The organism is Kyrpidia sp. (assembly GCF_023512215.1).
In the GTDB taxonomy this organism is placed as follows: domain Bacteria; phylum Bacillota; class Bacilli; order Kyrpidiales; family Kyrpidiaceae; genus Kyrpidia; species Kyrpidia spormannii.
Map to the genome: position 1 here is coordinate 57,672 of NZ_JAILZZ010000004.1, position 57,671 is coordinate 115,342.

The 57,671-nt window shown below is 59.4% G+C and carries 48 protein-coding genes, 1 pseudogene and 1 riboswitch (1 of these 50 only partly in view); of the genes and pseudogenes, 15 read left to right on the forward strand and 34 right to left on the reverse strand.

The window, feature by feature from the left end; translation table 11 throughout:
* Positions 1 to 6: 6 nt before the first annotated feature.
* Positions 7 to 207, reverse strand: coding sequence for a CDGSH iron-sulfur domain-containing protein (locus tag K6T64_RS03060; RefSeq protein ID WP_198592108.1), 201 nt, complete (start codon positions 205 to 207; stop codon positions 7 to 9).
* 616 nt (positions 208 to 823) lie between these two features.
* Positions 824 to 1,624, reverse strand: a complete 801-nt coding sequence (locus K6T64_RS03065; RefSeq protein WP_288008511.1) for a Cof-type HAD-IIB family hydrolase — start codon at positions 1,622 to 1,624, stop codon at positions 824 to 826.
* 137 nt (positions 1,625 to 1,761) lie between these two features.
* Between K6T64_RS03065 and K6T64_RS03070 the strand changes: the two genes are divergently transcribed.
* On the forward strand, positions 1,762 to 2,313 hold the full coding sequence (locus K6T64_RS03070) for a DJ-1/PfpI family protein (protein ID WP_100666884.1): 552 nt from the start codon (positions 1,762 to 1,764) through the stop codon (positions 2,311 to 2,313).
* Positions 2,314 to 2,407: 94 nt separating this feature from the next.
* Here K6T64_RS03070 and K6T64_RS03075 read toward each other — a convergent pair whose 3' ends face one another.
* The 13 genes from K6T64_RS03075 to K6T64_RS03135 all read right to left on the reverse strand — a co-directional run bounded on the left by K6T64_RS03075 (position 2,408) and on the right by K6T64_RS03135 (position 18,121).
* Positions 2,408 to 3,697: a S8 family peptidase gene (locus K6T64_RS03075; RefSeq protein WP_288008512.1), complete on the reverse strand. Its 1,290-nt coding sequence runs from the start codon at positions 3,695 to 3,697 to the stop codon at positions 2,408 to 2,410.
* Between the two features lie 209 nt (positions 3,698 to 3,906).
* A complete protein-coding gene (locus tag K6T64_RS03080; RefSeq protein WP_288008513.1) occupies positions 3,907 to 5,652 on the reverse strand; it encodes a putative bifunctional diguanylate cyclase/phosphodiesterase in 1,746 nt (581 codons plus the stop codon).
* Positions 5,653 to 5,739: 87 nt separating this feature from the next.
* Positions 5,740 to 6,030: a glutaredoxin family protein gene (locus K6T64_RS03085; RefSeq protein WP_100666881.1), complete on the reverse strand. Its 291-nt coding sequence runs from the start codon at positions 6,028 to 6,030 to the stop codon at positions 5,740 to 5,742.
* Positions 6,031 to 6,033: 3 nt separating this feature from the next.
* Positions 6,034 to 6,402, reverse strand: a complete 369-nt coding sequence (locus tag K6T64_RS03090) for a Lin0512 family protein (RefSeq protein ID WP_288008514.1) — start codon at positions 6,400 to 6,402, stop codon at positions 6,034 to 6,036.
* A gap of 241 nt (positions 6,403 to 6,643) precedes the next feature.
* Positions 6,644 to 7,966, reverse strand: a complete 1,323-nt coding sequence (locus K6T64_RS03095; RefSeq protein WP_288008516.1) for a hemolysin family protein — start codon at positions 7,964 to 7,966, stop codon at positions 6,644 to 6,646.
* Positions 7,967 to 8,203: 237 nt separating this feature from the next.
* The gene (locus tag K6T64_RS03100; protein ID WP_288008517.1) at positions 8,204 to 9,895 is read right to left on the reverse strand and encodes a methyl-accepting chemotaxis protein; all 1,692 of its coding nucleotides are present in this window, start codon (positions 9,893 to 9,895) and stop codon (positions 8,204 to 8,206) included.
* A 268-nt stretch (positions 9,896 to 10,163) separates the two neighbouring features.
* A complete protein-coding gene (locus tag K6T64_RS03105; RefSeq protein WP_415270897.1) occupies positions 10,164 to 10,988 on the reverse strand; it encodes an enoyl-CoA hydratase-related protein in 825 nt (274 codons plus the stop codon).
* A 37-nt stretch (positions 10,989 to 11,025) separates the two neighbouring features.
* A complete protein-coding gene (locus K6T64_RS03110) occupies positions 11,026 to 11,241 on the reverse strand; it encodes an acetyl-CoA carboxylase biotin carboxyl carrier protein subunit (RefSeq protein WP_100669132.1) in 216 nt (71 codons plus the stop codon).
* A gap of 65 nt (positions 11,242 to 11,306) precedes the next feature.
* Positions 11,307 to 12,677 carry an acetyl-CoA carboxylase biotin carboxylase subunit gene (locus K6T64_RS03115; RefSeq protein ID WP_483306126.1) on the reverse strand — a complete coding sequence of 457 codons (1,371 nt, stop codon included), beginning with the start codon at positions 12,675 to 12,677 and terminating at the stop codon, positions 11,307 to 11,309.
* A gap of 164 nt (positions 12,678 to 12,841) precedes the next feature.
* Positions 12,842 to 13,837, reverse strand: a complete 996-nt coding sequence (locus tag K6T64_RS03120) for a BtrH N-terminal domain-containing protein (RefSeq protein ID WP_288008519.1) — start codon at positions 13,835 to 13,837, stop codon at positions 12,842 to 12,844.
* 14 nt (positions 13,838 to 13,851) lie between these two features.
* A complete protein-coding gene (locus K6T64_RS03125; protein ID WP_288008520.1) occupies positions 13,852 to 15,987 on the reverse strand; it encodes a sigma-54-dependent Fis family transcriptional regulator in 2,136 nt (711 codons plus the stop codon).
* A gap of 183 nt (positions 15,988 to 16,170) precedes the next feature.
* Positions 16,171 to 17,604, reverse strand: coding sequence for a hypothetical protein (locus tag K6T64_RS03130; RefSeq protein ID WP_288008522.1), 1,434 nt, complete (start codon positions 17,602 to 17,604; stop codon positions 16,171 to 16,173).
* Positions 17,564 to 18,121, reverse strand: a complete 558-nt coding sequence (locus tag K6T64_RS03135) for a sigma-70 family RNA polymerase sigma factor (RefSeq protein ID WP_288008523.1) — start codon at positions 18,119 to 18,121, stop codon at positions 17,564 to 17,566. The genes K6T64_RS03130 and K6T64_RS03135 overlap by 41 nt, the downstream gene beginning before the upstream one ends.
* Before the next feature lie 181 nt (positions 18,122 to 18,302).
* On the opposite strand from K6T64_RS03135, the gene trpB reads away from it, so the two are divergent.
* From trpB to purU, 4 genes are all read left to right on the forward strand, one after another.
* Positions 18,303 to 19,511, forward strand: a complete 1,209-nt coding sequence (gene trpB / locus K6T64_RS03140) for a tryptophan synthase subunit beta (RefSeq protein ID WP_483306127.1) — start codon at positions 18,303 to 18,305, stop codon at positions 19,509 to 19,511.
* Between the two features lie 203 nt (positions 19,512 to 19,714).
* Positions 19,715 to 20,422: a VIT1/CCC1 transporter family protein gene (locus tag K6T64_RS03145; RefSeq protein ID WP_288008525.1), complete on the forward strand. Its 708-nt coding sequence runs from the start codon at positions 19,715 to 19,717 to the stop codon at positions 20,420 to 20,422.
* Between the two features lie 129 nt (positions 20,423 to 20,551).
* Complete coding sequence (gene asnB / locus K6T64_RS03150) at positions 20,552 to 22,393, forward strand: asparagine synthase (glutamine-hydrolyzing) (protein ID WP_288008526.1); 1,842 nt, start codon at positions 20,552 to 20,554, stop codon at positions 22,391 to 22,393.
* Positions 22,394 to 22,574: 181 nt separating this feature from the next.
* Entirely contained in the window at positions 22,575 to 23,447 is an 873-nt protein-coding gene (gene purU, locus K6T64_RS03155) for a formyltetrahydrofolate deformylase (protein ID WP_100669130.1), read from the forward strand.
* 118 nt (positions 23,448 to 23,565) lie between these two features.
* On the opposite strand, the gene K6T64_RS03160 is transcribed toward purU, so the two are convergent.
* Positions 23,566 to 24,660, reverse strand: coding sequence for a sensor histidine kinase (locus tag K6T64_RS03160; protein WP_288008527.1), 1,095 nt, complete (start codon positions 24,658 to 24,660; stop codon positions 23,566 to 23,568).
* An 85-nt stretch (positions 24,661 to 24,745) separates the two neighbouring features.
* Here K6T64_RS03160 and K6T64_RS03165 point away from each other — a divergent pair, with 85 nt between their 5' ends.
* On the forward strand, positions 24,746 to 25,453 hold the full coding sequence (locus K6T64_RS03165) for a response regulator transcription factor (protein WP_100666870.1): 708 nt from the start codon (positions 24,746 to 24,748) through the stop codon (positions 25,451 to 25,453).
* A 72-nt stretch (positions 25,454 to 25,525) separates the two neighbouring features.
* A complete protein-coding gene (locus tag K6T64_RS03170; protein WP_288008528.1) occupies positions 25,526 to 26,473 on the forward strand; it encodes a cation diffusion facilitator family transporter in 948 nt (315 codons plus the stop codon).
* A 56-nt stretch (positions 26,474 to 26,529) separates the two neighbouring features.
* Here K6T64_RS03170 and K6T64_RS03175 read toward each other — a convergent pair whose 3' ends face one another.
* The gene (locus K6T64_RS03175) at positions 26,530 to 27,891 is read right to left on the reverse strand and encodes an FAD-binding oxidoreductase (protein ID WP_483306123.1); all 1,362 of its coding nucleotides are present in this window, start codon (positions 27,889 to 27,891) and stop codon (positions 26,530 to 26,532) included.
* 426 nt (positions 27,892 to 28,317) lie between these two features.
* On the opposite strand from K6T64_RS03175, the gene K6T64_RS03180 reads away from it, so the two are divergent.
* Complete coding sequence (locus tag K6T64_RS03180) at positions 28,318 to 30,576, forward strand: ATP-binding protein (protein ID WP_288008529.1); 2,259 nt, start codon at positions 28,318 to 28,320, stop codon at positions 30,574 to 30,576.
* Here the strand turns inward: K6T64_RS03180 and K6T64_RS03185 are convergent.
* A complete protein-coding gene (locus K6T64_RS03185; RefSeq protein WP_288008530.1) occupies positions 30,559 to 32,190 on the reverse strand; it encodes a thiamine pyrophosphate-binding protein in 1,632 nt (543 codons plus the stop codon). The genes K6T64_RS03180 and K6T64_RS03185 overlap by 18 nt on opposite strands.
* 290 nt (positions 32,191 to 32,480) lie before the next feature.
* Here K6T64_RS03185 and K6T64_RS03190 point away from each other — a divergent pair, with 290 nt between their 5' ends.
* A complete protein-coding gene (locus K6T64_RS03190; RefSeq protein WP_288008531.1) occupies positions 32,481 to 33,806 on the forward strand; it encodes a cation:proton antiporter in 1,326 nt (441 codons plus the stop codon).
* A 401-nt stretch (positions 33,807 to 34,207) separates the two neighbouring features.
* A complete protein-coding gene (locus tag K6T64_RS03195) occupies positions 34,208 to 34,519 on the forward strand; it encodes a hypothetical protein (protein ID WP_100666865.1) in 312 nt (103 codons plus the stop codon).
* A 92-nt stretch (positions 34,520 to 34,611) separates the two neighbouring features.
* Here the strand turns inward: K6T64_RS03195 and K6T64_RS03200 are convergent.
* The 9 genes and pseudogenes from K6T64_RS03200 to K6T64_RS03240 all read right to left on the reverse strand — a co-directional run.
* Positions 34,612 to 35,406: pseudogene (locus K6T64_RS03200) on the reverse strand (ATP-binding cassette domain-containing protein); the annotation flags it as partial.
* An 88-nt stretch (positions 35,407 to 35,494) separates the two neighbouring features.
* The gene (locus K6T64_RS03205) at positions 35,495 to 36,352 is read right to left on the reverse strand and encodes a hypothetical protein (RefSeq protein ID WP_288008533.1); all 858 of its coding nucleotides are present in this window, start codon (positions 36,350 to 36,352) and stop codon (positions 35,495 to 35,497) included.
* Positions 36,324 to 36,917 carry an RNA polymerase sigma factor gene (locus tag K6T64_RS03210; protein WP_288008534.1) on the reverse strand — a complete coding sequence of 198 codons (594 nt, stop codon included), beginning with the start codon at positions 36,915 to 36,917 and terminating at the stop codon, positions 36,324 to 36,326. Before K6T64_RS03210 ends, K6T64_RS03205 begins: the two co-directional genes overlap by 29 nt.
* 231 nt (positions 36,918 to 37,148) lie before the next feature.
* Positions 37,149 to 38,096: a DMT family transporter gene (locus K6T64_RS03215; RefSeq protein ID WP_288008535.1), complete on the reverse strand. Its 948-nt coding sequence runs from the start codon at positions 38,094 to 38,096 to the stop codon at positions 37,149 to 37,151.
* 105 nt (positions 38,097 to 38,201) lie between these two features.
* Entirely contained in the window at positions 38,202 to 39,173 is a 972-nt protein-coding gene (locus K6T64_RS03220) for a helix-turn-helix transcriptional regulator (RefSeq protein WP_288008536.1), read from the reverse strand.
* Positions 39,174 to 39,270: 97 nt separating this feature from the next.
* Positions 39,271 to 40,737 (reverse strand): APC family permease, encoded by a 1,467-nt coding sequence (locus K6T64_RS03225; protein WP_288008537.1) that lies wholly within the window; start codon positions 40,735 to 40,737, stop codon positions 39,271 to 39,273.
* Between the two features lie 518 nt (positions 40,738 to 41,255).
* Positions 41,256 to 42,971 (reverse strand): acetate--CoA ligase, encoded by a 1,716-nt coding sequence (gene acsA / locus K6T64_RS03230; protein WP_288008538.1) that lies wholly within the window; start codon positions 42,969 to 42,971, stop codon positions 41,256 to 41,258.
* 209 nt (positions 42,972 to 43,180) lie between these two features.
* On the reverse strand, positions 43,181 to 43,435 hold the full coding sequence (locus K6T64_RS03235; RefSeq protein ID WP_288008539.1) for a hypothetical protein: 255 nt from the start codon (positions 43,433 to 43,435) through the stop codon (positions 43,181 to 43,183).
* Positions 43,436 to 43,478: 43 nt separating this feature from the next.
* Positions 43,479 to 44,288 carry a MurR/RpiR family transcriptional regulator gene (locus K6T64_RS03240; protein ID WP_288008540.1) on the reverse strand — a complete coding sequence of 270 codons (810 nt, stop codon included), beginning with the start codon at positions 44,286 to 44,288 and terminating at the stop codon, positions 43,479 to 43,481.
* Positions 44,289 to 44,596: 308 nt separating this feature from the next.
* Between K6T64_RS03240 and K6T64_RS03245 the strand changes: the two genes are divergently transcribed.
* Together K6T64_RS03245 and K6T64_RS03250 are read left to right on the forward strand one after the other, a co-directional pair.
* Positions 44,597 to 45,772 carry a lipase family alpha/beta hydrolase gene (locus tag K6T64_RS03245; RefSeq protein ID WP_288008541.1) on the forward strand — a complete coding sequence of 392 codons (1,176 nt, stop codon included), beginning with the start codon at positions 44,597 to 44,599 and terminating at the stop codon, positions 45,770 to 45,772.
* Positions 45,773 to 45,831: 59 nt separating this feature from the next.
* A riboswitch (SAM riboswitch) is annotated at positions 45,832 to 45,941 on the forward strand.
* A gap of 100 nt (positions 45,942 to 46,041) precedes the next feature.
* Complete coding sequence (locus K6T64_RS03250; RefSeq protein WP_288008542.1) at positions 46,042 to 47,223, forward strand: trans-sulfuration enzyme family protein; 1,182 nt, start codon at positions 46,042 to 46,044, stop codon at positions 47,221 to 47,223.
* Between the two features lie 91 nt (positions 47,224 to 47,314).
* Here K6T64_RS03250 and K6T64_RS03255 read toward each other — a convergent pair whose 3' ends face one another.
* From K6T64_RS03255 to K6T64_RS03285, 7 genes are all read right to left on the reverse strand, one after another.
* Positions 47,315 to 48,007, reverse strand: a complete 693-nt coding sequence (locus K6T64_RS03255; protein WP_288008543.1) for a hypothetical protein — start codon at positions 48,005 to 48,007, stop codon at positions 47,315 to 47,317.
* Positions 48,004 to 50,136, reverse strand: coding sequence for a hypothetical protein (locus K6T64_RS03260; RefSeq protein ID WP_288008544.1), 2,133 nt, complete (start codon positions 50,134 to 50,136; stop codon positions 48,004 to 48,006). The genes K6T64_RS03255 and K6T64_RS03260 overlap by 4 nt, the downstream gene beginning before the upstream one ends.
* Complete coding sequence (locus tag K6T64_RS03265) at positions 50,133 to 51,008, reverse strand: ABC transporter ATP-binding protein (protein ID WP_288008545.1); 876 nt, start codon at positions 51,006 to 51,008, stop codon at positions 50,133 to 50,135. Before K6T64_RS03265 ends, K6T64_RS03260 begins: the two co-directional genes overlap by 4 nt.
* 313 nt (positions 51,009 to 51,321) lie before the next feature.
* Positions 51,322 to 51,882 carry an FxLYD domain-containing protein gene (locus tag K6T64_RS03270; protein ID WP_288008546.1) on the reverse strand — a complete coding sequence of 187 codons (561 nt, stop codon included), beginning with the start codon at positions 51,880 to 51,882 and terminating at the stop codon, positions 51,322 to 51,324.
* Positions 51,883 to 52,125: 243 nt separating this feature from the next.
* On the reverse strand, positions 52,126 to 52,500 hold the full coding sequence (locus tag K6T64_RS03275; RefSeq protein WP_288008547.1) for a YlbF/YmcA family competence regulator: 375 nt from the start codon (positions 52,498 to 52,500) through the stop codon (positions 52,126 to 52,128).
* Positions 52,501 to 52,704: 204 nt separating this feature from the next.
* Positions 52,705 to 54,933, reverse strand: coding sequence for a heavy metal translocating P-type ATPase (locus K6T64_RS03280; protein WP_483306124.1), 2,229 nt, complete (start codon positions 54,931 to 54,933; stop codon positions 52,705 to 52,707).
* Positions 54,917 to 55,300, reverse strand: a complete 384-nt coding sequence (locus tag K6T64_RS03285; protein WP_232059802.1) for an ArsR/SmtB family transcription factor — start codon at positions 55,298 to 55,300, stop codon at positions 54,917 to 54,919. Before K6T64_RS03285 ends, K6T64_RS03280 begins: the two co-directional genes overlap by 17 nt.
* A 423-nt stretch (positions 55,301 to 55,723) precedes the next feature.
* Here K6T64_RS03285 and K6T64_RS03290 point away from each other — a divergent pair, with 423 nt between their 5' ends.
* The 3 genes in view from K6T64_RS03290 to K6T64_RS03300 are tightly spaced (at most 14 nt apart) and all read left to right on the forward strand, a layout consistent with a single transcriptional unit that may run on beyond the window.
* Positions 55,724 to 56,362: a glycerol-3-phosphate responsive antiterminator gene (locus tag K6T64_RS03290; RefSeq protein ID WP_170099103.1), complete on the forward strand. Its 639-nt coding sequence runs from the start codon at positions 55,724 to 55,726 to the stop codon at positions 56,360 to 56,362.
* Complete coding sequence (locus K6T64_RS03295) at positions 56,359 to 57,639, forward strand: ABC transporter substrate-binding protein (RefSeq protein WP_288008548.1); 1,281 nt, start codon at positions 56,359 to 56,361, stop codon at positions 57,637 to 57,639. The genes K6T64_RS03290 and K6T64_RS03295 overlap by 4 nt, the downstream gene beginning before the upstream one ends.
* Positions 57,640 to 57,653: 14 nt before the next feature.
* Positions 57,654 to 57,671, forward strand: the beginning of a protein-coding gene (locus tag K6T64_RS03300; protein WP_288008549.1) for a sugar phosphate isomerase/epimerase family protein. 840 nt of this gene lie beyond the right edge of the window; only the first 18 of its 858 coding nucleotides appear in the window; it begins with the start codon at positions 57,654 to 57,656; its stop codon lies off the right edge, out of view.

Here is a 57,671-nt window from a genome sequence, read left to right on the forward strand (position 1 = left end):
CTCTGTTCACTTCGCCCGGCTTTGATCCTGGAACTCCACCGTGCGATGGGTGCCGTCACAAAAGGGTTTCTTCCCGGATTGTCCACAACGGCACAGAGCAAAGGAATCCTCCACCACGAAAGCTTGCCCTTGTGCGTCCACCAACTCCACGGGACCTGTCACCACCAAAGGCCCGTTATCCCGCAGACGGATCCTCACCTCCGCCATCGTCATCCTCCTTTCCGAGCCGACTTCGTGACAACTTCCGCATTTCCCAAATCAATTTCGCCTCGTACCGCCGGACCCACCCCGGCGCATCGACAAAGGTGCCGTCGGACAACCCGGCAAAGTGCGCGATCCCCCGGTCGATGCCAATCGCCGACCCAAAGGGATGAATACGATCGGACACGTCGATCTCGGTCTGGAAGCGGGGTGTGGACTGGGGCGTGAGCTAAAAACCCGCGTTCCACACGATGTCTCCACAGCTTCAAGAGTCGCGCCAGGTCACATAAAACAACAGAGGATACCCGGCCTCCGGCCGCCCTTTTGCAAGGCCAGCGCCCTGTTCCAGACAAACCGTCCGACACCCGGTTTGTTCAGTTGTGGGCTCCAGCCGAAATCGAAAGGACTTGAGAATTTTCATGTTTCTATGATACTCTCGGCCTATGGCCAAGTCAAACGAGAGATTCGAAGAGGATGACCGCGTGCACCTTTTGGTGACCTTTCCGCCTAAGGTGGCCATTTCCACGTATCCGTTATCCGACAATATGTTCAGAGCCAGAGATCTGAATGACGCGCTTTATCCTCTTCCTGAGGGAAGAAGATGAGGCACGCTTTTTTCTGATCATTCCGCCCGGGACCAGGCTTTGGCAGGCTCCTGCGCCAGATTCGACCGGACGAAGTTCCAGATGGCGTCCTCCTCCGGTCGTCCGATCACCACGTCCGCCACTTCCTGGGCCGCGGGCAGGCCGCCGCCCATAGCGACGCCTAACCCCGCCGCCCGCAACATTTGGATATCATTATCCGCATCCCCGAAAGTGACCACCTCGTCCCAGGACATGCCCAACTCTCCGATCAGAGCCGCGATCCCTGCCGCTTTATGCACGCCAGCGGCATTCACATCGTAAGACCCCGGAAACCAGCGGCGAAAAGTCAGATCCGGGTACGCCTCGGTATACCGGCGAACCTCGTCTTCGGGGCAGAACAGATTGATTTGATACACGGGTTCCCCCTGGTAGTTCCGAAACAAGCTGGGAAAGGGGACGCGCAGGTGGTGATACGCGCGGAGAAAATACGCATCTTCCGGTTTATTGACCACAGTGAACTCTTTCCCGTGCAGCACCAAGGCATGATCTGCATCCTCGACATCGCCGAGGATGCGCAGGATCCTTTCGGGGTGGATCGGGCGGTGCGCTAGGATCCGGCCCTGCCGCAGCGCCAAGCCCCCGTTGTTCAGGACCGCCATGTCGATGCCCAGTTGTTTCATCACCGCCTCGGTGTGGGCATAGGACCGCCCCGTCGCAATCCCAACCGCGACCCCTTGCTCCCGGAGGCGATTGACCGCCCACTTGACCGATTCCGGCAGCCGCATATCCCTGGTCAGCAGAGTTCCGTCTACATCGAAGAACACGGCCCGAAACCGCACTGCTCATCTCCTCCTCTGACACCATTGTACCGGCCGCCGGCGCATCCAATCCAAAAAGTGTGTAAAGAACTCCTCAGATTTCTGTTCACACCCAAACTCATGATACAATGAAACCAAATGGGAGAGGGGGGTCATCCGTGGCAAAAAAGGTATTGATCACTGCCGGCGATGCGGTAGAGGCTCTGGAGATTTATTACCCGTATTATCGGCTGCTCGAGGAGAACATCGAGGCCGTGATCGCCGCACCGTCGGCCAAAACCCTGCATACTGTGGTGCACGATTTTGAGACCTGGGAAACCTACACGGAAAAGCCTGGGTACCAAATCCAAGCCCAACTGTCCTTTGACGAAGTAAAACCCGAAGAGTACGATGGCCTGATCATCCCCGGGGGGAGGGCTCCCGAGTACATCCGCCTCAATCCCGCACTGCCGGGCATCGTTCGCCATTTCTTCGAAACGGGCAAACCAATCGGCGCGATCTGCCACGCTGCTCAAGTCCTGGAAACCGTTGCGGACCTCCTTAAAAACCGTTCGATGACGGCGTACATCGCCTGCCGGCCTTCGGTGGAGGCCATGGGGGCTCGCTACGTTACGGAAACCCTCCATGTGGATGGAAACTTGGTTTCCGGGCATGCCTGGCCGGACCTGCCGGGCTTTATGCGAGAGTTTCTGAAACTGCTCGGTCGATAACGCAGACGGGCTTTTCGGGGAGTGCTGACGCTGGCCACCCTGCTTTTGCTCACGAAAAATCGGGCGCGGACGCCCGATTTTTCGTTTCATCGCCTTATAGCAACCCGCCCACCCGGACTTCACCCCTGCCCTGGGCATTGGGATCTTCGCCGAGGTCAAAGGAGTTATCCATCAGGGCCGCTTTAACCTCGTCCGGCGTCATGGCCGGGTTTTTCTGCAAGAGCTGGGCGATGGTACCCGCCACGATCGGCGTGGCCATACTCGTCCCCGACAGGCGAAAATACCAATCCCCCACCCGGGCGTTTTTCATCATTTTATCGAGGAAAGACCCCGGAGCCCGCAGGGAGATGATCCCAACCCCCGGAGCGGTGATGTCAGGCTTCGTCACGCCCTCGCTCGTTGGCCCGCGACTGGAAAAGGAAGCCACCACATCATCGTTTTGTGGTACGGTTCGCCGATCATCCACCGCGCCCACGGTAATCACCCGGGGACTGTCCCCAGGCGAACTGATGGTTCCGGACTCCGGCCCTTCGTTTCCCGCCGCCACCGCCACGGCGATCCCGCTATTCCAGGCTGCCTCCACCGCCTGGACCACCGGGTCCTGGGAGGGCGGTCCGGCCGGGGGGCTGCCGAGAGACATCGAGAGTACGCGAATGTCGAAGGCGTCCCGGTTTTGCACCACCCAGTCGATCCCCTGGATCACGGTGGAGAGACTGCCGGCACCCTGGGCGTTGAGCACCTTCACCCCCACCAAAGAGGCTTCCGGTGCCGGGCCCCGATAGCGGCCCCCGGACTGCCCGCCGTTAGCCGCCACATCCCCCGCACAGTGAGTTCCATGGCCATTGTCGTCGTACGGTTCGGTCCGACCGTTTACAAAATCTCGGAACCCGACAATGCGATTCACAGGTTGGGTGAGGTCCGGGTGCGGGTAAATCCCAGTGTCGAGCACCGCCACGGTGACCCCCCGACCGGTGAATCCGACCTGCTGTCCTGTGGCCGCCCCCACGGCGGGCGTGGCCACGTCGAGCAGCGCCCGGACTGGGCGGTCGTAGGTGATGCGCGCCACCGATTCCTGCTCTAAAAGCCGCCGGATGTCTGCAATCGAAAGGCGGGCGGCCACCCCGTTGCAGATGGGCAATTCGCGATGAATCCGCCGCCGGGCGATGCCGCCCACCCGACTGACGGAATTGGTCAGGCCTTCCTCGGGGATCTCCTTGAGTTGGACGATGACCGGTACCTTGATCAAACGGTGCAGTAACCCTTGGGCCAGGTTTTGTAGAAAACAGGGCACCCTCCGCAAGGGCCGATGGGCCTGGATCAGCTGCCGGCGGGCGAGGACGTCCAGTTTCCCGGCGTGCTGATGGACCCAGTTCAGCAATTGCATCCTGTTGTCCCCCCTTTACCCGACAACCTATGGGGAAAAAGGAGAACAGTGTGGACGAGGGTCCTACCTGTTTCAAATTTGGCGCACATCCCTGGGCAACGCGGTACAGGCGGGGAAATCGATTCGCGGGTCCTGGCGCGCGGGATTCTCGTGTTGATCATCACATCATGAAAAAAGGCCCCGTCGCAGAATGACGGGACCAGGTCTGATCATGCCGGCTGATCGAGAATCTCCGGGATCGGCATCGGCCTGCCGATGTGAAAACCTTGGGCATAAGTCACACCGTACTTTTGGAGGATCTCCACCGTCTCTTCATCTTCTACGAACTCCGCCACCGTTTGAATCCCCAATTCCCGCATGGAGATGGTCAACCCCTTCACCAGGGATTGATCGACCCGGCTATGAACGAGATCCTGGATGAACACGCCGTCGATCTTCAGCACATCGAGTGGAAGATATTTCAGCGAGTACAGTGACGAAAATCCGATTCCAAAATCATCCAACGCGAAACGAAATCCCATTGCCCGGACTTTGTGAATAAACTCCCGCGCCCGGACGTAATCCTCAATCGCCGCTGTTTCCGTGATTTCAAAAAGCAGCCGGGATGCCTCCACCCGACTGCGGCTGAGTTGTCCGGATAACCAAGTCGGAAACGAGGGGTCCGTGAAAATTTTTGCAGATAGATTGACGTGAAAACAAATGTCAGAATGGTACGGGCACATCTGTTCCAACAACCGGATCGCTTCTTTCACGACCCATAGATCGATGCGGTGAATAAGATCCGTTTTTTCCGCCACGCCCAGAAACGCTTTGGGGCTGATGAGTTCCCCGTTGTCGCCCCGCATCCGGAGCAACAACTCGTATCGGGAAACGGATCCGGACCGGAGTTCCCGGATCGGCTGGGCGTAAAGCAACAGCCCGTCCCCTTCCAGCGCCTCCCGAATCCGCGTCGTCCACAGGAGCTCTTGGGTGGTGGACACTTCTTCTAGCTGGAAGGGGTCATACACATGCACATGGGCGCCGGTCCGTTTTGCGGTGTACATGGCTGTGTCCGCCCGGGCCAACAACTGTTCCACCGTCGATCCGGAGGTGGGAAACTCGGCGATCCCGATACTGGCCGTCATGATCACCCGCCGTCCATCCAACAGCACCCGATGGCGTCGAAAGACCCGTTCAATGGCCGCTCCCAGCACCTTGGCCTCTTCGATTGTCGCTTCCGGCAGGAACAAAGCGAACTCATCGCCGCCGATTCGGCCTAAAAACCCGCGACCCTCCACAACCCCGCGCAGGGATCCGATCAATTCGCCCAGCAGTTTGTCTCCGGCTCGATGTCCCAAGTTGTCATTGATCGCCTTAAAATTATCAAAATCGATAAAGAGTAAGGTCCCCCGGTCCGTCCGATTCAGGATATCCGCCAGCTTTTCCTGAAATCGCCGGCGGTTGTATACGCCGGTCAATGAGTCATAGTCCGCGGAGCGACGCAACCGCTCCTCGAGGCGCTTTCGTTCCAGGACACTCTCAATGAGCCGGCGAACCATGGTCAAAAGTTCACTGTCCGGACCGAAGGAAGGTTCTCCGTCGGCGAGAAGGAGATTCATCGTCCCGGCGTAATGCCCATCCACCCAGAGAGGAATGCAAGCGTGGACCCAAGGCCTCCCTTTTTCATCTTGATGCTGCGTGCAGGTTATAAAGGTGGCGGTTGCGGGGGGCAGAGCTTCGCTTTCGGAACAACACGGACATCCGCCGTGCTCCATCTCGGCACCCCCGTCTTCCGGCCCCTGGCTTTCAGGCATGTCCACCGCAGCCACTCGTTTACAGATACCGCCCGGCGTCCGAAGGGTAATCCACCCTCTCTTAGCCTGGGTTAATCGACAAATCACCGCCAATAATGTGGGCAACTCCTCGCCGAATTCCAGGCGCGAATCGAATTCGAAAGTCTCTTTCTCTCTGTTCACCCGCACCCCTCCCCCTCCGGCCCACCCCTGCCCCTACAGCGATCGGCCTACATTCGGGTAACGCCCCCATCAACCGCCAGGATGCTGTCAGTCGTCCTCCTTGTCCTCAATCCAACCATTCTTGATGAGCGCCAAGGTAAAACGGCCCGGATCATAGCCCGTTACGTAATCCTGTCCTACGCGCAACGTCGGGGCGGCCATCATGCCGGTTCGGCTCAACAGCTCCTCCACGACCCCCGGCGTGTACACGGGAACCTCTTCGAAAGGGATCCCGAGGCGATTCAGGAATTCCCGGGCAAATCGACATTTGCCGCAAAAACTGCTGGTATACAAGGTGACCCGAGGCCGTTCATCCTTCACGGCAACACTGTAAGACATTCTTCAAACTCCCTCCTCGAAGCCGACCTCGACTGCAGCCACTACAATATAGGCCAAATCATTGCGGTCACCCTGCTCGGTCAACATCACACCACTCGTCGTCGCCAGCCCGCCGGGCACCGCCTGGATTTCAACGCGTCCATATGGGAATTCCGCTCGAACCCGCTCCGTATCTACTTGAGCTGGATCAATCGGAACGCCCAATTTCACCCGAACGATCATGTCCTTGAGGTCGCCGGAGGGAATCACCCCCCGGATTCCAGGCATGGAATTCCGATGGATCGCATCCCGCACCGCCCGAATGGAGGCCGTGGTGACATCCTGTCCGTGAAGATCCACACCCATCCCGTACTGAATGAAAATCACCTTCACAGTCTACACCTCCCCGGGATCGGTCCGCGCCCCCAGGGACGCATCTGTTATATTTTATCACAGAAACAATGCGAAGGATGTTCTCTGGACCAGCCCTTCGCTCCCCGGCTTTCGACAGAATTGTGTCCAGACACAAGATCACGGCAAAACCCCCGATGCTGCCTCAAGTTCGGCGGAATCGGGGGTGCACGCGTCGAAGACAGAAGAGACCGCCAACCGCTCTTGCTGAACTGCTCTCTGCCTACCCTTCGACTTGGGATTGAACCGGAATTTGCTGAATCCGCAAGCGGTTCACCCGGAGGTTGTCGACTTCCGTTATCTCAAAGACATACTCGTCCACGGTCACCGATTTCCCTATCTGGGGATTCCCTTCCAACTGGGCGGCCACCCAGCCTCCAATTGAATCCACTTCGGAATCGTCGATTTCCAGGCCGAACATGTCGTTAATATCCTCCACCAACACGCGGCCGTCCACGTAGGTCACATCGCCCACCGTTTCCACTGGAGGCCGCTCCTCATCGAACTCGTCCTGGATCTCTCCGACGATCTCCTCCAGAATGTCTTCCAAAGAAATCAACCCCGCCGTACCTCCGTACTCATCCACCACCACGGCGATCTGGCCGCGATGTTTTTGCATCAGCCGCAGAACTCGGCTGATCTCCATCGACTCCGGCACCCGGAGCACCTCGCGGATGAAACCATGCAGGTCCTTTTGTCCCGCTTGCAGCCCCTGGACGTACAGGTCTGAGACGTGGATAAAGCCCACAATGTGGTCTTTGTCTTCCACCGCCACAGGATAACGAGTGTGCCGGTTTTCCCGGGCGATTTCAAAATTCTCTTCCACTGAACGGTCGAGGTACAAGCAGACCATATCCGTCCTCGGCACCATGATCTCCCGGGCCACGCGATCGGAGAAATGGAAAATGTTGTCCATGAGAGCTTTCTCCGTACTGTCGATCAGTCCGCTTCGATGGCTTTCCGACACCAAGAGCAACAACTCTTCCTCCGAGTACGCCGCCTGGTGCCCGGAGACGACGGGTTCGATCCCGATCCAGCGCAGGAGTAGGTTAGCAAAAGAATTGAGCACCCAGATGGCGGGATACATGATCTTGTAAAAATAAGCAAGGGGAAGAGCCGTCCACAACGCCGTTGACTCTGCAAGTCGTATGGCGAGGGACTTGGGGGCCAACTCTCCTAACACGATGTGCAATAAGGTGATGAGGGAAAACGCGACGGCGAAAGCGACCGTGTGCACGATCGACTCCGGCAATCCGGTCAAAGCAAACAAAGGACGCAACAAACTCGCGACCGCCGGTTCACCCAACCAGCCGAGCCCCAGGGACGCCAGCGTAATCCCCAGCTGGGTCGCCGACAAATACGCATCCAGTTTGGAGACCACCCGTTGGGCGAAACGAGCCCGCAAGTGTCCCTCCGCCGCCAACTGCTGCAACCGCGTTGAGCGGACTTTTACCAGTGCAAATTCCGCCGCCACAAAGAAGGCGTTCACCAATACCAGGCCGAAAACTGCCAGAATCTTGATGAACAAACTACCAGGTGTGTCCAATGATCATCCCCATCCTGGGGAGGCCACCTCGCTCTATCAAAAAGTTTGGCGCCCTGAGCTCTGACAACCCATGAGCTCGCACACCCGTTTTCTTACTAATTAATTATAAATGTCCGTAAAGAATTCCGTCAAACGCCGTGCAGCCTCAACCGGGGAAGCATGGCGGGATCAGGGCCGCTGCGGACCCTCTCACGGCCCCGCCATCCTCCCAGCGTCCCCGTGATCACCCGTAACCGGTCAAAACTTGAATCGATGAATCATCTCCTGCAATTCCTGGGCCGTCCGACTGAGAGACTGGGCAGCGCTCGAAACCTGTTCCATCGCGGCCAATTGCTCCTCCGAGGCTTCCGCCGCCCGGGAAGTTGTCTCCATCGCCCCCTCGGCAATCTTGGCCATGTGGCTCACCGTTGCGGAAATCTCTTGGGCACCGGCGGAGAGTTCCTCGGTGGCGGCCGAGATCTCTTGAATTTGGTCGGCCACCCGCCGCACCGCTGTTAAGATGTGTTCGAATTCCCGCCCCGCCTCTTGAACGGCTTCAATGCCCGAGCGAACTTCCCGGGTCACCGTGTCCATAGCTTCCACCGAATGACCGGTGTCCGCCTGAATCGACTCAATGAGCCTGGCGATCTCGTCCGCCGAGCCCTTTGACTGCTCCGCCAATTTTCGGACCTCGTCCGCCACCACCACAAACCCCCGCCCGTGTTCCCCGGCCCGGGCCGCTTCAATGGCGGCGTTGAGCGCCAACAGATTGGTTTGGGCCGCGATCCCTGAGATCACTTCGACAATTTGGCCAATCTGTTTCGACCGTTCATTCAACAATGCAATGGCCTTGGCCGACTCCTGAACCGACCGTCCGATGGCATCCATCTGCCGAACGGCGCCCTGTACCCGCTCGTTCCCCGCCTCGGACCGGGATGCCGTCTCCAAAGAGGACTCCGACACGAGGGTTGCCGACTCCGCGATGCGCTGGGTGCCCGCCGCCATTTCGCTCACCGCCGTGGCGCTCTCCTCCGATTGTCTCAACTGGGTCTGCGAGCCGCCCGCCACCTGCTGAATTTTTTCCGCAATGTGATGGGTGAGATCCACCATCTGCTCGGAACTGGCGAAAAGCTGCTGGGAGGCGGCCGCCACCTGTTCCGCGGTGTGGCTCACTTTTTTGATCAGGGCCCGAAGACTGCTCACCATGCCATTCAGGCTTGCCACCAACACCCCGAGCTCATCCTTCGACCTGTGGCTGATCTCCTCGACCTCCAAATCGCCTTCCGCCACCCGCCGGGCCACCGCCGTCGCTTGAACCAGGGGCTTGGCCATGCGGTCCGCCACCCACCATGAAACCGCAATCGCCACCGCCAGTCCCGCAATTCCAAAAAGCAACACCTTCAGCTGAAAATCCCGCTCCAACTGGCGGTAAAGATCCATGGGAAGGCCCACGCCAAGCATCCCAATCGTTTGCCCCCGGGCGTCTTTGAGCGGCTCATAAGCAGTGGCCTGACGCTGTCCCAATACGTCCGCATAACCCGTGAAGGATTGGTTGCCCTGAAGAACAGCCTGCACCACCTCTGGAGCCGCCTTCGTTCCGGTTGCTGGAGCTCCCCCGGCGGATTTGGCACTGGTGACAACCCGGGTATCGCCCTGAAACAGTGTGACGACGTCACCCGTCGCCCCGGCCACCTGATCCACCACGGTGCTGGCACCCGCCACCGGACGTTCACCCTTATACAATTGCCCATCTCGTATTGACCATTCGCCGGGGAGCCGAGCATCGATCAAAACACGGACCATCTTCAAATCGGACGTCAGTTTCTGGGTTGACGATTGCTCCACCTCGGCGGACATCATCCACGACGCGAATGTACCCATCGCCGCCGTACCCAGAATAATCACCAACGAGAACAGCCCTAACACCTTGCCTTTAATCCCGATCGCCATCACCCATCCCCCATTCCCGGTCGTCCCGGGCAACCTCACGCCCCGCAGGGCCGTAATGCCCGCAGCATGGACCACCGGGCCGCGTCGCTTTTTCTCTCCACCATCTAGGATTCGTCAAGGGTTTTCTCTTGCCCTGTTTGGATTCCCCACTCTGCAACGCAAACCCGGGCCCCGCCAGGACTGTAACCGGCGCGAAAAAACCTCGGCTAGGCCGAGGTCTCCATGATTCCCTCTCATGGACATGCCCGCTGAAACCAACGCCATCTGCTCACTCCCCCCGGAAGCGGGGTGGGCGTTTCTCCTTAAAGGCCTCCAGCGCTTCCACCCGGTCCCGGGTCGGGATCAGCACCTCGTAGGCCGACGACTCGATCTCCAGCCCAGTCGCGAGACTGGCATCCAGACCGCGGTCGATGGCGAATTTTGCCTGGGCAACGGCTAAGGGCCCGTTCTCGGCGATCTCTTTGGCCAGTCGCCGGGCCTCGGCCACCGGATCGGACCCGAACCCGGTGAGAATCCCCAGATCGTAGGCCTCCGGGGCCCGAATCCTCCTGGCCGTAAAGATCAATTCCTTGGCCCGCATGGGACCGATCAACCGCGGCAGCCGCTGAGTGCCCCCGGCCCCGGGAATGATCGCCAGACTCGTCTCCGTGAGTCCCATGACCGTCTCCTCTGCCGCAAAGCGGAAATCGCACGCAAGTGCCAATTCAAATCCTCCGCCAAAGGCATACCCGTGAATCGCCGCGATGGTCGGCTGGGGCAAACGCTCCACTGCCGTGAACACGTCGCGGATTTTGCGAACGTTTCGCCGAACCTGCCACTCATCCAGGGTACGCCTCTCCTTAAGATCGGCCCCGACGCAAAAGGCACGCCCTCTGCCGGTAAAGATCACCGCCCGGATATCTCTCCGCCCCCGCAGATCTTCAACGATATCGCCAAGATAAACCAGGGTTTCAAAATTCAGGGCGTTCATGGCCTCTGGTCGATTCAAGATCACCATCGCCACCGGGCCGTCGGTCTCCACCAAAACCGGATCCCGGATTTCATTGTCGCGATTCTCTTCTGCCACCGCCGTCTCCCCCCGACTCCCGATCATCTTCCCGCCGGACCCCTGGCCCGTGGCGGGCTAAGTGTTACGGCTCCAGACGAACCAGGGTTTCCTCTTCTTGCACGAATTCGCCCTCGCCCTTGCACACTTCCACCACTTTGCCCCCGGATTCAGCCGTGACCGGAATTTCCATTTTCATCGATTCCAGAATTACAACGTCCTGACCCGCTTCCACCACATCCCCGGGTTTGACCAAAACCTTCCACACCGTGCCGCCCATACTCGCCTTCACTTCAGCCATACTGGATTCGCCCCCCCTTTTTTAGACTGCGCGCAATGATCAGAAACAACCGAGATGAAAGCCCCTCACGCCTTGCCGTTTTGCATGTTTTGGACAAGTCCCGTATCATAGCTTCCCCGCCGAAACTCAGGGTTCCGCATCACCTCCAACAGGAATGGAAGATTCGTTTTAATGCCCTCAATCCTGGTTTCGGACAAGGCTCGTTCCATGCGTGCCAGGGCCTCCTCCCGGGTGGACCCGTGCGCGATAATCTTGGCGATCATCGGGTCGTAAAACGGCGTCACAGCAGACCCTTGCTCCACCCCGGTATCCACCCTGACCCCCTCGGGCCACGCCAAGGCGGTAATGGTCCCTGGTGAAGGCAGAAAACGGACGGGGTCTTCCGCGTACACCCGGCACTCCACCGCCGCCCCCCGCCGGGCGGGCGTCTCCAGAACAGGCAACCTTTCTCCGGCGGCGATCCGGATCTGCCACTCCACCAAATCCAGCCCTGTGATCAGCTCCGTCACCGGATGTTCGACTTGAAGCCGGGTATTCATCTCCAAAAAATAGAAGTTGCCTTTCGCATCAAAGAGGAATTCCATGGTACCCAAGTTGCGATAGCCGATGGCCGTGGCCCCCCGCAGGGCCGCCGCCGTCAGGCGCTCCCGCATCGCGTCGTTCAAGAAGGGGGAGGGACTTTCTTCCACCACTTTTTGGTGTCGGCGTTGAACCGAACATTCCCGTTCGAATAGGTGAACCGCGTTCCCGTGGGCATCGGCCGCCACCTGAACCTCAATATGCCGGGGCCCCTCCACCCACTTTTCCAGAAATAACGCTCCGTCCCCAAAAAAATTTACCGCACGGGCTCGGGTGGACTCAAAGGTTTTTTTCAGTTCTTCCGGTGTCTCCACCCGGCTCATCCCGATCCCGCCCCCGCCGGCGCTGGCTTTGACCATCAGCGGATATCCGATCCCTTTTGCAGCCTCCATCGCTTCTTCCAAAGTGTCTACCGGACGTTCGGTACCTGGCACCACGGGAACACCCGCCGCCTGCATCCGCCGCCTGGCTTCGATTTTGCTGCCCATGGCCCGGATGACTTCGGGTGACGGGCCAATAAACACCAGTCCCTCCCTCTGGCACCGTTCTGCAAAATCCCCGTTTTCCGATAAAAATCCATAACCCGGGTGAACGGCTTCCGCCCCGGTTTCTTTGGCCGCCCGGATGACGGCGTCCATATTGAGATAGCTCTGGGCGGCGGGAGGGGGGCCAATATACACGGCCTCATCGGCCTCTCGAACGTGAACCGCACCCTTGTCCGCCTCGGAGTACACGGCCACCGTCTGGATCCCCATGGTCCTGCAGGTTCTAAAGATCCGCCGAGCAATCTCCCCGCGGTTCGCGACGAGAATTTTACGAAAGGTCACAGTGCCAAACCTCCTCCTTCGATCGTGCATCACCTGTTCGAAATCCTGTACACTTGTTTATTTATCATACGAGCCGTCCTTTGAACAACCGCAGCCGGGCGCCGGTGGCCCGGCCTTCACCCCCGGGGTTCGCTGGAGACTTCTGGACATGCCCGAGAGAATTCCTAAGCAAGAATCGTGCCGATTCAGCCCGATCACGGCCCCGGGACAAAACGGCAATACAGATCCTGAAAAAACTGGCGCTCCTGCTCCAACAGCTCCCGGGCCAAGACCGCCGCAGCGGCGAACTTCGGCTGTTGACCTTCGCTGATCCGGCGAAATTCCTTGCCCAACTCCCGCCATCCGCCGGCGATGCGCTCCATTCGCCATGACGCCTGGAGCTCCCGAAGTTCCTCCACGCCGAACCGCGACTGGGCCTCGGAGAGAAACCGCGCATACATCGCCCGGAAGGCACCGCCCCCGGTGCCCCGGCGCTCGATCACCTGGTATCCGAACCGCGCGGCCCATTTCCAATCGGCAAGTTCCCCCCAGTCAGGGAGGCCCTCCACAAACCGCTCCATGGCGGGAATCCCCGTACTTGCATCCGGCGGACTGACCATCCGGGAAGCAGTCCGGGCGATGGCCCGGCGGGCCGCCCGGGAGAGGTCGACCTCCGGAAGCGCCTCCACCGCGAACCACGGGTAAGAAAGGGGGACCGCCCCTTCGGTGGAAGACATGGCCAGACGGAGCGACTCGATGGAAGTTTCTTGAATCCCTTCACGGTCCGTATCCGCCGTGAGGCAGACCCCCCGTTCGTCGTCAAATCCGACCACCAACACGCCGTGGAGGGAAAAGTGGGTCTTGGTCTTGTAGTAATCCAGGTAATACAAATCGGTGAGCACAAATACCGGAATATCCCGGGCCACGTACTGCCGGATGGCTGACCAGGGAAAGGTTTCCGAACGATTCCAATCCACATCAAGTCCCAGATGTTGAAACAACGTAGGCTCCAAAGATGGCGTCCGTCCATTAAAAAAGCGGGTCGGAGATAGTTGGTCCGATTCTACATAGATAAAATCCAATCCCGACCCGAGGCCAAAACATGCGGCTTCGTCCAACGGGAGGCCATAAAACCTCAGCACATCGGCCAAAGCCGTCGACCCACAATGAACGCCCGGCACGTGTTCAAAGCCTTTCACCACATGTTTCACCGCGAATCCCTCCATCATGTTGCGCCGAGGCGAAAACGAACTTCCTCTTCAATCCTGTATTTTCGCAGTTTATGATACAAGGTCGACCGGCTGATTCCGAGGATTTGAGCGGCCCGGGTGCGATTTCCACCTGCTTCTTCCAGGGCGCCAAGCACCCATTCCTTCTCCCACGCTTCGCGACTGCGGCCCCGGGGCCTGGGCGGCCCTTCCGCCCCGGCCGGTTCCGGAGTACGGGAAATTCGCGAATTTACCTCCCGCATCTCCTTGGGGAGATCTGCCACGTCGATCATATCCGACACCCCGAGGTTCATCGCCCGCTCCAGGACATTTTCCAACTGCCGGACATTCCCCGGCCAGGAGTAGGCCCGGAGCCGCTCAAAAGCCTCCGGGGATACGCCCTTCACTTGCCGGTTGAGTTTGCCATTCAATTTTTGAATCAGGGCTTGACATAAAAGCGGCAGATCCCCCAGCCGGTCTCGGAGCGGCGGAATCTTCAAATGAACGACATGAATGCGGTAGTACAAATCCTCCCGAAACATCCCGTTTCGTACCATCTCTTCCAGATCCTGATGTGTTGCGGCGATGATCCGGACGTCCACCTGTCGAGGGCGGACATCCCCAACCCGCTCAAACACCTGCTCCTGCAAGAAACGCAGCAACTTGCTCTGCAGGGCGAAGGGCATGTCCCCGATCTCGTCCAAGAACAGGGTCCCTCGGTCGGCCAATTCAAACTTTCCCGGTTTTCCACCCCGGCGCGCCCCGGTGAATGCGCCTTCCACATAACCGAAGAATTCCGACTCCAACAACTCCGCCGGCACCGCGGCGCAATTGACAGCCACAAAAGCCCCGGGACGTCCCGACTCCTGGTGGATCGCCCGGGCAAAAAGTTCTTTCCCGGTTCCGCTCTCCCCGGTGATCAGCACGGTGGAAGTGGTGCTGGCCGCGAGACGGGCCTCGCGTTTGAGCGCTTCCATAGCCGTGTCCCGGCCGACAATGGCATCAAAAGCCGAGGCGGATCGATGGGACCGCTGCCACTCGCCCCGGTAGTAATTGACCTCCCGCTCCAACTGTTCGAGCCTGCGGAAAAGATCCCGCCATTCGTCCAGGCGGCGCCAGATCACCTTGATGATCGCCCCGACGCATTTACCCGAGCGTTCGATGGGTTCTTGGGTGATCAGACATGGCCTGCCCCGGAGCGTATACACCTGCCCTTCCACTTCCCGCCCCTCCAGGACTCGTCGAAGGGAGACATCGGGAACCGCCTCCCCCCACGGCCGACCCACCAAACTCTCCCGGTCGGCGTCGAGGATCTCGGCCAGGGCGTCGTTGGCCACGGTAATCCGGCCCTCCGGGTCCACCACAGCAATTCCATCATAGGACAAGGCCACGGCGTGCTGAAGAGTGTGCTGAAGATTTTTTGTCGTTTCCAATTCCTCAGCAATGGCCTCCAACGTGGTGATATCCCGAATTACCGCCATTGCCCCCGCAGCATTCCGGCTCCCCCCGATGGGCGACACGGACGTGAGAGTGACCGTATCGCCAATTTCCAACCGTCCGGCCGGAAGGGCGATCGAACGCTCCACGGCGTCCGCCACCACCCCCGCCAACTCGGGCAACCATTTGGCCACCGGGGTGCCCAAGACCACATCTTTGTCCACGTGAAAAAGGGCTTCCGCCGCCTGGTTCATCGCCTGAACCCGCTGTTCCCGGTCGATGAACACCACCGCTTCCTGCAAGTGATCCAGCAGAACCGTCACTTGCTGGGCGCGCATCTCCGTGTCAAGCAAAAAGCCGCGGATAATGTCCGATTTGCCCATCACACCACAGACCTGCCCCTTCCCGTCCACCACCACGCCGTGACCCACCCCGCTGTGAAGAAGGGTGTCCTTGGCCGACTCCAGCGAATCTTCCATGCGCAGGACCACCACGTCCCGACGCACCAAGGACCCGACCGGTGAATCCAGGCCCGCGCCGGCTAGCAAAGCGCGATAAAGGGCGTACTTGCTGACAATGCCGTCCAGATGGCCGCGATCGTTCAGGACACAGGCGATATCCAGGCGGTGACGCAAAAACGCTCTCATCACGTCCGCCAAGGTGTCACCCGGGGCCAGAATTGCCGCACCCGGTGTATAACAATCACCGACCTTCACAGGCTCACCTCCCGGCGGAACGTCCGAATCTTATACATGTGTTCATATTGTACAACTGTTTCTAGCATACAAGAACCCGTCCCTCGCGTAAAGGGGGCCACCAGGCCCCCTTTTTTCCTACCGAGAGGTTGTACCGTCTATCCACAACCGGAACGTCCGGCGCGTAAACGCCCCGTCCCGCATTCATGGGGATACAGGAATCTCCACCAACACTCGTCCCGCGTCATCCACCACCCGGATCGATTGTGTAACCGGCACCCAGTAGTTGCTCCAGATGACACTTTCAGCTCCTTCACCGTGAGGGGTTTTCGTCACAGCCACCACCAACGTTCCCCGTTCAAAGGTGACATCCGCCACCATCGCACCCGTCACGTAAAGTCGACTGCCTGTATGGTCCTCCCGCGCCCAAGCTCCGAGGTGAACTCCGTGGGAAGCCAACCACTGCCGGTCGGCGGCCACCCCTTGGGACAGGCGAACGGCGGGAGCCGGGGGAGAGAAGAGCGCCGGCGGCCCGGGCTGCCGGGACAGATCCTTCCACTCCTCGACAAACGGCACCTTCATCCGGGGTGCCGACGCAGGGGGCACCGGGCGCATCGACCGGGCCACGCTCAGGACCTCCGCCACCGAAATGCCGGATACGGAGTACCACACCTTGCCGCCGTAGGTCCAATTCACTTCTACGGTGGGCCGATTGCCCAAATCGAGCACCTGAATCATGCCCTGGGCCGCGCCAGGTGCCACCGGCGCCCCCGAGGCCAGATCTTTAGCCAAACGGCTGGCTTCCGTAACCGCCACATCCCCGGGGCGGCCCCGAAATAAACCAGCCGTTACGTAGGTCCATCCTCCGGCGCTCCATGTGACAACATCTCCTCCGGTATCTTTCAAAACCAAGCGCCGGGCCGGAAAACCGCCATCCAAAACCACTGGATCCACGGCGGCCAGCCGATCTCTCACCGTGTCGAGAAAGGTCGTCGGGGCCGCATCCCGCCGCGTGCCTCCAAAGGACACCAGCCGGTTGGCTTCAGAAATGGGGGTTGAATCCGGCTCCCCCCCGTTTAACCACCCCGCCTCCACCAAGTAGCCGCTCTCAAGAATTTGGTCCGTCACCTTCACCCGCCCCTCGCTCCCGGTCAATCCCGGGACGGCGGGTCTCGGCACTACTCCCGGAAGAACCACCGGGACGAGGCTTCGGCTCACCACATCCCGGGCCACCGGAAGAACCGCCGGGTCGATCGCCGCGTGGGGCTGGGGAGGGGCGATATCCACGGCTGCCGTGGTCGCCGCCGGCTCACTGTTCACCCGCTCCTCAGTTTGGTTGGCTCCCCCCGCCCCGGCCGGAGGAGTTGCTACGGACTCAATGGCCGGCCGGCCCACATCTCGGCCGAACGGCTGTCTGAGCACAGAGAGCGTCGTCGCCCCCACTCCGGCCAGTGCGAGCAAGACGCTCGCCACCCCCAGCAGCCACCGTGCCGCCCATCGCGAACGCCGTCTGTTGCGCGCTTCTACCCGGGCTAACGTCCGCTCGATGAGATCCTCAGACACTCCCCACCCGCGAAACACCGTTTTACGGGCATCCTCAGCCATCTGTTCCAGCTTCCGCGTGAGATCGTCGTTCATCCGCCGATCCCTCCTCGCGCAACATGTCTTTCAACCGCCGCCGGGCCCGGTGCAACCTCACCCGCACTGCACCGGAATCAATGCGGAGAACCTGGGCAATCTCGTTCGTTTTGAGTTCGCAATAGTAATGGTAGATCAACACCTCGCGATCCATGAGGGGAAGACGGAACATAAGGTCCAACAGCCTGCGCCGCTCCAAAGACGCCACGGCCTCCTGCTCGGCGGAGGCGGCCACCCCCTGGGGCAGATTTTCGTCGCCGGGTAAAAGCACCCTTTTATACACCCATGACCGAAAACGGTCTCGGCACAGATTTGCGGTGATCCGCAGGATCCAGGTTTTGGCCGCCCCTTCATCCCGCAGTTTATCCATCTCTGAATACACGCGCAGAAACGTGTCTTGAAACACATCTTCCGCCATATGGCGGTCTCGGACGTAAAAATACGCCAGGTGCAACACCGCTTCACCGTGTTCCCGCATCCATCGGACCAATTGTTCCCGGCGCTTTTCCTCGTCCACAGGTTCCGCCCTCCCCGCTGAGGCCGCCCTTGGAGCGTTGTTACCAGAAGGACGCGCCCGACCAATAAAAGGTTACCGCAAAACCACAGACAAACCCAGGGCCAATCTGATACCATAGAACCATGAGGCGCTTTTTGCCCCGGCGAAAAGGCGAGCAGAGTGGAGGAGAGAGACGTTGAGCATTCTTAAAGTGGACGAGAAAACTGGCATTTTTGGTGAAGGGGATCAGACTTTCGGGGGGAGCTTTGTGCCGCCGGAGCTTCAAAAGGCGCTGGACGAGGTGGCCGAGGCCTTTGCCCGTTACAAAGACGACCCGGACTTCAACGCCGAGCTCCAGGCCTATTACAAGGACTACGCGGGCCGGCCCAACCCCCTGTATTTGGCCAAGCGGCTGTCGGACCAAGTGGGCGGAGCCAAGATCTACCTCAAGCGGGAAGACCTGAACCACACCGGAGCCCACAAGATCAACAACACATTGGGCCAAATCCTGCTGGCGAAACGCCTCGGGAAAAAGCGGATCATCGCCGAAACCGGGGCCGGGCAACACGGGGTGGCCACCGCCACCGCCGCGGCGCTCATGGGATTGGAATGTTTGATTTTTATGGGCGAACTGGACATGAAGCGCCAGGCGCTCAACGTCTTCCGCATGGAGTTGCTCGGGGCCAAGGTCATCCCCGCCACATCCGGGAACCGCACCCTGAAAGAAGCGGTGGACGAAGCACTCATGTATTTCGCCGGGCACCCCGACAGCTTTTACCTGCTCGGGTCGGCGGTGGGGCCCCACCCCTACCCTTTGATGGTCCGCCATTTTCAGTCTGTCATCGGACAGGAAGCCAGGGCCCAGATCCTGGAGAAAGAAGGCCGGCTCCCGGATTATGTGGTGGCGGCGGTTGGGGGCGGGTCTAACGCCATCGGTCTCTTTTATCCCTTTGTGGAGGACCTTTCCGTCAAAATCATCGGAGTCGAACCGGCCGGTAAGGGCCTGGATACGGGGTATCACGCCGCCCCCCTCAATGTCGGGGAAGTCGACGTGCTGCATGGATTCCGCTCCTATGTTATGCCCGACCCGGAAAAATGCTGGTCGATCAGCGCCGGATTGGATTATCCCGGGGTTGGACCGGAGCACAGCTACTACAAGGCCATTGGCCGGGCTCAGTACGTCGCTGTGAACGATCAGGAGGCCCTGGATGCTTTCCTGAATTTATCCAAAACCGAAGGGATTATTCCTGCCCTGGAGTCGAGCCACGCCGTGGCCTATGCCACCAAACTGGCAGCCCAGCGTCCAAAGGACGAGATCATTATTGTCAACCTCAGCGGCCGGGGGGACAAAGACGTCGCCCAGGTCGCCGAAATGTTGGGCCGCACCCCCGAACAAGCGGCAAAAGCCTAAAAGAACAAAAACAACCTGTTCCGGCCCTCGACAAAACCTTCCCGGGCATCACCGGCCCCCGGAAGGTTTTTTGTCACATCTTCTTCACAAGATGTTTGATGGCTGTCACACCCTAGGCGACCGTGTCTTGAGAGCGGGCCCGTGGTACAATGACACCATGTGAATCATGTGGATACATGCATCGCGACGGAGGAGAACGGCCCATGGAGCAATCGGCCCAACAAACTGCGCATGTAGAAAAACATTTTACCGCTCCGGACGTCATTCGGGATATCGTCATCGGCATGGCGGACGGGCTCACAGTGCCCTTTGCCCTGGCGGCCGGCTTGTCGGGAGCAGTCTCTGTCACCACGTTGATCGTGACCGCAGGGGTGGCAGAAATCGCCGCCGGAGCCATCGCCATGGGATTGGGGGGCTACCTGGCGGCCCGAACGGACCGGGAACATTATTTTGCCGAATTGGAGCGAGAACGCACCGAAGTGGTGGAGCTGCCCGACCGGGAAAAACAAGAAGTCCGGGACATCCTCACTCAGTGGGGGCTGAATGAGCAAGAAGCGGAGCCGGTGATCCGCGCCCTGAGCCGGGACCCCCGCCGGTGGGTCGACTTCATGATGAAGTTCGAATTGGGTCTCGAAGAACCCGAGCCCAAACGGGCCCGAAACAGTTCCATCACCATCGGCCTCTCGTACATCGCCGGCGGCATCATCCCCTTGGCACCCTACATGCTGATGGCCAATCCTGTGACTGCCCTGATAATCTCGGTAGTCGTCACGCTAATCGCTCTCTTTATCTTCGGCTTTGTCAAGGGTAAATTCACCGGCGTGAAGCCCTGGAAAAGCGCCTGGCAAACCACGGTGGTAGGCGGTCTCGCCGCCGGCGTAGCCTTTCTCGTTGCAAAGTTCATCGCCTGACCCCGCCAGCTGGGCAACAGGTTTCCCGCGTCACCCCCGGCGTCACCCATCGATATGACCCCGCATACCCTACCACAGACTGGGCGATCGACCTGGTGATGCCAGGCGCCCGAAGGGGGTAGGGACGACATGTGCGGGATTGCCGGTTGGATCGATTGGAATGTGGAAATCACCGGACAGCGGCCGGTGCTGAAAGCCATGGCCGACGTTCAATATTGGCGGGGGCCCGACGCCGAAGGCATCTGGATGTCCCACCGGGCCGGATTGGCGCACCGGAGGCTGTCGATCATCGACCCGGAGGGCGGGGCGCAGCCCATGATCCGGCGTCAGGGAGAACGCACCTTGGTCATCGTGTACAACGGGGAGTTGTACAACATGGCCGAACTACAGCGCGAACTCGAAAGACTGGGCTACACCTTCGCCACGCGGTGCGATACCGAGGTGGTACTCGTCGCCTACGCTCACTGGGGCCCGGCCTGCGTCGAGCGGTTCAACGGGATCTATGCCATCGGAATTTGGGATGAACAGGCACAAGAATTGTTCCTGGCCCGGGACAGGCTCGGCGTCAAACCGCTCTTTTACGCCCCTCTTGAGAACGGCCTCGTGTTTGCATCAGAACTGAAAGGCCTTCTCGCCCACCCGGCCGTGCGCCCCGAGGTGGATAATGAGGGGCTGGCGGAAATTTTTGCCCTGGGACCCGGACGCACTCCGGGCCACGGCGTATTCCGCAACGTCTATGAGGTCAAGCCCGGATGGGCCTTGCTCTTTGACCGAAGGGGCCTCCACCACCGCCAGTATTGGAAACTGGAAAGCCGTCCTCACGAAGACGACCTGGAAACTACGATTGCTACTGTGCGGGATCTCCTCGAAGACACAGTCGGGCGGCAGCTCATGTCCGACGTGCCGGTGTGCGCACTTCTTTCCGGGGGGCTGGACTCCAGCGCCATCACCGCTTTTGCCGCCCAGGCGTTTCGCCGCCAAGGCCGCCCGCCTCTGAGAACCTTTTCTATTGATTATGTGGATAACAACGTGTATTTCCAACCCAACGCCTTCCAACCCACCGCCGACGGACCTTGGGCGGAACGAGTGGCAGATTTTCTGCAGGTTGATCGCAGGATCATCACCCTGACCCCCAGCGCTGTGGCCGACGCCCTGCGGGAGGCTGTGCGGGCGAGGGATCTGCCAGGCATGACAGACGTCGACTCATCGCTGCTCCTCTTTTGCCGGGAGATCAAAAAAGAGGCCACTGTGGCTTTGTCCGGCGAATGCGCCGATGAGGTATTCGGCGGATATCCGTGGTTTCATCGAAAAGAGGCCCTTGAAGCGGATATTTTTCCCTGGTCATTGAAAATGCAGGAAAGAATCTCGGTGCTCCACCCGGACCTCGTGGACCATTTGCAACCTGAGCAATACGTGCGCCGGCGATACCGCGAAGCCCTGGATGCGGTGCCCAGGCTGCCGGGAGAGAATCCCCAGGATGCCCGGATTCGGGAAATGTTTTACTTGAACCTTTTTCACTGGATGCCCGTCCTCCTCGATCGCAAAGACCGGATGAGTATGGCGGTGGGCCTAGAAGTCCGGGTGCCTTTTTGCGATCACCGCTTGGTCGAGTATATGTGGAATGTGCCTTGGTCAATAAAAATGGCCGGCGGACGGGAAAAGGGCTTGTTGCGCGTGGCCATGAAAGGGCTCCTGCCCGAAGATGCGCTCTGGCGAAAAAAAAGCCCGTTCCCGAAAACCCATCACCCCGATTTCGCCCGGGCCTGCCGAAGCGCCCTTCAAGAGGTGCTCGCCGATCCCACATCCCCCCTGTTGCCACTCATCCACCGGGAGTCGGTGAACAAATGGCTCCAGGCCGAAGGGGAATTCGACATCCCTTGGTTCGGGCAACTGATGCGCCTCCCCCAGCTCTACGCCTACCTAGTTCAAGTGGACCAGTGGCTTCGGGAATACCGGGTTCAGATCCTGTGACGCAAAAGCCGGTCCGCCCTTCCAGGGCGGGCCAATCCCGTTATTTTTCCCTATCCCTGCAACAGGCGGTACCCAAAACGCACCGAATGATCTACTATTAAAGAATCGGCAACATCACAGGGGAAGGAGAATCACATTGAGCCACGGCCGCACACCCGTCGACCCCGGCCACGCCCCGGCCATTTCCGACACCGCGGTGGCAGATCGGGCGAGAATCCTCGTGTCCTGTCCCGATCGCCCGGGCGTGGTGGCGGCGATTTCACAGTTTCTGTATGGCATGAATGCCAACATCGTTCGTATGGACCAGTATTCTACCGACCCGGACGGCGGCCGCCTGTTCATGCGCGTGGAATTCGACCTGCCCCACCTGTCCGACCGCCGCCGGGAACTGGAGGAAGGATTCGCCCGGACCGCCCGGCCCCTGGACATGCAGGGGGAGATCCGTTACGCCCGGGAAAGAAAACGAATCGCGATTTTTGTCTCCAAGATGGATCATTGCCTCCGGGAGCTCCTCTGGCAATGGCAGGCCGGGGATCTATCCGGAGATCCGGTGGTGGTCATCAGCAACCATCCGGACCTCAGGGAGGTCGCCGCCACCTTCGGCCTGCCCTTTTATCACGTGCCGGTCACCCGAGAAACCAAAGCCGAGGCCGAACGCCGCCAACTCGAAATCCTTAAGAACTACCGGGTGGATCTCGTCGTCCTCGCCAGGTACATGCAAATTCTTTCCACAGAGTTCGTGTCTGCATATCCCAATCGGATTATCAACATCCATCACTCGTTCTTACCCGCCTTTGTCGGGGCCAATCCCTACGAGCGGGCCTATGAGCGGGGGGTCAAACTGATCGGTGCCACGGCCCACTATGTGACGGCCAATCTGGACGAAGGCCCGATCATCGAACAGGATGTGCAACGGGTGAATCACCGGGACAGCGTCGAAGATCTCAAACGGATCGGGCGGCACATCGAGCGGGTCGTCCTGGCCCGGGCCGTGGCCTGGCACCTGGAAGACCGGATTCTGACGTATAAAAACAAGACGGTCGTGTTTGTGTAAACAGCTGCAAAAGGGCCCGGGGATATCCCGGACCCTTTGCAGTCTAATTTCCCTTGATTGTTCACCTGCCCTGGCTTTACCCACCGGATACGGGCTGTGGTAATCCTGGTACTCCACATCACTCATCATCCCGGCCGCAGCCAGGCAAATCCACCCGAACAACCGTTCCCTTTCCCAACTCGCTGTGAATCTGCACCCTTCCGCCGTGCGCATCGACGATCCGCTTCACGATGGTCAGTCCGATCCCCGACCCCCCGTCCCGGGAACGCCCTTGACCCACCTGATAAAATCGCTCAAACACTCTCGTGACCTCCTGGGGCGGCATGCCACGCCCGGTATCTCGAACCCGGATCACCCTCCAAACCCCGGCATTCCCCGCACTCACCGTAACCTTTCCCCCTTGCGGCGTCGCTTTGAGCGCATTGGACAGAAGATTCGTGAAAACCTGAGTCAATCGCTCGGGATCGGCTTCCGCCCACACCGGCTCGGTGCACTCCAACTCAAGATCGACACCTTTTTGAAAATAACTCGGGCGATAAAGGGCGAGCGCCCGGCCCAAGACCTCACACAAATTCACCCTGGTCGACTGCAGACGAAAGCTGGGGGCCTCCAACTCCGCCAGCGCCTCCACATCCCGGACCAGGCGAATCAGGCGTTCAATCTCCTCATAGCAGCCGCGCAAACGAACTGCATCGGGCTCCCACACCCCATCCAAAAAGGCTTCAAGGTGGCTTTTCAATGTCGCCAGTGGAGTCCGCAATTCGTGAGCGATGTCCGCTGTCATGGTTTTCCGCGAATCCTCCTGGCGGGCGAGAGACTCGGCCAGATGGTTCAGGGCTCTCCCCAATTCCGCCACCTCATCCCGCCCCGCCACCGCGACTCGAACGTCCAGTTCTCCGGCCGCCATTCGCCCGGCAGTTCGGGTCATCTCCACCAGGGGCCCAGCAATCCGCCTGGCCACGTACACGCTGACCGCACCGGCGAGAATGACCATGCCGATGGACGTCCACCCCACCGACTGCTGCAGGGCTTGTTCAAGATGCACATTCAGGACATGCACCGCGTAACCGCCCTCTTTGATCTGCCGCTCGTACATCTGAAAATGAAAATGTGCCTCGACGAGAACGATAAGGCCGGTCATCAGGGCACTCCCCGCCGCCACAGCGAGAAAAAGGGCGGTCAATCGGGTCCGGAGGCTTTCGAAACGAACCACAGGTCTTCACCTTCCCCACTGCAAGCTGAATATCCGTATGGTACCATATACTTAAGCTGGGGCGGTGCCGACGAAGGGGGCGTGGATGGTGAACCGAAAACCGAGAAACATTCTCATCGTCGAAGATGAACAGAAACTGCGGGATGTGATCGCTTCTTACCTGGAGAAGGCCGGTTACCGACCACTTCAAGCGGCGAGGGCAGATGAGGCATGGGACTTATTGCAACAAGAGCCCGCAGATTTGGTCATCCTGGATCTCCTGCTGCCAGACATGCCCGGCGAAGAATTGTGCAAAAAGATCCGCGCCCACACGGCAGTGCCCATCCTCATGCTCACGGCAAAAGCCGGGGAAACGGACCGCATACGCGGTTTGTCCCTGGGGGCTGACGATTATGTGACCAAACCCTTCAGCCCCCGGGAACTGGTGGCCCGAATTCAAGCCATTCTCCGCCGGGTGTCCCCCGAAGAGCTGTTGGCGGACACCGTCACCTTTCGCGACGGCGAACTGGTGATCGACGCCGGGCGCCAGAAAGTCTACCGCAAAGGGGAGCTTGTCCCGTTGACCCCCTTCGAATACCGCCTTCTCCTGACTCTCGCCCGCCATCCGGATCGCCCGTTGACCCGGGAAGAATTGATTCTCAAACTGGGCGGATTCGACTACGAGGGGGATGTGCGTACGATCGACCAACATATCAAGAATTTGCGGCAGAAGATCGAACCCGATCCGAAAAACCCGACCTATATCCTTACGGTCTTCGGGGTCGGCTATAAATTTGCGCCGGGGTCGCCGTAAGATTGTCGCCTTTGAGGATGTCCGCGAAAGGTTCAAGGGAAGCATTGCAGCCCTGTGAAAGGAAGAACAACCATGCAACACCACCACGGCCCGGAATCGGGCCATGTCCACGACCACTCGATTCACGTCGCCCAGGACAAACTCAAACAAGCCTTGGTCCTGGCATTTGTCGTGCTGTTGGCAGAAGTTATCGGAGGCCTGTGGTCAAACAGCCTGGCGTTGCTCAGCGACGCCGTGCACATGCTCACCGACGTGTTCGCCCTGTTTATCGCTTGGTGGGCCGTGCGAAAATCCCAGAGTCCGCCCACCGGCGCCATGACCTTCGGTTACCATCGCACGGCCATCCTCGCCGCCCTCTTCAACGCCGTCACCCTCATCGTTGTGGCCGTGGTGATCGGCACCGAAGCCTATCGGCGGCTGAACCAACCAGAACCCGTCAACAGCACGGTTCTTCTGGCCACAGCGGCAATGGGTGTCATCATCAACTTGTACATCGGCTGGGGCATGCGGAATGCCTCTCACAACCTAAACATCCGCAGCGCCATGTTGCACGTGCTCGGGGACGCCGCGGCCTCAGGCGGGGTCATCCTAGGCGGTCTCATCATCATGACCACGGGATGGACCCTGGTCGACCCCATTATCAGCATCCTGATCGCCCTGACCGTCGCCGCCGGGGCATGGCGGGTGACCCGGGACTCCTGCCTTGTTCTCATGGAGGCCACGCCGCCTTCGGTGGAGTTCAGTCAGGTGGCCAAAGCCATCCAGAGCATCCCAGGCATCCGTAGCCTCCACGATTTGCACATCTGGAGTCTTTCGTCCAATCGCCACGCCATGAGCGTTCACGTAGTCGTCGACGGCTGTCTCACCGTCGCCCACACGCAACGTTTGATCCAGGAAGTGGAAACCCTTGCCGGAGAACGCTTCGGCATCGGCCACGTCACGGTCCAGATCGAATGTCCAGAATCCCCCCACGATGAGGAGGATATGTTTGCCCTAGACCGGAACTGGTCCCGGCACTGAACTCCCGGTGCCGGATTGCTCGCCGCAGATGCAGCTGGAAAGTTGTCGCCGCCGGATCAATCGATCAGTTTACCCGGATTCATGATTCCCAAGGGATCCAAGGCCGATCGGATGGCCTTCATCACCTGCAAAGCCCGCCCGTGCTCTTTTTCTTGGTATTTGCGCTTGCCAAGACCGACGCCGTGCTCACCCGTGCAGGTCCCTCCGCAGGCCAGGGCATACTCCACCAACTGCTCATTGATCGCCTCCGCCCTCGCGACATCCTCGGGATCTTTCGTATCCACGGCAATGAGGGCGTGATAGTTCCCGTCGCCGATGTGGCCGAGGACGGCGCCGTACACCCCCTGCCGATCGAGCAGTTCCCTGGCGTCGGTGACCGCCTGGGCCATCTTCGAAATCGGCACGCACACATCGGTCGTCATCATGCCACGACCCGGATACTGGGCCATGAACGCCCGGGCTGCGGAATGCCGGGCCTCCCACAACTGCTGGCGGGACTCCTCGTCCGAATCGAAGGCAAACCCCAAGCACCCTTCCTCCTCGGCCAACTCCCGGGCGGTCTGCACGTCCCGTTCCAGACCCTCGGGATTTCCGTGAAACTCCAGAAACAGCGTGGGAACCTTCGGGTACGAAGTCCCTTTGTACGCATTGACCGCTTCGACAATGCGCTCATCCACCAACTCCATTCGGGCCACGGGAATTCCCGCCCCGAGGACCGCCGTCGCTGTCTTGACACATCCGCTCACATCGGGAAATTCCGCCCGGATGGCCATCACCCGCTCGGGCAGGCCATACACCCTGAGCCACAGTTCGGTAAACACCCCCAGGGTCCCCTCGGAACCGACAAACAACCCGGTCAAATGATACCCCGACGACGATTTCGCCGCCAAGGAGCCGGTGTGGATCACCTCACCCCCGGGCAACACCACTTCCAGGTCCCGTACCTGATCGCGCATCGTCCCGTAGCGCACTGTCGTTGTGCCGCTGGCATTGGTCGCGGCCATTCCCCCCAGGGACGCGTCAGCGCCGGGATCGACGGGAAAGAACAGCCCATAGGGTTTTAGAGCCCGGTTCAATTGCGTCCGGGTTACCCCGGGCTGAACCCGAACGAGAAAATCTTCGGGCCGAATTTCGAGAATTTGGTTCATCGCCGTGACATCCAGGCTGATCCCTCCCTGGACCGGGATCACGTGCCCTTCGACGCTGGATCCGATCGCAAAAGGGATCACCGGAACCCGGTACTTGGCGGCGATGCGCATCACCTCCACCACATCGTCCCGACTTTTGGCAAACACCACCGCGTCCGGGTTATGAGGGGCATGATACGATTCGTCTCTGCCGTGCTGCTCCAGAATCGTTGGATTGACCGAGACCGCGTCCTTTGGCAGCCGAGTCTTCAATTCCTCCATCCACGTCAACCAACATTTCCCCCTTTGTGATGGGTGCAGACGGTTTGCCCTAAGAAAATCGCACCGTCCAGCTTGTAGAGAAGGTTTATCAAAGAATAAAATCTCTGATAAGAGATGCATGCGCTTCCTGCAGCGGCATGGCGCAGAGAAAGACGCAAACACTTCTTGATAATAATATACCTTTTTGCGGGGAAGGGGGATCCAACCCGGTCTGTAGACACGGTTTCCCGAAAGAATTCTGAGAAAACGGGATGTCAAGCGAAGGCAATTTTGATATGCTCATAGAGAGATGGTCAGACTGTAGCTCGGTTAGATCTACGCCATAGCGTCCATGGCGGATCGAAGCATGGCCTTCATAGTTTGATCTGATCTGTGTTCACAACAGGGGGTTTTCGTTCCTAGTTTTCATACAAATGTAGACAGGAGTGGGTGGACATGTCCGATCAAACCCGATACCTGCGACTCGCCCAGATCACCCAGTTGATCAATTCGAACTTTGATTTGCGAGCCGTGTTAGAACACGTGGTCACCGCCATCTCCGAGGAGATCATCCACTGCACGGCTGCGGGAATCTACTTGGCAGAGCCCGACGGCACCTTCCGGGGTTTCGTGGGAAAACCCGACCAGATCGCGGGAATCACCCTGGATCAACTGGTGGCAGACCCGGCAAAAGATGCCCTCATCGCCCAAGTGGTATCGGAAAGAAAGATGATTTACATACCGGACACCGCCCTGGACCCTCGTCCAGACCGCGACGTCATTCTGCGGTTCCAGATGAGATCCCTTCTGGTTGTGCCGATCTCTTTCGATAACGAATTATTCGGACTCGTCTTTCTGTTCAACCACGGTTCGCCCATGTACCTGAGCCAGGAGGAAATAGAGTCCATCACGGCCTACGTGAACATGGCCGCCGTGGCCCTGCGCAATGCCAAACTATTTCAGCACGCCAACGCTCTGTTGACGGAAAAGCAACTGCTCATCGATGCGCTGCATCACCTATCCCTGTGTAAAACCATCGAAGAAGTGCTCAATGTCTGTTTCCGTTTTGTCAGCTGCGCTGTGGACAATCCCAACATCGGCATTCACATCGCCGACGCCATTGGGGCGCGATTTCGGCCGGTCCGGCTCAATCACACCGCCGACTGGTCCGAACAAGATTGGAAAGCCGTCCACCGAAATTTGCAACTGAATTATGAAGAAGACTTGCTATTCCAAGACGTCATTCGGAGCAAACGTTCCGCCTTGGTGCCCGATGTGGAGAAGGACCCCCGGCCCAACCGCGAGGCCTGTGAGCGATTTGGCATTCGGGGTGTGTACATGATCCCCCTCGTGGTGGCCGGGGACGTACTCGGCGTCGTCGCAGTGGTCAGCCTTGGCGTCCCACGCACCTACACCGAGACCCAAATGCGCCTCGCCGAATCCATTGTGGACGCCACCTCCACGGCATTGTCCAACGCCATGCGTTTTGAACAACTGGAGGCCATGGTGCGCCAGCGGACCACCGAACTCGAGGAGAAAAACCGCATGTTGGAAAACCTGGTGGAGGAACTGCGCAAACTCTCCACCCGGACAACCTTGATCCTGGATTCCGTCACCGAAGGGATCTACGAATTGGACGAGAATGGAAGGGTCACCTTCTGCAATCCCGCTGCTGCCCGTCTCGTGGGGCGAGAGCCGGGGGAAATCATCGGCCTGCCGCAACACGACGTCTTCTGGCACGGAAAAAGCGAAGACAAAGGGTGCACTCTCGCTGTGTGCCCCATCCTGTCTCCCATCCAAACCGGCCATCCGAGCCAGGTCACCGATGAATTGTTCCGCCGCAAAGACGGATCCACCTTTCCCGTGGATTATGTGAGCACACCAATGAGGGACGATGGAAAGATCCAAGGGGCTGTGGTGGTCTTTAAAGATGTCACCGAACGGAAGCGCTCCGAGGAGCTGATGATTAAATCGGAAAAGCTGTCGGTAGTGGGGCAGCTCGCGGCGGGGGTAGCTCATGAGATCCGCAACCCCCTCACGGCTTTGAAGGGGTTCGTCCAGTTGCTTCAATCCAATGTCCACACAAAGGATGAATATTTCAACATCATGCTCTCCGAGTTGGACCGGATCGAGTTGATCATCAACGAACTGCTGATCCTGGCGAAACCCGTGGACGTGCAGTTTCAATTTCACGACCTCAAGGTGTTAATCGAGACGGTGGTCGCTCTTTTGCGTACTCAGGCTATCTTGAGCAACGTCCAAATCACCACTGACTGTGATCCGGCCCTCCCCGCCGTTCTCTGCGACGAAAACCGTCTCAAGCAGGTGCTGGTGAATTTATTAAAAAACGCCATAGAGGCGATGCCCCGCGGCGGACAGATCGTGGTACAAGCCAGGCGAGAGGACGATCGGACCATTCTTATCCGGGTCATCGATGAAGGGACGGGGATCCCCGAGGACAGCCTCCCCCGCCTGGGGGAGCCCTTTTTCACCACCAAAGAGAAAGGGGTGGGTTTAGGGTTGACCATGAGTTACCAGATCATCGAGAGTCACGGAGGACAGATGCATTTTGAAAGCGAGGTGGGGGCGGGGACCACGGTGGAGATTCTGCTCCCCATCGATCCCCGCGCCGCGGACAACTGTACCGCCGTGGGTGCCGAAGTGTCCTGCCAGTCCAAATTACAGGGGCTGCTGGGTTCAACGGCCAAAAGATGATAGAAACTTAACCCGATCCCCCATGGGAGGCACCTGGTCGTCCACCAGGGCGACGTCCAAAACCACGGGTCCGTCCGCCTGCAACAGATTCTCTGCCCGGGGATCGGCAAGATCCTCAAACCTCTCCACCCGTAAAGCGGGGACACCCAGGTGGGCCGCCATGCCGGCGATGTTCACGGGATCTTGTTGAAACCGGGGGTGGGCGCGATGATATTGCAAAAGATGTCCGTGATGCACCATCCCGAGCCGGGCGTTGTTGATCACGATAAACAGGATGGGCAACCGATACTCCTTTGCGGTGAGAACCTCCATACCGTGCATAAAGAAACACCCGTCTCCTGTGATGCACACCACTGGGCGGGTGGGATCGGCGAGGGCATACCCGATGGCCGACCCAATGGCGATCCCCATCGGGCCAAAGTGCACGTTAATCTCATAAGAATCGTAGTCCAGGACCCGCATGTAATGGATGACATAAGACATGTGCTCACCGATGTCGACGGTATAGCGGGTGTTCTGGGGCAAATATCGCTGAAGGGCGAGGAGCACATTCTGGGTTTTGAATTCCGACGGCACGGATTCGAGGGCGACGGGTTGCGTTCCCTGGGCGTGGCGGGATAGCCCCAACTCCCGCAACTCCCGGTTCAGCCATTGCAAGGTCACGTCCGCATCGCCACAGAGGGGTACGTCACATCGATACGTTCGGCCGAATACCGTCTTGTCAAAATCGATCTGAACAATCAGCTGCCTCTCCCCTAGGGGCTTGCTATAGTTGCTTGTCGCCGTCTCTCCGAGGCTCGAGCCGACGATCAACAACGCCCTCTCGGGGTGATCGTTCACCCACTCCGCGGCTTTCTCATGTCCCGCAAACCCATACACACCTATGTATCCGGGGTAACTCTCTGGAATCAACCCTTTGGCCTGGGGCGTGACCACGATGGGCCACCCCAAAAGTTCTGCCGTCTCGATGACCTCCGGAATCGCCCGGCGGGCTCCCTGACCGACGAAAACCACCCCCGGAGTCTGTGCCAGCCTGACAGCGGCCTCGCGGACCGCCTCGGGGTCCGGCAACACCTTTTCGCGCCTGGGAAAGGCGGGAAGCGGCAGCTCTTCGGCCTTCGACAATTGGACGTCGATCGGCATGGCCACGTGTACCGGCCCCGGCACCCCAGACAAGGCGATCGTCACGGCCTTTGCCACTTCATCGACCAGATCTTCCGGCCTCCTCACCGTCACACTGTATTTTACAAAGGGCTTATACACGGCCTCACTATCAAACTCCTGGGACGCATTGCGCCCAATGGCGTCCACGGGCACATGGCCCGTCAAAAAAAGGACCGGCAGGTGCTCCCGGGCCGCATTGGCGGCACCCGTCAAAAGATTCGTGCTTCCGGGGCCACTGGATCCGATACAGACCCCCAAATGTCCGGTGGCCCGGGCATAGGCGGCAGCCATGTAACTCGCCGCACCCTCGTGCTTGGCCACCACAGGCTCGATCTCCGGCACATCGTACAGCTCATCGAAAAAGGCATTCACGGACCCCGCTGGAATTCCAAAGATGTACGACACTCCCCCCGACACCAGATAATCCACCACTCCGCGAACAGCCTTCACAACAATGCCTCCTTTCTGTCAATAGAAAAAATCTGCCGACAAGCCTGTGCCACTGCCAGGGTTTCCTATGCCAATGTTTGCTATATTCGACGTTCCCATCTCGATTCCCTGCCACGTCCGAGAGTCCCGCAAACTCTTTGATTCGGAAACATATTCCCGTGAAAATGTGTGGTCATCCGGGGCAGTCCGCCCTGTCCGGCGACCCTTGTCCTGGAATATGGTGTCAAGCACAGTGCACGAACCGCCACATCGGTGGCACCAAAGGGAGAATGTCTAAGGAGGGATCGTCGATGGGCTTAACGGGCATCGAGATGACGCGGTTTCTGCTCAGCCTACTCACCCTGCTGGTCGCCGCGAACGTCCTTGGTTACCTGGCGGAGCGGTTCACAGTGCCCCGGGTGATCGGCGAAGTAGCCGGGGGACTGGTGCTCGGGCCGACGGTATTCGGACACTTGGCCCCGGACACCTTCCAGTGGCTGTACCAGGGGTTCCCAGCCCAAGGGAAGCTGCTCGGCTTGGTTTACCAACTCGGGTTGATCTTCCTCATGTTTAATTCCGGCCTTAAATTCCAACCCAAGTTTAACCGGGGCGATACGTCCATTGGATTGGCGATTCTCGCCGGGTCTACGCTCATTCCTTTCGCAGCGGGATGGATGTTCACGGGATTCATGAATCCTGCCGATCTCCTGGGTCCGGCCCAAAGCCTAGTCGCTTTTAAAATCGTGGTTGCCATCTCCATCGCCGTAACATCCATTCCGGTCATCTCCAAAATCTTGTTCGATCTCGGGGTGATGGACACTCGATTTGCCAAGCTCGTGGTGGCTGTGGCGGGAATCCATGACACTCTCTTGTGGGTGGGGCTGGCCCTGGCTGCGGGACTCGCTGGCGCCGAGTCCCATCAAGGAATCGCCACCGTCCTCCGGAGCACAGGGGCTACCTTCGGGCTGATCGCCGTCTGTTTACTCGTTTTGCCCCGAGTGCTTCGGCTGATCAATGGAAACCGGTTTAACATTCTCGTACGGGCCTCTTTTCTCGGCTATATTTTGGCGATCCTGCTCATGCTGGCCCTCCTCGCCGGCTACCTAGGTGTGGACGTGATGTTTGGGGCGCTGCTCGCCGGCATCGCCGTCAAACTCGCCTTTCCGGAGCATCTCTTCGATCGCGTGGAAAATAGCATCCGCGAGATCTCTTTCTCCTTTTTCATTCCGCTTTATTTTGCCATGGTGGGGCTGCAACTCGATTTGGCGAGACAATTCCCCCTAGGTTTTTTCCTCCTCTATCTCTTTTTCGCAACGGCGGTACAGGGTACCGTGGTGTACCTCACCTGTCGGTTGCTCCATCTCGATCGGCTCACCAGTATCAACCTCGCGGCGGCGATGAACGCCCGGGGCGGACCGGGGATCGTGCTATCCACGGTGGCCTTCTCTCTGGGGCTCATCAGCGAACCCTTTTTCGCCGTACTGGTCATGTTGGCCCTGGTCACATCCTGGATGGCCGGCAGTTGGCTCCGATTTGTCGTGAAAACGGGCCGGCCCTTGATGCCCGGGGACGAAAAAGTAGCTGTAGTCAAACCCCAGGAAGAGGTGACCTTGGACGCAGTGCCGAGCGTGAAATAACCTGCAAAGCCCCAGGGTCTGGCCCGGGCTTTCTGTCTTGCCGACGAGGAAGATTCGCTCTACCGCCTGGCCGCCCAACTGGAGAAAACCCGTCCTCGGGCGGACCGGCGTCCTCCGGAGGTGTGAAGGGGGTCAGAAGTTGAGCCTGCCAGTTCTCTCTACGGCCTCCTCGCCGAACCCTATGGTGGTTTTGGCGGGGGGCCCCCTCATCCAAAGGTGTTGCCTACCAAGACTCTCTATGTCGAAGTTTTGCCATACAGTTCACGGTTTTTTCGATCTTCTGGGATCCCCGAGGGTGTAGAATAAAGATACGAAACTTCCGGGTAGAGCCGGAGGTTCGTGAATCCTTTCACAATCCCCCAAGGAAACACCACTGCGGGGAAACCAAGGAGGGAACAACGATGGAAGAGGTGGTCAAGGATCGTGTGAGTCAACTGTTGGAACAGTGGAATCGCTTACAAACCGCCGATCTCGAATCTCTGGAGGACGACTCTCTCCGCTTTGGTGCCGCCTTCTACGATTTTGTCGATGAAGTGCGCCAATATTTTGAGGTCATGAGCGAAAAGCCGGAATCTTTGGATGACGCTTTGGAGCGTTTGGGGATCCGGGAGGCTCTGAGCCGTCTCCCCGAACCTCTTTCCCTTCATTTTGCCAACGAATTGAGCTATATCCTTGACGGCATCACACCGATGGAGGACGCGACTTGGGCGTAAGACGCATGCAACAGAACGACTGCGACCCTGCTTCACCCTTTTCCCGCAACCTTCGACAACCGCCAGTCGGACCAGGACAGGAGGCCGCAGGCCTAGGGACCGATCCGCCGCTCCTCCCGCCGAATCACGTAGGCCTCTTGGAGAGTGGGTGTTTCTTCCCGAAACCCGTCCCCGGGCGCCATCCGGGCAAACAAACGTACCCGGACGCGGTCCCCTGTCCACCGCCGGGCGAGGATCCGACGAGACTCCAGCCCTTCGAGCTCTTCGGGATCGAGCACCTTAGACCACACTTTTTCCCCCAACCCCGTCACCCATAGCGCCGGTGGCCCGAAAAAAACAGGCTGACCCTGCTCGAGCCACACGATCTGATCCACATGATCCCATTCATCCAGTTCGTGACTGACGGCTACCACCGTGCGGCCTCTGGCGTATCGAGTCAAAAACTCGATCATTTTACGCCGCTCAACTCCGTCCAGGTAGGTAAGTGGTTCGTCGAGCAATAGAACCTCCGGGGACCCGAGAAGAGCCTGGGCAATGCCCAACCGCCGCTTCATACCCTCAGACAGTTTAGAAATTTTGACGTCGCAAACGGGAACGAGATCGGTTCGCGCCAGCCTTTCCTCTACCTCAATGCCCGGATCCACCCCTTTGAGGACGGCCATGTACTGAAGAAATCGCCTCGGCGTCATATGAGAATAAGGTTGAAAATCGGCGGGAAGATAGCCGATCGTCCCCCGGATGCCAGCCAGGTCCTCGATAACCCGCCGATCCCGATACCAGATTTCCCCTTTGTCGGGTATCGCCGCCGTGGAGAGCACTTCGAGAAAGGTTGATTTTCCTGCTCCGTTGGGCCCGACCAGCAGGGTCAGCCCCCGCCCCAAAGTCAGGCGGCCGGGGATGGCCAAACAAAATCCCTCCCGGCAAAAGTGAACATCGACCATGGTAATCATCCAGCTTCTCCTCCTGGCCGCCCTTCTACCCTCGCCGGTGTAGAGGCCACCCGACCAGGCCGGGAACTCCAGCCCAGGCCTTCCACATCGCGTACCCCCTTCGTCCGGCCCGCACCATCGCCGCCAAGCCGGCGACGAGCAACAGCACGCTTCCCCAAGAAGCCGCGGTATCTCCCAGAAACGACGGCTGCTGAAGCACCGCGGCCAGCGCCCAGACCTCGATGCCCGTGGCGATGGCCGGGCGAACCCCCCGGCGAAAAAGCACCCAGGCCGTGAGCCCACCTGTGGCAAACACCGCGGACAGCCAGTGGACCAAGAACAAAAAAGGCTCCATCCCACGCACGGTAAGCGCCAAAAGCGCCGTCCCCAGAACCCCGAAGGCGATGTTCAACCCCGTCACCACCAGAACCCGTATGAGCCAAAGCAGCGCCGGCGGGAACGGCACGGTATTCTCCACCAGCCGCATGCCCCGATCTCCGGATACCCGACCGTAAACCGCAGCTGCCACCACATAACCTGGCAAAATCATGGCATAGAGATTCAGAGACGACTCTCCATGCCCCTGGGACATCTGGGTCGCAGAAAGGGTGAGCAGCACAAAAATCACCAGGCTCACCGCCCAGAATCCCCATCCGTAAGTCCCCATCTGAAGCCGGATGAACTGTCCCAAGGAGAGCATCCGCCGCCTTACTCCCCGGGTTTCCAGATCCGACAGAGGGCCCTGCCGCTCGGCGCGCTGCAGAAGGTGCTGCACCAATTGACGGCTTTCCTCCGGGGTGGGCTCTTTCACCGGATAAGGCGCCAAACGGGGGCGCATCATCCGCTCCAGCTCCATCAACTCCGAATCGAGCCTGTCATCGCCTGGATATTGCCCTGGCCGCAATCCCTTCGCCCCCTTTTCCCATCGGCTCCCTCTGCTCAAAGACCTCCCGAAGGTGGCGCAGCGCCTTGAACAGGTATGCTTTGACAGTCCCCTCCGGCACCTCCAACACCTCGGCGATCTCCCGGTACGTCAGGTCCTGATAAAATCGCAAGATGACCATACGCTTCTGGATCTCGGAAAGTTCATCTAAGGCATCCCGGATCATCTGCCGGGTTTCCAGGCGCTCATAGATCTCCGACACCGAGGGTTTCTCCAGCACCGCCGGGCTCCAGTCCTCGGGCAGCCCGGGCTCCGAACGCCGCTCCGCCGCTTTCCAGTAATCCCGGCACAAATTCGTCGCCACCCGGTAGAGCCACGGGCGAACCCGCTCCGGCACTCGTCCCCGTTGTACCTCCCGGACGAACCGAAAGAACGTCTCCTGCACCAGATCCTCCGCCGGCTCCGTTCTTCCCAGAAGGCGCTGGATATAAGCGTGAATCGGGCGATGGTATCGATAAACCAGGGCTTCAAAGGATCCGGTATGACCCTCTGCAAAAGCCCGGGCCAACGCTTCGTCACTTTCCATCCCAGCACCTCCAAGCCGCCCCCGAACTCGCTCGCAAAGGGACAAAAAAAGAAGCTCCACCCGCACCGTCGTCGGCCAAAGGAGCCTCAGCCATCCCCGTCGATGTCCTCTTCTTTCGACGGACCGTCCGTACCTTAGGACGAAGATGAGGGGTCAATCGTTATATCGGCAGTACGCGACAGTGGCTCCGGCCCCTTGAGCCCTCCGGTTCCGGCCCTCTCCGGCCCATTGTCAACGAGAAATAGCCTCGGTCGAAGGCGCGGCGCCCTTCGGGGGGCGCACGGCACCCTTTCGGGAACCCAGGTACACGCCCGCCACCACCAGCAAAAGCCCCGCCACCTCCGGGATCCCGATGTGTTCATGAAGAAAGATTCCGCCAAAGATCACCCCGGCGGCGGGGGTCGTGTTGAGGAAGATACTGGTTCGAGTCGCGCCAATCCGCTGGATCCCGACATTCCAAAACATCGTCCCCAGAGCCGTCGCTCCCCACCCTGACAGGATCATCACGATCCAAGGCCAAACATCCAGGGGCCACCCCGCAGCTTCGCCCCACACCCCCGTTCCCGTCGCAGTCCCCAAAAGCAACGCCGAGGCAAACAAGTGGGAGAACGTGGTGATTTCCATGGCCCCCGCCCGAGGGCCAATCCACCGGATCACCAGTCCCCCGGCCACGTAAACGAGCATGGCCACGAAAACCAAGGCCTCCCCCCGGAGCGCCTCGGGACCCGCTATCCACGTCTCTCCACCCCGGAGTACCGCCAGGGATACTCCACCGAAGCCCAACAACACCCCCATCGCCTGGCGCCATCCAAAGGACTCCCCGAACAACCAGTGAGCAGAAACACTGGTAATGAGCGGATTCATGGCCAAAATGATCGATGCCACCCCCGCCGACGCCCACCGCACCCCGGTGGCCAAACACAACTGATGAAGATAAATACTGAGGAACCCGGCGGCAAAAATCCCGACCCACGCCTTCCTGTCCTTGGGCCACCCCGCCCCGCCACTCCAGCGCCATCGCCACAATACGAGAAGGAGAACGGCGGCCATCGTGATCCGCAATGCCACCAGCACCACGGGAGAAAACATCCCCGTCAGGTATTTCACCATCACCACGTTAATCCCCCACGTGGCCGCCACGGCCCACAAGGACCATAACGTCCCCCGCTCCCCCTGCATTCCCGGTCGCCTCTTTTCTATGGATAGATCATTAAAAAAAGATACTTCCGTATTGTAGCCGCCTTGCCGGGCCACAGCAAGGGGGAGCCGGGTCTCCCGACAGATTTAGCCTTGCTGGACCCTTTCATACTTTTCCAGCCATTGCCGTAAGATGCCGACCATATGATCGCGATACTGCTTCGGCTCAAGGATCTCAGCGTCCGGGCCGTAGGTCCACAACCAGCGCAAAAATTCGCTCGCCCCGTTCACGACGACTTGAAACCAGAGTGATCCGTCTGGAAGTTCGCGGATCTGGGGGCGGAGGAACAACTCTTCCTCCTTGACATAACGCGCCACCTTGGGGGAGAATTTCACGACAAACCGGATAAGAGAAGCCCCCCGCTCAATCGACCAGGTATATTTCATATATTCATTTAAATCAAAAGGCCTTTTTTCATACTCGCCATCCAAGACCCGAAGCTCGTGAAACCGACTGACCCGGAAAGTGCGAAATTCCTTGCGGGTGTGACAATAGCCGATCACATAAAACCGGTGTTCCCGGGGGATGAGGTAATAAGGATCGATCCGGCGCCAACCGGTTTGGTCCCGGCTCTGGGAATGATACAGGGCTTTCACCGGTCGCCGGTGTATCACCGCCTGGAGCAATTCGGGAAAAACGTTGGGCGTTTCTGGCGCCCAGGCCGGGTTCCCCAACCGCACCACATCCCCGACGCGCTCCAGGAATCCCTGGTTGACCTTCTTTTCCTTGGCGTGAGCGGCCATGACTTTCTGATACGCTGTTTTCCACCCCGGCGGCAACGGCCTGTGGGCGGTTTCCACCCAGGCGGCCACCGCCTGGAGCCCGGCGATTTCCTCTTCGGTAAGATCCAGGGGATACAGGGCGAACTGTCCCACAAAGCGATAACCTTCACCGCGGCGCCCCTTCGAAATCGTCGTAATCTGGGCAAGCCGATCGATGTCCCGGTAGATCGTCCGCTCGGTGACCTCGCATTCTGCGGCGAGTCGCTTGGCCCGAATCCCCGGGTATGCCTGAATCAGCGTGATGAGTTTGAGTAAGCGGTACAGCTGATTATCCATGGCAACCCCCGCGTTTTCTTTTATTATAAAGGAACGTGAAGGGACAACAAAAGCCCCCAGGAACTTCTCCCGGGGGCCACCCGACGCCAGAATCGGATCAACCGCGCTTGACAGTGTCAGCGGCAACTGTAGCTTCCTTCGTGCCGGACCATTCTTCGGCATCCGGTTCAAACACATGGCCCTCAAAATACGGACTGTGGTATTTGAATTTGGCCACCAACAAAGGAATGATTCCGACGAGGATCAGCCCCAGCCCGATGGCCGTCTCTTGGAACGAGAGCGTAAATACATTCATGACGAAAATGGCGAGCAACACCAACCCGCCCACCAAAGGCCAGGCCAGCCGGAAGATCCCGGCGGTGAAAGATTCGGCAAAAGATTTTCGGTAATGCCAAGCACAGCTGATACCGGTGAGCCCGTAGTAAAAGGCGATCTGAAGCCCGATGGCGCTGATCGCGCTGGTCATAAGATCGCTCACGCTGGCAGACAGGTTAGAAACCACGAATAGAATGATGCCGAGAACGCCGATGACGATGTTGCTGAGCACCGGTGTCTGCCAATTCGCGTGAAGCACGGCAAACCGCGGATGGACCGTCTTGTCCCGGCCCATGGCGAACAAAGTCCGGGTCGCCTGGATGAGCGTGGTCTCCAGGGTGGCCACAGTACTGATCATGACCGCAATCAGGGCGATGTACGACCAGGGCTTGGGAAGGATCGTCTCCCCGAGAAGAGGAATAATATTCGCCGCTTCATCCGCCAAAGGCTTGTCTCCGAGGTTGAGCTGGATGACCACCTGCAACAGGATAAACAGGGCGACGATGATCAATGTCCCGAGCACCCCGCCGAGGCCGGGAGCCACTCGCTTTGCCCGGGTTTCCTCCGTCAGGTTCAAGCTGACGTCCCATCCCCAAAAATAAAAACAGGTGATTAACAGTCCCCCCAAAAACGTCGAGAGATTTCCGTAGCCGCCGAGGGAAAACCAGCTCCAGGAGAAGGGGTGGGCCACCTGATGGGAAGCGTGGATCAGCCCTCCCACGGCCAGGACGATGAGGCCAATCACTTCAATACTGGTCAGAATCCGCTGAACCACGTTGGTAATGTGAATTCCTACCATGACCAAGGCGTTCATCACCAGAAACCAGAACGCCGAAACCACGGTCACCCAGACCACGCTGTCTGTTTTATCCGGGCTTAACAACTCTAGAGTCGCCGTCCCCGCCGGAATCGCCCCAGCCATCATGAACAAGACCGCGCTGACCAACAAGCTCCATCCGCTCAGGAACCCGAGCCACGGGTGGAGAATGCGTCCCACCCACACGTAACTCGCCCCGGAGTTGGGCATCGCTTGGTTGAGGTACAAAAACGCCAGGGCGATCCCAAACATAGGGATTGCGCCGTACAGAATGGCGCCGGGTGCCAGCAATCCCACCGCCGCCACCAAAGCCACTGTCGACGCCGACAAACTGTAGGCGGGCGCCGACCCCGCCACGGCAATTAATACGGAATCGAATCGATTCAGGACATTGTGTTTGAGTTGTCCAGGTTCCAAATGTTCTTCAGGCATTCATCTATCCCGCCCTTTCCCCCGCACATGTTGCTTCGCTGATGTCGAAATCCCTAGTTTTCGGGTCAGTTTTTATCACAGAAGACGTCGCTCTCCCCTCCCAATATGATAGATTTTCTAACTATATCATGACGCCAGTGCAAAGGGAATAAGCAAAAATGATGCCAATAACACCCGGGCCAGAACCGGGCACTTTCCGTCCTTCCGGCTACGGGTGTCATGCATTTGAACATGAGTTATTCATCAATGAATAAGTCCTCGATATTCTGGGCCGAGAGCTGAGTGCACCCGGGATGGCGGGCAGGGGCTCCATGCCTTAACATATCGGCGACAGACGTTTCGCCCAAAATCCGATCATATTGGCGTTGGGCTTGTGATCGCGATCTTCTTAGAATTGACCCTGAGCGAGGTGCCACGCATCTATGGGTAATGGGTCAGGTGTGGTCTCCATCGGGCAGGAGGCCAAAAAATAGCCAGGGCCCGTGAAACCCGGACCCCGGCTCGTTCATCAGAGAGCCTTAATCCTCCATCGTGGATAGATCCCCGGTCGGCAGGCCCAATTCCCACGCCTTCAAAACCCGACGCATGATTTTGCCACTGCGAGTTTTGGGCAGTTTGTCCCGGAATTCAATCTCCCGGGGCATGGCGTGAGCCGCCAGGCCGTTGCGCACGAACTGCTGGATCTCTTGTTTGAGTTCCTCCGTGGGCGCGTAGCCCTGCCGCAAGGAAATAAAGGCTTTGATGATCTCCCCTCGGACCGGATCGGGTTTGCCGATCACCCCGGCCTCGGCTACGGCCGGGTGTTCCACCAATTTGCTTTCCACTTCAAAGGGGCCAACCCTCTCCCCGGAGGTATTGATGACATCGTCCACCCGGCCCTGGAACCAGAAGTATCCGTCTTCGTCCCGATAGGCGGAATCCCCGCTGATATACCAACCCTCGAAAGGAAAATACTGCTTGTACTTCTCTTCATTATTCCAGATGGCCCGCATCATGCCCGGCCACCCGGCGCGAATGGCCAAGTTCCCCAGCTGGTTTGGACCGAGAACCCGGCCTTGATCGTCCAAAATGGCCGCCTCGATCCCCGGCAGGGGCCGACCCATGGAACCGGGCTTGATCGGCAGAGCTGGGTAGTTCGTGATCATCGTGCAACCCGTTTCCGTCATCCACCAGTTGTCGTGGATGCGATTTCCCAGGGCGCGCAGTCCCCAGCGAAATACTTCCGGATTTAACGGCTCCCCGGCACTGAGAACGTGCCGGAGCGATGACAAGTTATAGCGTTTTGGCAACTCATCGCCGCCGGCCATCAACATGCGGAATGCCGTGGGGGCACTGAACCAGACCGTGACGCCGAATTTTTCGACAGTCTCGTACCAACCCTCCTGTTGGAATCGCCCGCCCCGAATGACCACCGGGACACCGTGAAGCCAAGGCGCGAACAGACCAGCGGACGTTCCGGTGATCCACCCCGGGTCCGCGGTACACCAATAAATATCGTCGGGGCGCAGATCCAAAACCCACCGCCCAACCCGGTACTGGTGAATCATCAGGTTGTGCACATGGACGACCCCTTTGGGTTTACCGGTGGATCCGGACGTATAATGAAGAAGCATGGGCGACTCCCGATCCACCCATTCTACAGGCGAGTCGGCGGAGGCTTCCTTCATGAGTTCGGTATAGGACCATTCTCCCGCCTCAGCATCCGACGCCTCTGCCCCCACCAGGATCACGTGGCGCAGCTCGGGAAGCCGTTCCCTCGGGATGCGGGGGCGCAAGGTCGGCGTCGTCACCACCGCAACAGCACCGCTGTCTGCCAGCCGGTCCTGTACCGCTGTCTCCATGAACGCTTCGAATAGCGGCCCGGCCACCGCTCCGATGCGGATAATTCCGAGTAGTGCAACAGCCAGTTCTGGACCCTTGGGCATGAACAAAAACACCCGGTCTCCCCGACCGATCCCAAGTCGCCGCAGTGCATCCCCGAATTGGGCCGCATCATCCCGCAACCGGCGAAAACTCCAGGTTTCATCCCGGACCCCATCGTAATATAAAATCGCCGGCGCATCGCCGCGTCCCTCTTCTACGTGCCTGTCCACCGCCTCAAACGCGGCATTGACCCGGCCAGTCTTCCACCAAGTGAACTGTTTCGCTTCTTCGTCCCATGACACCTGCCGGGCGGCCTCGTAATCTTGGAGTTGCCCGTCCGGTCGCCCGGGTACTGCATTCGTCAAATCCATCTGTCGACCCCCAATTCTGTATATTTTGTATTCATATAGAAAATAGCTCCATCAACAAACATTTTACGACGCCGCCCGAAAAAATCCTTCCGGAACCCGTGTTTGTTCGATAACAAAAGTGTTCCAAAACGGTTTACGTCCGCTTTATCTTTCCAACCCACCCCATGACAAAAGCGGCGGGGAAACTCCCGCCCGCTGGGATCTATTCATTACGCTGCCAAAACCTTCAGCATTTCTGCCACCAAAGCCGTCCGCAACGGAACCTGGTCGATCCGAGCCGTTTCGGGCGTCTCTTCATTGTACAAAGGCTTTGTAGCGACGGTGCACTCCCCGTATCCCACGTGATCCCCGGCGTGCAACTCGACGATGACAAAGTCCCGGTCGACCTGAGTCCCAAAGCTGGTTTGAAACGGAAATTTCAACGCCATTCGCATCTTTCGCAACACGATTTTCTCCGGTTTCATGTTGATCTCCTTCCTTTGCAGCCACATTCCCCTGAATGAGGTCTCACTCCACCATGATGCCATATCCGGAATACAGCTCTTCCAAACGCTGCATCCGCAACCGCACCCGCTCCGGGTCCCGGTCCCCCACGCCAGCCACCAACAGGTTGAGCAGGCTCATGACGCCGGCGGGGGATAGAGTGCCCGCTTCGTAGTTCGCCTCCACCGCCAGGACGATATCGGCTAAACGGCCGAGAGGAGACCAGCGTTTATCCGTGATCGCGATGATCGACGACCCTTGCTCCTTCAATCGACCGACCAGACGGAGGGTTTCGGCTGCATAACGGGGGAATGAAATGCCCACGACTGCCGACCGCTCGGTAAGGCTCAGCATTCCCGCCAGGTTGCCGCCATCGGACGGAATTAACGAAACCCCTTCTCTCATCATGCCAAGGGTATAAAAAAACCACTGGGCCGCCGCGTAGGAACCCCGGAATCCCACCACGAGCACCTGGTCGGCCTCAATGATCCGACCCACAGCCCGGTCCACATCCTCCCTGACGAGGGTTTCTCGCAGCCCCTGGATCACTGCGGCGTCCCGGGCCAACACATGGTCTAGCGGATTCGTGTCAGCCTGGACAGTTTGCCCCGGAGCCCGGGATCGCCCCCCCTTCAACACTTGTTGCCTCAGGTGCCGCTGCACCTCCGAGAAACTGTTGTACCCCAACGCGTAGGCCAGGCGCACCACAGTGGCCTCACTGACCCCCGCCCCCCGGGCGATTTGTACCGCCGTTTCATACGAGGCCTTTTCCATGTTTTGGAGCAAATATTCCGCCACTTTTTGTTGAGCGGGCGAAAGCTTGTCGTAGGACATTTGACGAAGTATTCAATCAACATTCCCTGGCCCACCACCACTGACATCAATGGCCCTCCGCGGAAGCCCTTGGCCCTATATTTCCGCGCCAAAATTTTTTCTCCCCGTTTCATGAGCACCGGGGTCTGTGATAGGATGGACATGACACGAGCGATGAACAGCCGATCGACCATGCCCTCTTCGGCTTCGCGCAGATGCTCCGGAACCCATGATCCGGCGGTTCACTGAATCTCCGCGCACGGCTGTGCCGAAGCTCTCCGGAGACACAACAACGCGGAATTCTTCCGGATCGAGGGAGTGACGAAGAGTTGGACACCCGTAAACAGCTTCGCCAGATCCTGAGCGTGACCGTCGCTTTTGCCGCCATGGGGATGAGCCAAGCGTTCGCTTATTCCTATACCCATCCGGCGATCACCAATGGGGAGCCCTTGGCCGCTGAGAACCCCGGCGTCCCGATTACCGTCGGGGGCGAGGTCGGCTCTTTGACACCAAAGATCACACACCACATTCGCTTGATCGATGTAAGTCCCGATCAATTCACGGTGGACGCGGTCCGCCGGAATCCCATCGGCACCGTATTTTACCACATCCACGATGAGAATCGTCCATTTCTCCTGTTTATCAACGGGATTTATGAAGATGCGTCGGTATTTACAGACGTATACCGCGAAGCCTATGCGGCGGGTTATAACGTGGCCACGGTGAAGTTGGACCCTGATGCGGATTTTATTGCCAATGGCCATTTGTTGGCGGGCCAACTCAGCGTTCTTCGCCAGCAAGTCCCGGGCATCGATGGCCGCTTGGTCCTCATCGGCCACAGCATGGGGGGCCTTGATGCGTACGTGGCCTTGGGCGACTACCGGCCGCTGAACGCCGCGGCTCTGATCAGCCTCGGCACCCCCTGGGGCGGGAGCCCTCTGGCAAACCTTTTGAACCGCGTGGTCCAGTTGCCCCCGGATTCGCCGATTCCCGCAACGTTATTCGGCGCGGCGGCGGACCGCAGCCTTACTCCGGCCAAGGTGCGGCAGGAAGTGACCGCTTTACATAGCGAGAACCCCGCCCTTCGCGCTCTCCGGGTGGTGTCTGTGGTGGGGAGCATCCCGTCAGCCGATACGATCAGCAGCCCTTTTCTCCGGGCGGGCTATGCCGCCTTGTCGGCTTTGGGATATCCCGCCAATGACGGCGCCGTGCCCACCCCGGCCCAACAATATCCCTTCGGCGGGACCACCATTCAGGTCAGCGCCGACCACAACGGCTACGTCCGTTGGAACCGCCTCCAACCGATTCTGGCAGATATCCTGCATCTGCCCGCTCCGGCAGGGCCTTCTGAAACGAATCAGCCGCCCGGCACCCTGACGACCATCGCCGCCCGGGAAGCCTCCCGGCCGAACGCGTCACCCCTGCGGCCTGCGGCCGATCCTTTACAGGACTTGTTGAACCGCCTGGCGATTTTTGAATATGACAACTCCGCCCTGCGGCGCTGAACGCTCTCGACAAAAAGATCGTTCCATGATATGGTGTACTCAACAATTGAATCGGTGAACTCTTATCCAGAGTGGCGGAGGGACTGGCCCGATGAAGCCCGGCAACCACCGGAATGTCCGGAGAGGTGCCAATTCCTGCAGGCCGCGTGAGCGGCCTGAGAGATGAGAGGAGTGCCGGAGGATCGGCTTTTGTTGACGACCCACTCCCCTCAGGAGTGGGTTTTGCCATTCTGGAACGGGTTTCCACCGGAATTACAGGAGGGTTAGGCATGCGCATTGACACGCGATGTTCCCAGGCGGGAACCCGCCGAGATCCCGTCACCGGAGCGATTTCTTTACCCATCCACCACGCCACCACGTACGCTCATCCCGGCCTCGGTTCTTCCACCGGTTTCGACTATACCCGAACCTCGAATCCGACCCGCCTGGCCTTGGAGGAAACGATCGCCGCCTTGCACGGGGGATGCCGGGGGTTTGCCTTCGCTTCCGGCATGGCGGCCATCGACGCCATCGGCCGCCTGTTTCGCCCAGGAGATCATCTCGTGCTCTCGGACGATCTATACGGCGGCACCTACCGTTTATTCGAACGGCTATTTCGCCCACTGGGTCTGGAAACCACCTATGTGAACACCTCCGACCTGCAGGCCGTGGCCAAGCAAATCCGCCCCCACACCCGGGCGCTGTTCGTCGAAACTCCGACCAATCCCACCCTCAAAATCGCCGACCTTCGGGGATTGGCACGGCTTGCCCACGAACGCGGAGCCTGGCTCATTGTCGACAACACCTTTATGACTCCGTACCTGCAACGGCCCCTGGAACTGGGGGCGGACATCGTGGTCGAGTCGGCCACCAAGTATCTCGGCGGACACAACGATGTCTTGGCCGGCACAATAGTCGTAAAGTCGGAGGCGTTGGCGGATTCCCTGGCTTTTATTCAAAATTCCATTGGCGCGGTGTTAGGTCCTCAGGACGCTTGGCTGCTGTTGCGGGGGATAAAAACTCTCCACGTGCGCATGGACCGGCATGAAGGCAATGCCCGAGCCCTGGCCGAGTGGCTGAAGGCACATCCTCGGGTATCCCGGGTGTATTACCCCGGACTCCCGGACCATCCCGGCCACGCCGTGCATCGGGCACAGGCCAGCGGGTGGGGTGGGATGATTGCTTTTGAAGTGGCGAACAACAAGTGGGTGTCCCCGATCCTCGCGCACCTGCGGGTGATCACCTTTGCAGAAAGCCTCGGCGGCACCGAATCGCTGATCACCTACCCGGCGGTCCAGACCCATGCCGACGTTCCCCCAGATGTACGACAGCGCCTCGGCGTCACGGACTCTCTTCTGAGGCTGTCTGTAGGCCTTGAACACGTCGAAGACCTGATCCAGGATTTGGACCAGGCCCTCGCGCTTGCGGCCAGCGCCCAGGTGGAGGAAAGTGCGCGCAAGGTGACGTGCTAACGCTGGTCCTCCTTGGAAGAAGGCGCCCATAGGGGGCATGCTGACACTCTTCCCGCGCGGAAGCGGCCCAGGGGCCGCCCCTTCCGAGGACCTATTCGGGCGAGTCGACGCCGATCCACCGCTCTCTTCGTTCCGCCAGGCCGGCCGCAACAACGACGCAAACCATCCCGATCCCCGCCCAAACCAACCGATTCGCCAAAAGTGAAGTATTTTGCGGCAGATACGGCGTGAACAAACTCACGCTTCCTAGGCCGGGCCCTTGAAGGCTTTGCCACAGCCAGAAACCGAAACCAGCCAGAAGGCCAATGTGCACCCGCTTGGCGGCCACCATCACCGCGATAGTGATCCCAATAGCCGCCAGATACCCCGGCACAGCCACGGCCAGCAGATCAATCTCCGACACCGGCGCCCCCGGCCCGACTCCCGCCCAAGGAATGGATACGTATGCAATCATCCCCGGGAATTTCCAAAGGTACACAAGGGTCCACATGGGATGAAACACGAGGACCACTCCGAGGGCCCAAACCCCCTTCCTCACTACCATCCCCGCCAAAGAGGCCGGATAGGCGGCGAACAATTCCATTTGGCTGCCGGACAGTTCCCGTTGGAACAATGTCCCACTCGCCATGATCGCCAGGAGCACGGATCCCATTTCATTATAGTAGAATACGTTCCTCGGCCTGTCCGCCACGATCAAGGACAGAAGCACCAACATCACATACCCCGCGATCACCGCCGCCATGGCCGATCGCAGGGACCGCCATTCCCGCAGCCACAGAGTCATGGCGTTCCCCTCCACGCTTCCTGCCATTGCTGCACGGAAATCGCCGGCAGATTCGCGTTAGGAGCAGTCGCCCCCCGGAACACCCGGTCATAGAACCCCTTCAACACTTGGCGCACCTTCTCGCTCTGCCCGGCAGCCAGGGCCTGATCGATGGGCTGCCGCACGACATCGTTCAACCCCCCCACAGCGGCAAGCGACTTCCCCGAGGGCAACCCAACCCCCTCTCGTAAAACGACGTACACCAACGCCCGGCCAATGTCCCGGGTCACGGAATCCCGCCCGGGCCCTTCCCCCGCCGGATCACTCCAGAATCCATGCTGGACGTCCGGAATTCCGTATAGCCAGGCCGACACCACCTCCGCCAACCGGTATTCGTCAAGGTTGTGATAATGGGTTTCTCCGGTAAGAAAACTGTCCCCGCTCAGCACTGCGGGCCACAAAGGAAGATCCCCCACCGCGCCCAAAGGTGGGACCGGAAGATAGACCACCCTGAGCACCCGGTCTGTCGGCGGGTTCAGCCAGGGCTGCACGTAGCTTCTCGCCAGGTCCAGCTCCGCCGCAAAGCGCCGTGCCTCCACGCTGTTCGAAGGGCTGCAAATGACTGATGTACCGCCTTGGGCCGCCTCAACCTGAATGATCGTGCCACCAAACAATGACACACCGTCCAGGTGGCCGCCCGAAAAAACCATCTCTCCTCCGGGCCCTGGGTGCCCAGCTACGTTGGCGAATACCGTCGCCTCAAAGCCCCGAAGCACCACCCGGAAGTCTGCGGGCTGCAACTCCAGATCGTTGGGGGAACCGAGTTGGATATAGCTCGGTTCCCGGATTTTCAGCGTCTCCTTCCCCGGGAGCGGATACCACCCTTGAGTGTAAGGCAGATAGACGTCGTTCCCCCGTACGAACGCCGCAAACCGCTCCCCTGGCGAGGTGAGCCAATCGTAGACTTTTCCGCTGTAGCGCACCCGCACCGTCACCGGCCCCGGTCCCTGGCCGAAGGCGGCGCGCGGAAGGCTGAAATGATCAACATCCCGGCTCACGGCGACCTCTTGGCCGTCAACCGTCACGCGGTCGATCTGAAATAAACGATTGAGGGTGAAGGTCACGGTTTGTCCTGGCCCCAGGTTCTGTGGCCGAAGGGTCAGGTTGGCGACGACAGTCAACCGGTCATCCACTGCCCGATCCACCGATATCGAGTAGGATTGCACGGGAAAGGAAGTGTGAACTGCCGTTGCCCCCTGCTCCTGCGGGGTCCACTGTTGGATCGTCCCTCGAGTGTCGTATCGGTCTTTCCACCACAAGCCATAGGGGACGTAAGCCACCCCCGACACCCCAAACAACACCGCAGCCGCCGCCAGCCCCATTTTCCGCCGGGTGGAGGGCCAGCGGTGGGCCAGCCGCACCATCGCGGAAACCACCAACCAGAGCGCGAACACCGCCACAAACACCCGGGATAGGGCGATTTCCCGGGAAATCAGTGGATATCCCCAGGCCTCGTAACCGACGATGTAGTCGTTGCCAAACCACTGGTTGAGATGAAAGGTCTTGAGAAAATACCAATCTTTTGTCCCGATAACGATTTTCTCCAAGAAAAATGTCCCGAAGACCCAGGCGCAAAATCCGATCAAGTAAACCAGCCGCCCCGGGATAACCACTGCCAGGAACATGGCCAGGGCCAAGGTCACCATGTACGACCACTCGTCCTGGATTGCGAAAAAACCGAGGTGACGGGACACAATGTCCCAGGGCAACTCCCGCACCCGGCCGAAATAAGCGAACACCACAGCAACCAAGATTGTGAACAGGCTGAGGTACAGTAGACCCGCCAGGTATTTGGCCCCGATCAGGCCGGCCCGGGAAACGGGCAAAGCCCCGAGCCACTCATAACTCGGCCGCATCACGTCCCGCCGCATGAGCCAGATGCCGAGCCACATCGCCAGCCCCAGGCTAAGGGTTTGCCATATTTCGTGAAACCCGTACACCGCCCGGTAAATATCCTCGGAAGAGGGAGGGCCCAACCGGGACAGGATGAAGGCAAACCAGAGACCGTAGCCCAGGGCGATCGAGAGTAGAACCGGGTTTGTCCACAACAGCCGGCTCTCGATTCTCCACGTCCTCAGCCAGGACTTCATCGGCGATCCCCTCCCCTGCGGCTGAGAAGAGCCAAGTACCCGTCTTCCAAGGTGGGCTCCACCGTCCTCGCTCCAGAGAGCGGAGGCTCGTCGGCAATCACCCTGCACACCACCTCGTTGCCCTCCTGGCGGGTGGAGATCAGCTGCCACCGGGCCAACTCCGGCAGCCGCTCTTCCCCCACCCGGACCTCCCAGACCTTCCCCTCGGCAAAAGCCTGCAGGTCCCCAAGACCGCCGGCCAACACCAACCTCCCCTGATCGAGCACGCCCACCCGGCGGCAGGAACTTTCGATGTCTCCGACAATGTGGGTGGACAGGATCACCGTCTTGTGCAGCGCCAAGGTGGCCAGCAGATTCCGGAACCGCACCCGCTCTTCGGGATCCAGCCCCGCCGTGGGTTCGTCCACAATCAACACTTGGGGATCGCCGAGGAGAGCTTGGGCAATGCCCAGCCTCTGGCGCATCCCGCCGGAGTAGGTCTTCACTTTGTCCGACACCCGATCGGCGAGGTGAACCTGCTCCACAACTTCCACCACCTGTTCCCGGCGCTTGCGGGCGTCTGTCCACCCTTTCAGGACCGCGACGTAATCCAGGAATTCCCAGGCGGTCATTTGCGGGTAGATCTGAAAAAACTGAGGAAGATAGCCGATTCGTTTCCGGATTTCGTCCGGATTTTGCCGTAGTGAAATCCCGCCGATCCGCACTTCTCCGGACGTGGGCCGAAGCAGGGTCGCCAGGATGCGCATCAGCGTGGTCTTGCCGGCACCGTTTGGGCCGAGCAACCCGAACATGCCGGTCTCCACGGTTAACTCCAAATCCCGGAGCGCCCAGTGGCGTCGGTAGCGTTTGCACAGCCCTCGAATCTCGATCACGGGGATCTCCTCCATCTGTCGTTTGGCGGGCCCGCCAACCCTATGACGAAGCCGGGGGACAGATGGTTATCGCGCCCTCATGAAGCGGATGATCGCACACGTCGGGCACCGAAGGCGACTGGCGTTAAAAAAGCCCCCGACGACGCTCGTCGAGGGCCCGGGCAGAGTGGGCCGGCGTATCTCAGCCTCACTCGCTCACCTTTACAGTCTTTCGCCGCACCTTCCGGCCTCACATGGAGGCCCGCTTTTTCTGCCGTGCGGCCACGTTCACAGGGATCTCTCCTTTGTGATCAGGTTTCGCTCCCGCGGTCGGTCAAAATCCGGTGATGTCCACGACTTTGAATTGCTTAACATTGTCCTCAAAGACGGGCGCACGGAACTTCCATGTGGCCCCGGGCTCCAGGTTGTTGGCGTTCGCCAGGGTGCTGCCCACCTGATTGCCGTCCCCGTCGTAAAGGTTGATCTCTACTTGGACATACCCGTATTTGCGATTGGAGTTGTTCTTGACAGTGCCGGCAGCGTATTGGACGTACCCATCTCCTTCCTGGTGCACCTCCACGACCTCCAGCTCCGGTTTGGGCTTCTCCGGCTTCGGCGCCGGGGCCGGCGGCGTCGCCGGAGCAGGCGCAGAGTTAGACGGCGGAGCGGGCGCGGGATTTGACGCCGGGGCCGACGAACCCGAAGGGGCTGGAGTACCCCCGGTCGGCGCCGTCGACGATCCGCCTCCGAAAGCAGCACCAACAACGATCGCCACAAGGGAGGCTCCCGCCGTCCATCCCACAGTTTTCCATCCCACCAGCTTGAACACGGCGACGATGGCCAGGACAATGGCAACAGCGAGACCGATGAGACCGATGATGACGAGAAAGACCATGTTCCATCCTCCCCCTTATTGGTTTTGGTTCCGTTCTGTCTTAAGAATAAAGGGGGGATAGTGACAGTATGGCTGTCATCGAACATGTGATTTTGTACAGGAAATTTTTTCAGGAATGGTTAGGAAAGCAATGAGTCAATAAAGAGGAGCGGCGCAACCGTCTGAGACGGAAGACACCGCCAGAGAAAAGGAGCAGTACAAAACGTGCGGCCGGCCGAGATCACCCGTCCATCATACGGCCCGTCACTGATGTTCCGTTGTCTCTGCCTGCCTTTCACCCGATAAGTCAACCACAGGGGCAATCGCCTCAGCGAGAATCCGCTGAATATCGTCCATGACTACAGATAATCTCGACTCCGCCTCTAAATACGCCCGAACGACGGAGTGCAACATAGCCACCTCCTGGAGCTTGCGCAACTGCTCCTGCTCTTCGGTGGTTACCGTTTGCCCGCCCATCGCCTTGAGTTGAAGTTCTACCGTACGGCGGCGAATATCATGGGCCATCCGCCAAGCTTCCGGATCAGCCTCCAGTCGTTTCTTGGCCTCTTTGAGGTTCCGATACCATTCACTCTCCCGCAGCGCCCTCGCAAGCCCATGTGCGTAATCGTACGGATTCACGAACAGGTACCTCCCTTGCAGTCAGCTGAAAACGGTCTATTTGAGCGATCCCCCCTCGATGATACAATGAAACGCCACCGCACTGAACCCTCTCCTGGCTGAGCCTTCGCGCAGATCCAAAGCCTCAAGACGTTGTTTCGCCATCGCGCAATCCTTTTGGCCCGAGATTTCTCCCCAGCGATACACAACTCGCACTGATGTGTTTCAGCTTGAGAGCCGCACCCGCAACAGGCGCAGGGAGTTGGCGGTAACCAAAAGGGTGGCGCCCATGTCGCCGACGATGGCGAGCCACAAGGTGAGCCAGCCGGGGAATGCGAGGAGTAAAGCCGCAGTCTTCATGAAAAGGGCGATGAAAATATTTTGTTGAATGATCCGCAAGGTGACTCGACCCAAGTGGACGGCGAAGGGAACTTTCGACAGATCGTCGTTCATCAAAGCGACATCTGCGGCCTCCAGTGCGAGATCGGTCCCCGAAGTCCCCATGGCGATTCCGGTGGTGGCAGCAGCCAGGGCCGGGGCGTCATTGACCCCGTCGCCCACCATCCCCACCCGACCGTACCATTGCCTTAGTTCGGAAACGGCTCGGACCTTGTCCTCGGGAAGCAACCCTGCTCGCACCTCGTCCACACCCACGGTCCGGCCGATCGCCCGGGCAGTCGCCTGATTGTCGCCGGTTAACAGAACCGTGGGCCCGATTCCGGCCATTTTGAGGTTCGCGACCACCTCCCGGGCCGAAGGCCGCACCCGGTCGGCCAGGGCAATCAAGGCGGTCACGGTGTCCCTTCGCCCGAGAAGCACCAGCGTTTTCCCCTCCTCCTGAAACCCCCGAATTCGATGGTCCACGGCCGCCAGGTCCACCCCGCGCTCCTTGAACCAAGGGGGACTACCGATCCAATACTCCGCGCCACCCACCGTCCCTCGCGCCCCCCGTCCGGGAAAGCTCTCAAAATCCTCCACTTCCCCGGGAGTGAGGCCGCGGTCTGCGGCTGCGCGCAGGATCGCCCCGGCCAACGGATGCTCCGAATAGCGCTCGATCCCCGCCGCCACCCGGAGGATGTCTTCTTCAGTAATATTTTGGAGTCCGACCACGTCCGTGACCACCGGCTCGCCCAGGGTCAATGTACCCGTCTTGTCAAAGGCCATCGCCCGGAGACGGCCGATATTTTCCAAATGAATACCACCCTTGATCAGCACCCCGTTTCGGGCCGCCACGCCCATCGCCGTCACCACCGCCAGCGGGGTCGAAACCACCAGGGCACAGGGACAGGCCACCATGAGCAGGGCCAACGCTTCATAGATAGACGGCTGCCAAGCCGCACCCCAGACGAGAGGCGGAATGAGGGCCATGCCCACCGCCAGAACCGTAACCGCCGGTGTGTAAATTCTGGCGAAGCGGTTGACAAACTCCTGGGTCGGGGCCCGCTCGGCCTCGGCTTTTTCCACCAGGGCAATGACCCTCGCCAGGGTGCTGTCCTCAGCCCGGGTGGTCACTTCGACCTCGATGGCGCCCGAATGGTTCAGTGACCCGGCAAACACCTGATCGCCAGCTTCTTTGGCCAAGGGGAGCGACTCGCCGGTAATGGCCGCCTCGTTCACCTCGCTGCGCCCCCGGATCACCCTTCCGTCCAGGGCAATTTTTTCCCCTGGCCGCACGATCATCACGTCACCGATCCGGATGGCCTCGACGGGCAAAATCATTTCCTTTCCCTCCCGCCGAACCATCGCCCGGGTGGGAGCCATCTCCGCCAGGGAGCGGATCGAGCGGCGGGCCCGGTCCATGGCGTGGTTCTCCAAGACTTCACTGACCCCGAACAGGAAAGCAACGGTGGCGGCCTCACTCCAGTACCCGATGGCCATGGCGCCGGCCACGGACACGGTCATCAGGGCATTCATGTGAAAATCCAGCTGGAAAATGCCCGGAATCCCCGTTTTGAAGGTCCCCCAGCCTCCCAGGAGAACTGCAGCGGCATAGACGGCCGTCGAGGTAACGGGTGCCGCCCCGCTCCCCTGCAGGACATGGGCTGCCACGATAAGGAGCAAAGCCATCGCCGCCCGCCCCACCCGGGGCTCGGCCCACCAGGGAGCCCGTCCCGCGCCGAGGTCGCCCCGCCCGCAAACCTCCGGGGCGGCGGCGTCTGCCCCGGCGACCACCTTGATGTTGTCAAAGGCCCCCAGGCGCTCCAGTTCATCGACACTCAGTGGTTGCCCGACCACGATCAATTGGGAGGATCCGAAGAGCACCCGGGCATCCAGCACCCCGGGTGCTCGTTTGACTTTGTCTTCAAATTTCGCGGCACAATCGGCGCAGCTCACATTCGCCAGCCGATACACATGCTCCGGGGGCCGGACCGGATCCGGGCTATTCCCGGATTGGCCAGGTTTCTCCGCGACCCCGGGGGCTCGATCCTGCAGGCGGTCATTCGGCACAGCCACCCGACTCCCCCCTTCCATATAGCCGCAGCACTTCTTGAAGGAGGTGGCGGACATGGGGACTTTGCAGGCGGTAAAAAACCATTTTGCCCTCCCGACGACTGGCGGCAAGGCCCATATGTGAGAGCAACCGCAGATGATGGGACGCATTGGCGTTGGTGATCCCAAGGATGGTGGCCACGTCGCACACGCACAACTCATCTTCCCGACAGAGGGCATAGACGATTTTTAAGCGGGTATCATCCGCCAACACTTTGAACAGATCGGCCATGCCTTCGGTCACGTGCAGCTCTCGCCGGCGCCGCTGCACCTTTTCCGGGTCATACCCGAACACTTCGCAACTCCCCTGGCCCCCGGCCGGGCGCCACAAGGGAACCTCGCCTCGAGACTTAACCCTCTCAGACGCAGAATCGCCCTCGACCACGATCCTTACCCCTCCGCTCCATAATATGTTCAAGCATACGTTTAATTGTTAATATAGGCATCGCGGGAAAATTGTCAAGACGCGTCAAAGGGGTGCAACATGGGGGCCCCGCGGCGGAAAAACAGGGCAGCTTTGGGAGACCACCCCTCTTTACGTGCAACTTCGCGAAGATTTTACGCAAACCTGACGGAAACGATAACGGTGGGTCACGGGGGATTTATATTGTCGTGCGATGATCATCAGTGAGAAAACAATGAGAATCGGACAAGCGGACGGCTTACAGGCGGAGTCGAGGAGAAAGCCTGGCACAGGACAACCACCGCACAGGGATTGTCGTGTGCCCATTTTTATGTCAAGGAGGCGGAAAACGTGTTAGGAGAGGAGGCGGTGATATACGATCGGCCGGGAGGACGGCTTCGGTTCCGGGATTCGATTATTTTGTCGATCCACGAAGAGTCGTTGTTCGAAACGGCGTTGGCCACGCCGGTGGAGGACGTCTTCCTGCTCATTGGAGATGTGTGTACCCTGCCGAAATACATGGAACGGTTACGGCGGTACGGCAAGAGGGTTTTCCTGCACATGGACATGATGAAAGGTCTGTCGCCGGATAAAGCGGCCCTGCGATACGTGGCGGAGACGCTTCGCCCGGCGGGGATCGTTTCGACAAAGAGCCAGGTGGTCCGGGCGGCAAAAAGTCTGGGTCTCGCAGCGGTGCAACGGCTGTTTCTCATCGATCGGCCGGCCCTGGAGTTGGGGCTGCGCACCCTGGCGGAGAATCGCCCGGACGCCGTGGAGATCATGCCCGGCCTGATGCCACGGGTCATCCGAGAAGTGGTGGATCGGGTGTCCATTCCGGTGATCGCCGGAGGGCTGATCCAGGCACCGGATGAGGTGGGACAGGCTCTGGCGGCGGGAGCCCGTGCGGTTTCCCTGGGGCGGCCGGAGTTGTGGCGGTGGACGGAAGACCAGGTACGAACAATCCAACAAAAAGGAGCGGATCCGGAATGAAGCGGATGGGGATCGCGGCGGTGATTTTGGCAGCGGCCACCGCTCTGGCGGGGTGTGGTGGCACCAGCTCGGCCCCGGCCGGGGGCGGCGGTCAACCTGTGACCATCGAGTATTACCACGTGAATTCCGACAGCTTTGGCGGGCCGACAGTGCGGGAATTGGTCCAGAAATTCAACCAGACCCACAAGGACGTCCAGGTGGTGGACCGTTTTCAACCCGACATGTACGCCGGGCTCATGCAAAACCTCCAATCGGCCATTGCGGCAGGCAAACCCCCGGCGGTGTCCCAGATCAGCTACAGCCATTTGGACTATGCGGCGGGGAATTTTCCCCACGTCGCCATCGCGGACCTGTTCAAAAACGATCCGACGTTTTTGAGCGATTTTCCGAGCAATATTCTCGATTTGGGCAAGGTCAAAGGCAAAGTCGAGGGCATTCCCTACTCGATCAGCAATCCGGTGATTTATTACAACGCCGACCTGTTCAAGAAGGCCGGGCTCGACCCCGCCAATCCCCCGAAGACCTGGGATGAAGTCCGGACCATGGGGAAGACGGTCAAAGACAAGACCGGAGCCTGGGCGGTCTTTATCCGCAATGAGGATAACTGGTCGACCCAAGCGCTGATCGAATCCAACGGCGGTCACATCGTGAATCCGGACGGCACCCTGGGACTCACCGATCCCCCGGCGGTTCAGGCGATTCAGATGTGGGGCGACATGGTCAATAAAGACAAGATCATGCCCAATGTGACCTATCAAGAAGCCCAGCAGGCGTTTCTGTCGGGAAAATTGGCCATGTACATCGCCACGGTGGCGGAGTTGGCCAGCCTGAAGAAGCAGGCGACCTTCGATCTGCGCACGGCCCTTTACCCGACCTTCGGGGACAAACCCCGGAAAGTGCCGGCGGGCGGTAACGTGCTCATGGTGTTCGCCAAAGATCCCGCCCAGCAAAAGGCGGCCATGGAGTTTATCCAATTCCTCGAGTCTCCCGACAACCTGAAAACGTGGTCCCTGGGCACGGGCTACCTGCCCTCCCGGTTGGCGGCCGGGGGCCAGGACGTCACCCAGGCCCTGCTTCAAGCCCAGCCGCTGATGAAACCGGCGGTGGAACAGCTCAAAGAGGCGGTGCCGTGGAAAAATATCCCTGGTCCCAACAGCCTGCAGGGAGAAAAGATCCTTTTGGACGCCCGGATGAGTGTGTTGGCCGGCAAAAATGATGCCCAGTCAGCGTTGCAGTCGGCGAAAGATCGAATCACTCCGCTTCTGCCAAAGCCGTGAGGAGGTATGAAAGAGTGCACAACGTGGAACGA

Bases quoted from the DNA above. Each gene is read 5' to 3' on its own strand.
- K6T64_RS03060 (WP_198592108.1), bottom strand. From the start codon at position 207: ATGGCGGAGGTGAGGATCCGTCTGCGGGATAACGGGCCTTTGGTGGTG.
- K6T64_RS03075 (WP_288008512.1), bottom strand. From the start codon at position 3,697: ATGCAATTGCTGAACTGGGTCCATCAGCACGCCGGGAAACTGGACGTC.
- K6T64_RS03085 (WP_100666881.1), bottom strand. From the start codon at position 6,030: ATGTCTTACAGTGTTGCCGTGAAGGATGAACGGCCTCGGGTCACCTTG.
- K6T64_RS03100 (WP_288008517.1), bottom strand. From the start codon at position 9,895: ATGGCGATCGGGATTAAAGGCAAGGTGTTAGGGCTGTTCTCGTTGGTG.
- K6T64_RS03105 (WP_415270897.1), bottom strand. From the start codon at position 10,988: ATGATCGGGAGTCGGGGGGAGACGGCGGTGGCAGAAGAGAATCGCGAC.
- K6T64_RS03110 (WP_100669132.1), bottom strand. From the start codon at position 11,241: ATGGCTGAAGTGAAGGCGAGTATGGGCGGCACGGTGTGGAAGGTTTTG.
- K6T64_RS03115 (WP_483306126.1), bottom strand. From the start codon at position 12,677: ATGCACGATCGAAGGAGGAGGTTTGGCACTGTGACCTTTCGTAAAATT.
- K6T64_RS03130 (WP_288008522.1), bottom strand. From the start codon at position 17,604: ATGAACGACGATCTCACGCGGAAGCTGGAACAGATGGCTGAGGATGCC.
- K6T64_RS03145 (WP_288008525.1), top strand. From the start codon at position 19,715: ATGGAGCAATCGGCCCAACAAACTGCGCATGTAGAAAAACATTTTACC.
- asnB (WP_288008526.1), top strand. From the start codon at position 20,552: ATGTGCGGGATTGCCGGTTGGATCGATTGGAATGTGGAAATCACCGGA.
- K6T64_RS03165 (WP_100666870.1), top strand. From the start codon at position 24,746: ATGGTGAACCGAAAACCGAGAAACATTCTCATCGTCGAAGATGAACAG.
- K6T64_RS03170 (WP_288008528.1), top strand. From the start codon at position 25,526: ATGCAACACCACCACGGCCCGGAATCGGGCCATGTCCACGACCACTCG.
- K6T64_RS03180 (WP_288008529.1), top strand. From the start codon at position 28,318: ATGTCCGATCAAACCCGATACCTGCGACTCGCCCAGATCACCCAGTTG.
- K6T64_RS03190 (WP_288008531.1), top strand. From the start codon at position 32,481: ATGGGCTTAACGGGCATCGAGATGACGCGGTTTCTGCTCAGCCTACTC.
- K6T64_RS03195 (WP_100666865.1), top strand. From the start codon at position 34,208: ATGGAAGAGGTGGTCAAGGATCGTGTGAGTCAACTGTTGGAACAGTGG.
- K6T64_RS03210 (WP_288008534.1), bottom strand. From the start codon at position 36,917: ATGGAAAGTGACGAAGCGTTGGCCCGGGCTTTTGCAGAGGGTCATACC.
- K6T64_RS03215 (WP_288008535.1), bottom strand. From the start codon at position 38,096: ATGCAGGGGGAGCGGGGGACGTTATGGTCCTTGTGGGCCGTGGCGGCC.
- K6T64_RS03220 (WP_288008536.1), bottom strand. From the start codon at position 39,173: ATGGATAATCAGCTGTACCGCTTACTCAAACTCATCACGCTGATTCAG.
- K6T64_RS03225 (WP_288008537.1), bottom strand. From the start codon at position 40,737: ATGCCTGAAGAACATTTGGAACCTGGACAACTCAAACACAATGTCCTG.
- acsA (WP_288008538.1), bottom strand. From the start codon at position 42,971: ATGGATTTGACGAATGCAGTACCCGGGCGACCGGACGGGCAACTCCAA.
- K6T64_RS03235 (WP_288008539.1), bottom strand. From the start codon at position 43,435: ATGAAACCGGAGAAAATCGTGTTGCGAAAGATGCGAATGGCGTTGAAA.
- K6T64_RS03240 (WP_288008540.1), bottom strand. From the start codon at position 44,288: ATGTCCTACGACAAGCTTTCGCCCGCTCAACAAAAAGTGGCGGAATAT.
- K6T64_RS03250 (WP_288008542.1), top strand. From the start codon at position 46,042: ATGCGCATTGACACGCGATGTTCCCAGGCGGGAACCCGCCGAGATCCC.
- K6T64_RS03255 (WP_288008543.1), bottom strand. From the start codon at position 48,007: ATGACTCTGTGGCTGCGGGAATGGCGGTCCCTGCGATCGGCCATGGCG.
- K6T64_RS03260 (WP_288008544.1), bottom strand. From the start codon at position 50,136: ATGAAGTCCTGGCTGAGGACGTGGAGAATCGAGAGCCGGCTGTTGTGG.
- K6T64_RS03270 (WP_288008546.1), bottom strand. From the start codon at position 51,882: ATGGTCTTTCTCGTCATCATCGGTCTCATCGGTCTCGCTGTTGCCATT.
- K6T64_RS03295 (WP_288008548.1), top strand. From the start codon at position 56,359: ATGAAGCGGATGGGGATCGCGGCGGTGATTTTGGCAGCGGCCACCGCT.